The sequence below is a fragment of the Mycobacterium sp. IDUB_3 genome (assembly GCF_055419585.1).
The window spans coordinates 622096-678980 of sequence record NZ_JBVAXZ010000002.1; the positions used below are offsets into that span (position 1 = coordinate 622096).

Here is a 56885-nt window from a genome sequence, read left to right on the forward strand (position 1 = left end):
TCGGACACCCGGACGCCGAGGATGTCGCCCTGCGGCGGTCGGGGGCCGTTGCTTTCCAGCGCCTCGCGCTCGGAGGGCCGCAGCGGCCGCTCCCAGGCCAGCAATTTCTTGCCGACCCGCCAGTCGTGCGGTGACGGCTCGGAGGTGAGTGCCAGCTCACCAACGATGCGGGCGACGTCGCCCCACGTGGCCACAACACGATTGTGCTCCCGTTTTGGCGCGGATGCCGTCGGATCGGCAAACGGTATGCGACCGGGCGTCCCGCGCACCCCGCGCAACCGTGCGGCATGTGATGAGATCAGCGGTGAGGAGGAGGAAGCGCTTGCCAGCAGAACCAGGCGAACCGGGGACCGGGGCCGCACGCCGCCACCGGGTAACCCACCGCACCGAGTACCGCTACTCCGACGTCGTGACCAGCTCTTACGGTCGGGGATTTCTCACCCCGCGCGACTCGCTGCGGCAGCGCTGTGTCGCGCATCGACTGATCATCGACCCGGCCCCCGCAGACAGCTCCACCAGCGAGGACAGCTACGGCAACATCAGCTCCTATTTCCACGTGACCGAGCCGCACGAGGTCCTGAAGGTGACCAGCGATTCGATCGTTGACGTCTATCCGCCCGGCCCGGATCTCTACACCGGCGGGCCGGCTGCGCAGCCGTGGGAGGCGGTCCGGCCGGTCGGGCCCGGCGGAGCGCTGGCGACCGAGTTCACCCTGGACCTCAATCCGCCGGAGATCACCGACGACGTCCGCGACTACGCGGCGCCCAGCTTCACCCCCGGGCGCCCATTGATCGAGGTGTTGCGCGATCTGACGTCGCGCATCTTCACCGATTTCACCTACCGATCGGGGTCGACGACCATTTCCACCGGGGTCAATGAGGTTCTGGCCGCCCGCGAAGGGGTATGTCAAGACTTTGCCAGGTTGGCGATCGCCTGCCTGCGAGCCAACGGGTTGGCGGCCAGTTACGTTTCCGGGTACCTGGCCACCGATCCGCCACCGGGAAAGGATCGGATGATCGGCATCGACGCCACCCACGCCTGGGCAGCGGTGTGGACTCCGCAGCAGCCCGGCCAATTCGAGTGGCTGGGGCTTGATCCCACCAACGATCAGATGGTCGACGAGCGCTACATCGTCGTGGGCCGGGGCCGTGACTACGCGGACGTCCCGCCGCTGCGGGGCATCATCTACACCAACTCCGAGCACAGCGTGATCGACGTCGCAGTCGACGTGGTGCCCTACGAAGGTGAAGTGCTGCATGCGTGACTTCACCTGCCCCAACTGCGGTCAGCGCCTGACCTTCGAGAACTCGACCTGCCTGAATTGCGGTAGCGCGCTGGGATTTTCGCTCGACCAGATGGCGCTGCTGGTGATCTCTAAGGACGACACAGGCGAGCACGCCGGCTTCGTGCACGCCAGCGAGTATCAGCTGTGTGCCAATTTGCTTCTCGCCGAGTGTAATTGGCTGGTCCCAGTCAACACCCCCCGGCTGTTGTGCCCCTCGTGCGCACTGACGACCGAGCGGCCCAACGACGCCGACACCGTCGGGATGGCCGAGTTCGCCCGCGCCGAGGCGGCCAAGCGCAGGTTGATCGTCGAGCTGCACGAGCTGAAGCTGCCGATCGTCGGCCGGGACAGGGATCCCGACTACGGGCTGGCGTTCCGGCTGCTGTCCAGCGCGCACGAGAAGGTGATGACCGGACACGAAAACGGGGTCATCACCATCGATTTGGCCGAGGGTGACGACGCGCACCGCGAGCAGCTGCGCGTCGAGATGGACGAGCCGTACCGGACCCTGCTGGGGCACTTCCGCCACGAGATCGGGCATTACTACTACTACCGGCTGATCGCACCGTTCAGCGACTACGTGCAGCGGTTCAACGAGCTGTTCGGTGACCACGAAGCCGACTATCAGGAGGCGCTCGACCGCCACTACAACCAGGGCGCTCCCGAGGGCTGGCAGGAGCACTTCGTGTCGTCCTATGCCACGATGCATCCCGCGGAGGACTGGGCCGAGACGTTCGCGCACTACCTGCACATCCGCGACACGCTGGACACCTCGGCGTGGTGCGGGCTGGCGCCGGCGTCGGCCACGTTCGACCGGCCCGCGTTGGGCCCCAGCGCTTTTCAGACGATCATCGACACGTGGCTGCCGTTGTCGTGGTCGCTGAACATGGTGAACCGGTCGATGGGCCACGACGACCTGTACCCGTTCGTGCTGCCGGTCGCGGTCCTGGAGAAGATGAAGTTCATCCACACCGTGGTCGACGACGTGGCCTCGGAGTCTCGCGGTCGCGCTTCGGTCGCCGGCTAGGCCGGCATCACCCGTCGTTCGTCGGGACCCCAAATCGGTTGCATGCCACCGGGCAGCGCCAGCTGGGTGGTGGTGATGACCTCGGCCAGGTTGCGCAGCTCGACGTGCACCGAAGCGAGCAGCTCCGCCAGCTCCGCGCGCCGGCCGTCGCCGCCGACACGTTCGAGCTCGGCGGGATGGGACCGCCGCAGCAGGGTGCCGATCTCGTCCACCAGCCGTTCGGGGCGCGACGACCCCGACGAGCCGGGCAGGTCCCTGAGGTTGGTCCGCAGCCGCTCCAGCTGGTACAGCAGCGACCGCGGGTTCTGCGCGTCGAACAGCATCAGCTCGGCCATCGCGGCCACGCTGATCTTGCCGACCGTGCGGCGCCGGTAGATGACCGAGGACTCGCACGCCACCAGAGTGGACTCGATGACGGTCTGTTCGGCCGCGGCGCCGCGCCCGACGGTCAGTGTGGCCTGCAGTAGCGCCGTCAGCCACAGCCCGCGCTCGATCCGTTTGCCGATGTCCATCATCGTCCAGCCGACGTCGCGCACCATCGACTCGTTGGCCACCCCGGACAGGGTCAGCATGCCGGCCAGCGTCTGGGCCTGGGCGCCGGTGAGCAGGGCGTCGGCCTCGGAAAGTGAGTCCGGCGGTTCGCTTTTCAGTGCCAGCGCGCGCTCCACCGCCGCCAGCACCATCCAGGTGTCGTTCGACATCTGGTCGCGCACCGCCCGCGCGGCCAGTGCCAAACCCTCCACCGATTGCACCAGGGAGCCGGGCCGGTCCGGATCGACGGTGAGCGACCACAGCGTGGAGGGGGCGATCGCGATCATCTCTGCGTGGTCGCCGTCGCTGTCGGCCGCGATGTCGGTTCCGGTGAGGCGGCCCAGCGCGGTCATCAGCACCGGCACGCATTCGCTTTCCTCGCTGTGCTGGTGGTGGCGGTAGACGTGGAACCGGTCGCGGGCGACGATCAGCAGCCGCGCCATGCTTTCCGCGCGCTCACCGTAGCGTCCGATCCAGAACAGGTCGGACAGCACACGCGGGGAGCTGACGCCCCAGGTACCCGCGGCCGTCTTCGCCGGCGGTTCCGGCGTCGGCAGGCTGATCGCCTCGGTGCGGGCCCGCTCGGTGGGTCGCACCCAGATATCTTTCGCCGCAATGGTTTGCAGCGTGTATGCGGCGGACCCGGGCGCCAGCACGTAACCGATGCCGCCGATCATCGGCGCGTAGCCGCCGCGCTGGGCCACGGTGAACAACCGGATGCCGACGCCCGCCGACGACAGCACGCCGGCGTGATCGGTGGGCGCCGTCGAGAATTGCGGCAGCTCCTGACCGATCCACTGCCACGGCGTCTGCTCGATGCGGGCCGCCAACTGTGTCAGCTGCTGAGCCGAAAGCGTAGGCCCGACAAGGGTTTTCTCGCCGGCGGTGGACTTCACCAATAACGACGACAGGTTCGCCAGCAGGTGTGAGCGTTCACCGGCGATGCCGCCCCAGTAGACCTGGGCGGTGGGCAGCTGCAGCTCTTCCGACAGCAGATGCTCGGCCATCGCGGGCAGGAAACGCAGCAGCCCAGGGTTTTCCAGAATTCCGCTGCCCAGCGTGTTGACCACCGTCACCGTCCCGCGGTGCTGGGCCTCCACCAGACCGGCCACCCCGAGCCGGGAGTCGGCGCGCAGATCCAGCGGGTCCGTGTAGTCGGCGTCGACCCGGCGCAGGACGACGTCGACGCGCTTCAGCGTGCCCAGCGAGCGCATCCACAACATGCCGTCGCGCACCACCAGGTCGGCGCTTTCCACCATCGGAAAACCCAGCAGCGTGGCCAGATAGGCCTGGTCGAATGCGGTCTCGGAATAGATGCCCGGGGACAGCACCACCACGACCGGGTCATGGGCGTCATCGGGGGCGGCGTCGATCAGCGCCAGCCGCAGCGTCTGGGCGAACGGCGTGGTCGGCCGCGGCGCGATGCGCTCGTAAAGGTCGGGAATCGAGTGCGCGACGACGCGCCGGTCGGCCAGCGCGTACCCCGCCCCCGAGGGCGCCTGGGTGCGGTCGCCGTTGACCACGAACGCGCCGTCCGGGCGCCGGCTGACGTCGCAGGCGTGCATGAAAAGCTGGTGGCGGCCCGGGATTTCGATACCGTTGGCCGCGCGTACGTACCCGGGGTGGCCGAACAGCAGCTCGGCGGGCAGGACGCCTTCGGTGAGCAGGCTGCGCCGACCGTACAGGTCGGCCAGCACCGCGTCGAGTACCCGGGATCGCTGCAGCAGGCCGGCCTCGAGCATCTCCCAGTCGGCCGCGGACAGCACGATGGGCAGGGTGTCCAGCTGCCAGGGCCGGGGCTCCTGGCCGCGACCGCCGGGCTCGACACCGGTGTAGGTGATGCCGTCGCTGTCGATGAGGTCGTGCACCACCGAGCGCAGCCGGTCCAGTCCGGCGCGACCCCGCTCGGCGATGGCGTCGGCCAGCTCCGCCCAGGCCGGGCGCACGTTGCCGTCCTGGTCGACGAACTCGTCATAGCCGCTTGCCGGGCCGTGCCGCAGATCGAAGAGCGCTTCCTGGGCCCGCGCGGCGCGGTATCCGGCCAGCAGGCGATCGGCGTCGTAACGCGCGGTGCCGGCCATCGAGCCGGGCCCAGCCGGTGCACCGGTGCCGAATGTCATGTCCGCAAACGCCATTACTGCGCAACGGTACGCACGCGGCGCAGGTCGAGGATGCCCGGCGCGCCGACATCGGTGAAGATCCGCGCCTGCTTCTCCCGGATGCCGGACAGGTCGAGTTTGCCGGGGGTGAAGCCGGTCGCCTCGAAGCGGCGGGCGCGGCGTGCCTCGGCCTCCACGGCGTTGACCGGTGGTGTGTCGTAGGCCCGCCCGCCGGGGTGGGCGACGTGGTACGTGCAGCCCCCGCGCGACGTGCCCGTGGTCAGGTCGATCAGCTCGAACCGCAACGGCCCGTCGGCCGAGATGGTGGAGTGCAGCGCGCTGGGCGGCTGCCAGGCCTTGAACCGCACCCCGCCCACGTGGATGCCGGGGTTGTCGGTGGCCAGCAACGGCACCGGATAGCCGTTGGCCGTCAACACATAACGGTGCCGGTCGGCCCCGATGATGCGGACCTGGATGCGCTCGACGGAGGAGTCGACGTAGCGCGCGGTGCCCGTGGCGGTGGACTCCTCGCCCAGCGTGGTCCACGGTTCGATGGCCCCGCGCAGTTCGATCTCCACACCGTCGAACACCGCGGTCCCGATGCGCGGGAACCTGAACTCGGTGAACGGGTCCAGCCAGTTGGTCTCGAACGGTATGCCGTGCGCGCGCAGGTCCGCGGCGACATCGGCGATGTCATGAATCAGGAAGTGCGGCAACAGGTATCGGCCGTGCAGGTTGGCGCCGTGGCGGATCAGCGGCGCGCGTAGCGGCTCGTCCCAGAACCACGCGACCAGTGAGCGCACCAACAGCGACTGCACCATGGCCATGCGCAGGTGCGGGGGCATCTCGAAGCCGCGCAGCTCCAGCAGGCCGAGCCGGCCGCGGGCGCTGTCGGGGCTGTACAGCTTGTCGATGCAGAACTCGGCGCGGTGCGTGTTGCCGGTGATGTCGGTGAGCAGGTGACGCAGGGCGCGGTCGATCACCCACGGCTTGGTGGTGCCACCGCCGCCCAGCCGGGCGATCTCGGCGAACGCGATCTCGAGCTCGTAGAGGGCCTCGGCGCGGCCCTCGTCCACTCGCGGCGCCTGCGACGTGGTGCCCACGAACCGGCCGGCGAACAGGTAGGACAGCGACGGGTGGCGCTGCCAGTACGTCAGCAGCGACACCAGCAGGTCGGGGCGGCGCAGCAGCGGGGAGTCCGCGGGCGTCACGCCGCCCAGCGTGATGTGGTTGCCGCCGCCGGTGCCGCCGTGCGTGCCGTCCACGTCGAAGGACTCGGTGGACAGGCGGGCTAGCCGGGCCTGCGCGTACAGCGTTTCCAGCTGCTGGTTCTGTTCGGCGAAGCTGGCGGTGGGTGCGACGTTGACCTCGATGACGCCGGGGTCCGGGGTGATCGTGGTCGAGCGCAGCCGCGGGTCCGGCGGGGGATCGTAACCCTCGATCACCACCGGGCAGTCGGCCTTCGTCGCCGCGGCCTCGATCCGGGCGACGAGATCGACATAGTGCTCGAGCGCCTCGGTGGGCGGCAGGAAGACGAAGAGCAACCCGTCCCGAATCTCGGTGACCAGCGCCGTCGGCGGCACCCCGTCGGCGTCGACCACCTCGGCGCCTGTCGACTCCGTCGACAGGGCGCCACTGACGGTCAGGGGATCGGCATCGAACGACGGGCGGGGCGGTTTCCAGCTGATCGAGTCCAGCGGCAGCCGCAACCCCGCCGGAGAATCTCCGGGCAGCAACACGATACGGCCGCGGCGCAGCCGCCAGTCGGCGCTGGCCCACCCGAGGTCGTCGTCGCGCCGGTGCAGTGGCAGCACGAACGCCGCCGGGGCCGTGATGGATTCGTCCAGACGGGCCAGCAGCTCAGCGCGGGCCGCGGGGGAGTCGGCTTCCAGGTCGTCGCTGGGGTCCACCGGAACCCCTTCGGGCTCGCGGACTTTGGCCGCCAGCCGATGCAGCGGGTCCTCGTAGGCCGGCCGCACCTGCGAGGCCGGCAGTCCCAGGCCGTCGGCGATCCCGGCGAGCACCCGGGAGGCCGCCTCGTTGTCGGCGGGGCGTTGCGCCCGGCCGCTCCAGGGGTCTGCCAGCAGGGTCGCGTCGGTCCACAGCGGGCGCCCGTCGGTGCGCCAGTACAGCGCAATCTGCCAGCGGGGCAACGGTTCTCCGGGATACCAGCGGCCCTGCCCGTGCTGGATCACCCCGCCCGGCGCCCACACGGATTTCAGGCGGGCGGCCAGATCGGAGGCGCGCTGCCGCTTGTGCGGGCCGTCCGCGGCCGTGGTCCATTCCTCGGCCGACCCGTCTGGGGGAATGCCCACCGCAACGAATGTCGGCTCACCGCCGACGGTCAGCCGGACGTCGGCCGCGGCCAGCCGCTCGTCGACGCGCCTGCCGACGTCGTGGATCGTGCGCCACGCGTCGTCGGTGTACGGCAGTGTGACGCGCGGATCTTCGTGCACCCGGGTGACGGTGTTGGAGAACTCCAGCATCGAGGCGCAGGGTTCGGTGCCCCCGGTGATCGGTGCCGCCGACGTCGGATGTGGCGTGGCCGCCAGCGGAATGTGGCCCTCGCCCGCGAACAGCCCCGACGTCGGATCGAGCCCGATCCAGCCCGCGCCCGGGATGTACACCTCGGTCCAGGCGTGCAGGTCGGTGAAGTCCGCGACGGGCCCCGACGGCCCGTCCAGCGCCTCGACGTCGGAGGCCAGCTGCACCAGGTAGCCGGACACGAAGCGGGCGGCCAGCCCCAGCTGGCGCAGGATCGACACCAGCAGCCAGGCCGAGTCGCGACACGAGCCGACCCCGGCGCGCAGCGTGTAATCCGGCGTCTGCACACCGGGTTCCATCCGCAGGCTGTAGGCGACGTCGGCATTGATCGCACGGTTGAGCTCGACCAGCATGTCGATGGTGCGCGTGCCGTCGGGCACCGAGAAATTGTTCAGCCAGGTCCGCACCAGCTCGCCCGGGCCGGAGCCGCTGGAGTCTTCGTCGACCGGTCGCAGGTAGGGCTCCAGGTCTTCGGCCAGCTCCTTGGGGTAGCTCAGCCCGGGCCGTCCCGCGGCGGCGACCCACCGTTCGGCCCAGTCCTCGATGAAGAAGTCGAACGGGTTGATCACCTTGAGGTCGGCGATCAGCCCGACGGTGATGCTCAGTTGTTGCATCGGATTCGGAAACACCAGCCGGGCAAGAAAATTGCCCAGCGCGTCCTGCTGCCAGTTGATGAAGTGTTCGTCGGGCTCGATACGCAACGAGTACGCCTCGATGGGCGTGCGGGTGTGGGGCGCCGGGCGCAGCCGCACGATGTGCGGATACACCCGGACCAGCCGGTCAAAGGTGTAGCTGGTGCGGTGCTCCAGCGCAACTTTGATGCTCATAATCGCTGATCCCATCACACGCGCGGACACGGCGCAGCGCGCCGCGGTTGCGGCTTACCGCGCCGTAATACGAGAAACCTGCGCGCAGTGTCAGGCCGGCTGCGGGCCCGGCGGCGGCCCGGCCTGGTCTCCCGCCTGTTGTGGCGCGGCGACCTGTCCACCGGAGAACTTGCGGTACGCGTAGATCCCGACCAGGGCGGCGACCGGGACCGCCACCAACAAGCCGACGCCACACGCCAGGAAACCCACCACGACGGCGGCGACCTCGACCAGCCATATCAGCAGGGCATTGCCGAAGTTCGCCGCGACGGTGGAGAAGCTGGAGGTGAGCGCCTTGACGGGCTGCTCGGACCGATCGATCGCGTACGGGATGGTGAACTGGGCAAAGATCCCCAGGATCAGGCCGGGCAGGAAGCACAGCACCGAGGCGATGGAGGTGAGGATGCCGACCAGCAGCGCCGCCAGAAACACCATGCCGAAGTTGCGCGGCTTGAAGAAGGACCCGATGGTCACGGGGCGACCGTCGGCCAGATCCAGGCAGCCGGACAGGAACGCGGACTGGGCGAACGCCCCCACGAGGTACGCGACGAGATAGCCGAGGATCAGCAGCGCCGTCCCGCCGCCGTTGAGGTTCGCGGTGAAGGTGAGGTCGTCGTCGGAGTTGCTCGTCGTGCTGCCCATGGTCTGGCTCAGGCCGATCAGGGCGGAGGCGATGCCGAACAACACCGCGTACGCCAGGACCGGAACGATAAGTGCCACAGCATTTTTGGTGAAGGTGTTCCAGGCCCAGCCGAACGCGTCTCCCACGCTGAACGCGGGCGGGCCGCCGTAGCCCGGTGGGGGCCCGTAGCCCGGTGGGGGCCCGTAGCCGGGTGGGGGCCCGTAGCCGGGTGGCGGTCCGTAGCCGGGAGGGGGCGCGCCGTATCCCGGGGGCGGTCCGTAACCCGGAGGGGGCGGCGGGGGAGGTGTGCCATAGCCCGGAGGCGGCGGTGCGCCATAGCCCGGCGGCGGCGGGTAGCCGGCAGGGTTGCTGCCCTGGGGGTCTGCCGGGGTGCCTGGATACTCGGGAGGTTGGCTCATGTCCGTCCTTGCTGTCGGATGTCCTCGTGTCTGAAGTTTCCTAGGAGGGAACGCCCGCGGAACTCGGCAAACGCCGAACTTAGCAAAGACTCGGCCGGGGCGCGCGGATTGCGGCGCGCACGCCTGGGCCGGCGCGGGTGTCCGCCCGCCGTGGTATGCCTGAAACCGTGTCCGACGGTCTGTTTGACCTCACCGCTGCGCCACAGTCGACCGATCACGGGCTGGGCGTGTCGGGCAGTGCACCCCTGGCGGTCCGGATGCGTCCGGCATCGCTGGACGAGGTGGTCGGGCAGGACCATCTGCTGGCCCCCGGATCTCCGCTGCGCCGGCTGGTCGAGGGCTCGGGCGTGGCGTCGGCCATCCTGTACGGCCCGCCCGGCAGCGGCAAGACGACGCTGGCCGCGCTGATCTCGCAGGCCACCGGCCGCCGGTTCGAGGCACTGTCGGCGCTGTCGGCCGGCGTCAAAGACGTTCGGGCGGTGATCGACACCGCGCGCCGGGCGCTGCTGTCCGGTGAGCAGACGGTGCTGTTCATCGACGAGGTGCACCGGTTCTCGAAGACTCAGCAGGACGCGCTGTTGTCCGCCGTGGAGAACCGGGTGGTGCTGCTGGTGGCCGCGACCACGGAGAATCCGTCGTTCTCGGTGGTGGCGCCGCTGCTGTCGCGCTCGCTGATCCTGCAGTTGCGGCCGCTGAGCGCCGACGACATCCGCACCGTGGTGCAGCGCGCCATCGACGACCCGCGCGGGCTGGGCGGGCACATCACGGTCGCGGCCGAGGCGGTCGACCTGCTGGTGCGGCTGGCCGCGGGTGACGCCCGGCGCGCGCTGACGGCGCTGGAGGTCGCCGCCGAAACTGTGCGGGCGGTCGAGCCCGGCGGCGAGTTGACCGTCGCGGCCGTCGAGCAGTCCCTGGACGAGGCCGCGGTGCGCTACGACCGCGACGGCGACCAGCACTACGACGTCATCAGCGCCTTCATCAAGTCGGTGCGCGGCTCGGACGTCGACGCCGCGCTGCACTACCTGGCCCGCATGCTGGTCGCCGGCGAGGACCCACGATTCGTCGCGCGCCGGCTGATGATCCTGGCCAGCGAGGACATCGGCATGGCCGACCCGAACGCGCTGCAGGTCGCGGTCGCGGCCGCGCAGACGGTGGCGCTGATCGGCATGCCCGAGGCGCAGCTCACCCTGGCGCACTGCACGGTTTATCTGGCCACCGCGCCGAAGTCGAACGCGGTCACCACCGCGCTGGCCGCCGCGATGGGCGACATCAGGGCCGGCAAAGCGGGTCTGGTTCCACCCCATCTGCGCGACGGTCACTATTCGGGTGCGGCGGGGCTGGGCAACGCGCAGGGCTACAAATATTCCCACGATCACCCGGATGGGGTTGTCGCACAACAATATCCGCCGGACGAGCTGGTGGGGGTCGACTACTACCGGCCCACCGGCCGCGGCGGTGAACGCGAAATGACCGGGCGGCTGGACCGGCTGCGCGCGATCATCCGTAAGAGGAGGCGGGAATGAAGATCTTCACCGACGAGGAGATGGGCCAGCTGCTGCCCACCGCCAAGCCCTACAGCGTCGTCATCCTCAACCGCGGCCCCAGGTTCGGCGACGAGTCGTCGGTGGGTGTCATCTGGGAGCACGGCCGCCGCAACTTCGGGCTGCGCGACGACGGAGTGCTCCCGGTGGTACTGCCGGTCATCGACGAATCCGACGTGTGCGGCATCGGGGTGTTCGCGGCGACGGTCGACGAGACCACCAAGATCATGAGTGAGGACCCCGGCGTCGCCGCGGGAGTCTTCACCTACCAGGTGCACCCGTGCCGCGGGTTCCCCGGGGACGCGCTGCCCTGACGCGCTAGACCAGCTCGGGCACCCGCAGGTGGGCGATCGCCAGCTCGAACTCGCCCACGTCGATCACCTCGGCACCCAATTCGCGTACGCGCCGGCTGCGCAGTTCGCTGGCGCGGTCGCGGTTGCGTGCCATCGCCTCCATCGAGTCGAACGTGGAGCACGTCACGGCGCGGCGGCAGGCGGGGTGGTCGACCATCAGGCTGGCGCTGCAGAACCCGTCGAGGTCTTGCAGCTCGGGCAGCACCGCCATCCGGTAGAAGTCCAGCGACCGGCCCAGCTGATCCGGCACCACCTTGAGCCAGGTGGCGCGCACGCATGCGCCGGGGCGGGAGGGGTGGTCGCGGTGCAGCAACGGGATGTCCCATTCCTCGACCCGCGCGCTGCCGTCGAACATCAGCGCGGCCCGGTCGCGGACGGGGGCGACGCGCTCGGCGCTGCCGCGCATCGCCTCGATGGTTTCCCACGAGCTGGTGGCGATGCAGGTGCCCGATTGCCGGTCAACCAGCAGCGACAGTCCGACACACCCGTCGATCTCGGTGAGCGCGGGCATGACGACGTCGCGAACGTGCGCAATGCCGATGTCGACGGACAGGGGTTGCGCCTGGATGGTGGTGGAGCGTGCGTACACGGTCGGCCCCTCCTGTGTCGGGGCGGCGCCCCGGTAGCGCCACCGGTCCCACCCGCTACCTTCCTCCTGCGGATTACTCGCCGCAATGGTTTAGGGGCGCAGATCGCCGACCGGCGGAATACCTGGTTCGGCCGGTCTACCGCGGCGTCTGGATCAGACCAGCTCGGGCACTCGGAGGTGCGCTAGCGCCAGCTCGAACTCGCATTCATCGAGTTCCTCGGCGTGCGCCTCTTGCATCGAGGAGTTCTTCAGCGCGCTTGCCTGCTCTCTGTTCCGCTCCATCGCATCGATGCTGTCGAACGTCGCGGAGGACACGCCACGCCCGGAGGAGCGGTCGATCAGAAGGCTCGCACTGCAGAACCCGTCGAGGCTCTCGAGCTGGGGCAGGACGGACGACTTGTAGTACTCGATGCCCTGGTCCATGGTCTCCCGCGGCACCCTGACCCAAGTCGCACGCACGCCCGCGCCGTCGGGTGCGCGGTGGTCGCGATGCAGCACCGCGATCTCCCACTGCTCGACGTTCGCCGTGCCCCCGAAAGTTTCCGCCACCCGATCACGGATCGGCGTCACGGTCTCACCGCTGGCGCGCATGGACTCATCGCTCTCCCAGGCGCTGGTGGCGATGCACCGGCCCGAACGACGGTCGACCAAAAGGGATACTCCGACGCACCCCGGCATACCTTGCAGCGCGGGCATGGCCTCATCGCGAACATGCGCAATTCCGGCGTCGATGGACGAGGGTTGCGCCTGAATTGTGGTAGAGCGTGCGTACACGATCCACCCCCTCTTTGTTCGGGGCAGCGCCCCGGTGGCGCCACCGGTCATGACCTACCCTCCTCCTGCCGGTGGACACCCGCAATGCCCAATTGTGGCGGCGCTCACAGTGGATTGGCTGGTCGCGAGGCCGGCGCCGTAGGCTTGGCGGGGTGCATACCGATGTGTTGGACGTGGACACCTCGCGCCGCCGAATCGTCGATCTCACCGAGGCGGTGCGCGGGTTCTGCTGGTCGCGCGGGGACGGCCTGTGCAACGTGTTCGTCCCGCATGCGACGGCGGGGGTGGCCATCATCGAGACGGGTGCCGGTTCCGACGACGACCTGGTCGACACGCTGGAAAGGCTGCTGCCGCGCGACGATCGCTATCGGCATTCGCACGGCTCCGCGGGCCACGGCGCCGACCACGTGATGCCGGCGCTGGTCGCCCCGTCGGTGACGGTTCCGGTGTCGGCCGGTGAGCCGATGCTGGGGACGTGGCAGAGCATCGTGTTGGTCGACCTGAACCGGGACAACCCGCAACGCTCGGTCCGGCTGAGCTTTCTTCAGGGTTAGCGGCCCGGTGCGCGTCGCACCGGGGCAGGTACTGTGAGCGGTCGAAATGCGTCGTGAGACGGGCTTGCCATGCCCCGGCGAATAGGCTGGGAATGAGACGTCGGAGTAACGGAAAGAAGCGGACTCGAAAGTGCAGACACACGAGATCAGGAAGCGGTTTCTTGATCATTTCGTGAAGGCGGGCCACACCGAGGTGCCGAGCGCATCGGTGATCCTCGACGACCCCAACCTGCTGTTCGTCAACGCGGGCATGGTCCAGTTCGTGCCCTACTTCCTGGGCGCACGCACCCCCGAATACTCGACGGCCACCAGCATCCAGAAGTGCATCCGCACCCCCGATATCGACGAGGTCGGTATCACCACCCGGCACAACACGTTCTTTCAGATGGCCGGCAATTTCTCGTTCGGCGACTATTTCAAGCGTCGCGCCATCGAACTGGCCTGGACCCTGCTGACCAACGGTGTCGAGCAGGGCGGTTACGGCCTGGATCCCGAACGCATCTGGACGACGGTCTTCTTCGACGACGACGAGGCCGTGCAGCTGTGGCAGGAGATAGCCGGGCTGCCCGAGGATCGCATCCAGCGCCGCGGCATGGAAGACAACTACTGGTCGATGGGCATCCCCGGCCCGTGCGGACCGTCCTCGGAGATCTACTACGACCGCGGGCCGGAGTTCGGCGTCGAGGGCGGCCCGATCGCCAACGAGGACCGCTACATCGAGATCTGGAATCTCGTGTTCATGCAGAATGAACGCGGCGAGGGTACCGGCAAGGCCGACTTCGAGATCCTGGGGCCGTTGCCCCGCAAGAACATTGACACCGGCATGGGTGTGGAGCGGGTCGCCTTCATCCTGCAGGGCGTGCACAACGTCTACGAGACCGACCTGTTGCGGCCCGTCATCGACACCGCGGCCGCGCGGGCGCCGCGCGGGTATGACGTGGGCAACCACGACGACGACGTGCGCTACCGGGTCATCGCCGACCACAGCCGCACCGCGGCCATCCTGATCAGCGACGGCGTCACGCCTGGCAACGACGGCCGCGGCTACGTGCTGCGCCGGCTACTGCGCCGGGTGATCCGCTCGGCACGGCTGCTCGACATCGAGGGTCCCATCGTCGGCGACCTGATGGTCACCGTGCGCGACGCGATGGGGCCGTCGTATCCGGAACTGGCCGCCGACTTCGACCGGATCCGGCGCATCGCCGTCGCCGAGGAGACCGCGTTCAACCGCACGCTGGCGGCGGGCTCGAAGCTGTTCGACGAGGTGGCCGGGACTACCAAAGCCTCTGGCGCGAGGGCGATTTCGGGTTCGGATGCCTTCACCTTGCACGACACCTACGGATTCCCGATCGAGCTCACGCTGGAGATGGCGTCCGAGGCAGGCCTGCGGGTGGACGAAGTCGGCTTCCGGGAACTGATGGCCGAGCAGCGCCGCCGCGCCAAGGCCGACGCCGCCGCGCGCAAACATGCGCACGCCGACCTGACCGCCTATCGCGAGCTGGTCGACGCCGGCCCCACCGAGTTCACCGGCTTCGACGAATTGACCTCCGAAGCAAGGATTCTGGGTATTTTCGTGGACGGCAAGCGCGTCCCGGTGGTCACCCACGGCACCGAGGGGGCCGGCCGGGTCGAACTCGTGCTGGACCGCACGCCCTTGTACGCCGAGGCCGGCGGCCAGATCGCCGACGAGGGCACCATCAGCGGAACGGGCGCCGGACAGAGCGCCCGCGCCGCGGTCACCGACGTGCAGAAGATCGCCAAAACCCTGTGGGTACACCGGATCAACGTCGAGTCGGGTGAATTCGTGGAGGGTGACACCGTCGTCGCGGCAGTCGACCCGCAGTGGCGCCGCGGCGCCACCCAGGGGCACTCGGGCACCCACATGGTGCACGCGGCGCTGCGACAGGTGCTGGGGCCCAACGCCGTTCAGGCCGGTTCGCTGAACCGCCCGGGCTACCTGCGGTTCGACTTCAACTGGCAGGGACCGCTGTCCGAAGAACAGCGCACCCAGGTCGAAGAGGTGACGAACCAGGCGGTGCAGGCCGACTTCGAGGTGCACACATTCACCGAGCAGCTGGAGAAGGCCAAGGCGATGGGCGCGATGGCCATGTTCGGCGAGGCCTACCCCGACGAGGTCCGGGTCGTCGAGATCGGTGGCCCGTTCTCGCTGGAGCTCTGCGGCGGGACCCACGTGCACAACTCGGCGCAGATCGGCCCGGTGACCATCCTGGGCGAATCCTCGGTCGGTTCCGGGGTGCGCCGGGTAGAGGCCTACGTCGGACTCGAGTCGTTCCGGCACCTGGCCAAGGAGCGTGCACTCATGGCGGGGCTGGCGTCGTCGCTGAAGGTGCCGTCCGACGAGGTGCCCGCCCGGGTGGCCAACCTGGTGGAACGGCTCAAGGCGGCGGAAAAGGAACTCGAACGCGCCCGGCTCGCCGGTGCGCGGGCCGCTGCGACCAACGCCGCGGCCGGCGCGGAGCGCATCGGTAACGTCCGGGTGGTGGCGCAACGGATGTCGGGCGGGATGACGGCGGGCGATCTGCGCTCCCTGGTCGGTGACATTCGCGGCAAGCTGGGCGGCGATCCCGCGGTGGTCGCGCTGATCGCCGAGGGTGAGGGCGGGTCGGTGCCGTATGCGGTCGCCGCCAACCCGGCCGCCCAGGACCTCGGGCTTCGCGCCAACGACCTGGTCAAGCAGCTCGCCGCGGCCGTCGACGGCCGCGGGGGCGGCAAGGCGGACCTGGCGCAGGGCTCCGGCAAGGATCCGGCAGGCATCGACGCAGCGCTCGACGCGGTCCGCTCCGAGATCGCCGCGATAGCGCGGGTCGATTGAGTGGTCTTGACACAACACCGCTTGCCTGACCGGCCCGGCGATCCGCACCAGGACCCTGGCCGGGGACGACGGCTCGGCATCGACGTGGGTAGCGTCCGCATCGGCGTGGCCTGCAGCGATCCCGACGCCATCCTGGCCACCCCGGTGGAGACCGTCCGCCGCGACCGCAACGGCAAACACCTGCGGCGGCTGGCCGCGCTGGCCGCCGAATACGAGGCCGTCGAGGTGGTGGTGGGGTTGCCGCGCACGCTGGCCGATCGCACCGGCCCGTCGGCCATCGACGCGATCGAGCTGGCCAGCAAACTGGCGGAAGTGCTGGGCCGCCGAGTTCCCCCCATTCCGGTGCGGCTGGCCGACGAGCGGCTGACCACGGTGGCCGCGCAGCGTTCGCTGCGCGCGGCCGGGGTGCGGGCCAAGGAACAACGTGCGGTGATCGATCAGGCCGCGGCGGTGGCGATTTTGCAAAGTTGGCTGGATCAACGCCGCGCGGCGGCGGCGGGGGAGCTCAGCGATGGTTGACAGCGCACGGCGCGAACGAGCCGAGCCCGAGGCGGTGGGTGCACCGTCCCGGCGCAGGTCGAGCCGCGTCTCCCGCAAACAGGCCGAGCGGGGCCGTCGGCGGCGGCGCTTCGCCGGCAAGATCGCGCTCGCGGTCCTCGTCGTGGTGGTGCTCGCCGGTGTCTTCGTGGGCGGCAAGCTGTGGCACACGCTGTTCGGGGCCGGCGACGACTTCAGCGGAGGCGGCAAGCGGGACCTGGTGATTCAGGTGCAGGCCGGTGACTCGACCACCAACATCGGCGAGACGCTGCAAAAAGAGCAGGTCATCAAGACGGTGCGGGCGTTCGTCAACGCCGCGCACGGCAACAGCGCCATCAACTCGATCCAGCCCGGCTTCTACCGGATGCGCACCGAGATCCCGGCGGCAAACGCCGTCGCGCGGCTGACCGACCCGAAGAGCCGGGTGGGCCGGCTGGTCATCCCGGAGGGCCGCCAGCTCGACGACACCACCGACATGAAGACCAACGTGGTGACGCCGGGCATCCTGACGCTGATCTCGCGAGCCACCTGCGTGGATCTCGACGGTGACACGCGCTGCGTCCGGGTGCAGGACCTGCGCGCGGCCGCGACCAACAGCCCTCCCTTGGCGTTGGCGGTGCCGCCGTGGGCCACCGAACCCGTCGGTGAGCTCGGCAAGGACCACCGCCGGATCGAGGGCCTGATCGCGCCGGGCACTTTCAACATCGACCCGTCCGCGTCGCCGGAGAGCATCCTGGCCACCCTGATCGGCGCCGGTGGCGAGGAGTACGTGAAGTCCGGGCTGGTGGACACCGCCCAGGCCATGGGCCTGTCGCCCTACGACATCCTGGTGGTGGCGTCGCTGGTGCAGCAGGAATCGAACTCCCAGGACTTCGCCAAGGTCGCGCAGGTCATCTACAACCGCCTGCACGCCCACCACACGCTCGAGTTCGACTCGACGGTCAACTACCCGCTGGACCGCCGCGAGGTGGCCACCAGCGACGCCGACCGGGCCCAGAAGACGCCGTGGAACACCTACGTGTCGCAGGGCCTGCCGGCCGCCGCGATCTGTTCGCCCGGGACCGACGCGCTGAACGCGGCCGAGCACCCGCAGCCCGGTGACTGGCTGTACTTCGTCACCATCGACGCCCAGGGCACGACCCTGTTCACCCGCGACTATCAACAACATCTGGCCAACATCGAGCTGGCTAAGCGCAACGGTGTCCTCGACAGCACGCCCCGCTAGCGCGGGCCCCCGCAAGGCGGCGGTGCTCGGCAAGCCGATCGCCCACTCGAAGTCCCCGCAATTGCACCTGGCCGCGTATCGTGCGCTGGGCCTGGCCGACTGGACGTACGAGCGCATTGAATGCGACGCCGAGCAGCTGCCCGGCGTGGTCGGCGGCTTCGGCCCCGAATGGGTCGGGGTATCGGTGACCATGCCCGGCAAGTTCGCCGCCCTGCGATTCGCCGACGAGCGCACCGACCGGGCGCAGCGGGTGGGATCGGCCAACACCCTGGTGCGCACGCCGGCGGGTTGGCGGGCCGACAACACCGACATCGACGGGGTCGCCGGCGCGCTCGGCAGCGCTTCGGGATGGGCGCTCGTCTGTGGATCGGGCGGCACCGCGCCGGCCGCCGTGGCCGGCCTGGCCCAGCTGGGCGTCGCCGGCATCACCGTGGTGGCGCGCAACCCCGACAAGGCGGCCCGGCTGGTGGATCTGGGCAACGAGCTGGGCGTGCCGACCCGGTTTTGCGACCTGGACGGCGACGGGCTGGCCGATGAGGTGGCGGGCGCCGAGGTGCTGGTCAGCACCATCCCGGCGGACGTGGCCGAACGCTACGCCGACACCTTCGCACGCATCGCTGTGCTGCTGGACGCCGTCTACGACCCGTGGCCCACGCCGCTGGCCGGCGCGGTGAGCGCCGCCGGCGGGCGGGTGGTCAACGGCGTGCAGATGCTGCTGCACCAGGCATTCGCGCAGGTGGAACAGTTCACCGGGCGGCCCGCGCCGCGCGAGGCCATGACTTGCGCGGTGGCCGCACCGGATTAGCCTGCCGCGCATGCGGATTGCGGTCGCGTGCCTGGTGCTGGCCTGGTTGGCGGCGTTGAGTTGTTACGACATTCGCGAACGCCGCCTGCCCAACGCGCTGACGTTGACCGGGGCCGCGGCGATCCTGGTGGCTGCGACACTGGCCGGGCGCGGGCCGGCGGCACTGGCCGGAACCGTGTCGCTGACCGCGATCTACCTGGTGGTGCACTGCGCGGCGCCGGGCGGAATGGGCGCCGGTGACGTCAAGCTGGCGCTCGGCCTGGGCGCCCTGACCGGTTGCTTCGGCGTCGGTGTGTGGTTTCTGGCGGCGCTGGGCGCGCCGCTGCTGACCGCGGTTCTCGGCATGGCCTGGCCGGCGCGGCGCGCCGGCAGCACGGTGCCGCACGGGCCGTCGATGTGTCTGGCCAGCGCGGCGGGGGTGGGGCTGACGTTGCTCTGACGCCTCAGTCCGGGACGGCGGTGGGGCGCAGCAGCGGCAGCAGCTGGTCGCCGAGCCTGACCGTCTCCGACTTGTACGGGGTGTCCGACAGCACGAAATGGCTGACCCCGAGATCGGCGTAGTTGCGCAGCGCAGCGGCGACTTCGACGGCCGAGCCGACCAGCCAGGTCGTCCCGGCACCCTCCCCGCCGTACTTGCTCGGCGTCGTATACAGGCAGGAATCGAGCACCTCTGCGCGCCCGGCAAGATCGTTGAGCCGCCGCTGACCCTCGGACCCGGCCGGGTCGTGCAGCAGCAGCATGGTCGGCGTGCCGGCCAGCTTGGCCACCTTCGCCTCGGCGTCGCGCCAGGCCTGCTCGGAGGTGTCACGCACCAGCGTCGTCACCCGAAGGCCGAATTCCAGCGGCGCGTGCTCGCGACCGAGCTTGTCCGACAACGCCTTCAGCCTGTCGATGCGCTCGGCGATCCCATCCAGGGACTCACCCCAGAACAGTTGGACGTCGGCGTCGGTCGCGGCGACCTGCTCGGCCGCCGCCGATGCACCGCCGAAGTAGAGCTTCGGGTACCGGCCGTCGGCCGCACCGAGCGGGCGCGGCTGCAACGTCGAGTGTTCGACGCCGAAAAACTCGCCACGGAAGGTGACGTCGTCCTCGCTCCACAAGCGGCGAACCAGCCGGATGAATTCGCGGGTTCGGTCGTAGCGGCGGCCCTTGTCGACCTCGGGATCGCCGTACGCGGCCAGATCATCGGCGCCACTGACGACGTTGATCAGCAGCCGGCCGTCGTTCAGCCGATCCAGGGTTGCCGCCGCACTGGCGAAATGCGCCGGGTGCCAGTAACCGGGGCGGACCGCCACCAGCGGGGCGAAGTTGGTGGTGCGCGCGGCGATCGCGGTCGCGACGGTGAAGGTGTCCGGCCGCCCCCAGCCGGTGCCGATCAGCGCGCCTTCCCAGCCGTGTTGCTCGGCGCGCAGCGCCAGGTCGACCGAATAATCCAGACTTCCCCAGCCGTCGACGGTGTCGTCGCCTCGATGGCCCGGCTCGACGGTATTCGGTATGTACCAGAGAAATTGACTCACCAGGCAACATGGTGGCACATGACCGCGGTGGCGTGCCCGGGCTTCGCCGCTTATCGCGTGGTCACCGCAGGAATCAGCACGGATGAAAGTCCGTGAGCGGGCGAAAAACTCAGGACGCAGGAAACCGTTGCCGGTAGCGTCCGCTCCTGACACCCTGGCGGGCTGGTCGTCGTGCGTACGACATCGATTCGCCCAGAAAGGCTTTGACTCCCATGCCCGTTGAATTCCTGAGTGACGGGGTGCTGGCCGACATCGCCGCCGACTACCGCCAGCGCCTGGCCAACGGCGGAACCGAGCCGCCGCTGCGCGGCCTCAAACTCATCCGGGACCAGCGGTGGGGCGCGGTGCGATTGGCCCGCGAGCACGGCGGCGCCGGCTACTCGGTGCCCCAATTCTTCGACCACCTCATCGCGCTCGCCGCGGCCGACCCCGACCTGGCCCACATCCTGCGGATCCACTACGCACTGGTCGAGGAGCTACAGGTCACGCCGCGGCGACCGGGCAGCGACCGGTGGATCGCGGTGGTCGCCGAGGGCGGGCTGATCGGTGGCGCCAATGCCGAAAAGAGCCAGAAGTCGGTGGGCGGCAACGACCGTGACACCCGACTGGTGTCGACGGGGGCCGGGCTGCGGCTGCGCGGCCGCAAGTTCTACAGCACCGGCGCACAGTTCTCCGACTATCTGCGCATCACGGCGCAGGACGACGACAACACCCCGACCGCCGTGGTGATCCCGGTGGACCGCGCCGGCGTCGAGCACCTCGATGACTGGGACGGCATCGGGCAGCGCCAAACAGGCAGTGGCACAACGGTATTCCACGACGTCGCGGTCGCTCCCGACGAGGTGTTCCCGCTCGCCGACACCATCGGGGTGAACCGCGCCCGCGGCGCGCTGATGCAGCTGTACCTGCACGCGATCGCCGCCGGCATCCTGCGGGCCCTGACCGCCGACGCCGCGGCGCTGGTGCGTGGGCGGGGACGCACCTACACCTTCGCCAGCGTCGGGGAGCCCACCGCGGACCCGCAGCTGCTGCAGATCGTCGGCGAGATCGACGCGGTGGCCTACGCCGCGCAGGCACTGGTGCACAGCGCGGCCGCCGAACTCGCTCCCGCGCTGGAGGCGGCGCGTGGCACCGCGATCGATCCCGAGCTGGAAAACCGGTCGTCGATCGCCGCCGCGCGGGTCAAGGTCGCGATCCAGGAGCCCGCGCTGCGGGCCGCGTCGCGGGTCTTCGACGTCGGCGGCGCGTCGGCCGTGCAGGCGTCGGCGCTGTTGGACCGGCACTGGCGCAACCTGCGGACGCTGTTCTCGCACAACCCGACCGTCTACAAGGCGCGGGTGCTCGGCGATATCGCCGTCAACGGCGCGGAGCTGCCCGCGAGCAGTTTCTTCTGAGACTCGCGCGGATTTAAGTCCGCGCACGCCCCCGTGGGAAGATGGGACCTGTGTTGCGTTGGATCACTGCTGGGGAGTCGCATGGCCGCGCGCTGGTGGCCGTGCTCGAAGGCATGGTCGCCGGTGTGGAGGTCACCTCCCTCGACATTGCCGAACAGTTGGCCCGCCGTCGCCTGGGTTACGGTCGCGGCGCCCGGATGGCGTTCGAGCGTGACGCGGTGAGCGTGCTGTCCGGGGTGCGTCACGGTGTCACCCTGGGCGGGCCCATCGCCGTCGAGATCGGCAATACCGAATGGCCGAAGTGGGAGACCGTGATGGCCGCCGACCCGGTCGACCCGGGCGAGCTGGCGGACAGTGCGCGCAACGCGCCGCTGACCCGGCCGCGGCCCGGCCACGCCGACTACGCGGGCATGCTCAAGTACGGCTTCGACGACGCCCGGCCGGTGCTGGAGCGGGCCAGCGCCCGCGAGACGGCGGCCCGCGTCGCGGCCGCCACCATCGCCCGCGCGTTCCTGCGCCAGGTGCTCGGCGTCGAGGTGCTCTCGCACGTCATCGCGATCGGGCCGTCGGCGCCCTACGACGGGCCGCCGCCCGGCCCGGGCGACCTGCCCGCGATCGACGCCAGCCCGGTGCGCGCCTACGACAAGGCCGCCGAGGAGGCGATGATCGCCGAGATCGAGGCCGCCAAGAAGGACGGCGACACGCTCGGCGGTGTGGTCGAGGTGGTGGTCCTGGGCCTGCCCGTCGGGCTGGGCTCGTTCACCAGCGGCGACAACCGGCTGGACAGCCAGCTCGCCGCCGCCGTGATGGGCATCCAGGCGATCAAGGGCGTCGAGATCGGCGACGGCTTCGAGACCGCACGCCGCCGCGGCAGCCGCGCCCACGACGAGATGTACCCGGGCCCCGACGGCGTGGTCCGCTCGACCAACCGCGCGGGCGGCCTGGAGGGCGGCATGACCAACGGCCAGCCGCTGCGGGTGCGCGCTGCAATGAAGCCCATCTCCACGGTGCCGCGGGCGCTGGCCACGGTCGACATGGCGACCGGCGAGGAGGCCGTCGCGATCCACCAGCGCTCGGACGTGTGCGCGGTGCCCGCCGCCGGCGTGGTGGTCGAGGCCATGGTGGCGCTGGTGCTGGCGCGGGCCGCGCTGCAAAAGTTCGGCGGCGATTCGCTGGCCGAGACCCGCCGCAACGTCGAGTCCTACCGGCAGGCCGTCGCCGAGCGGGAGTCGCCGGCCGCCCGGGGTACCGGGTAGTGGCGCCCAAGGCGGTCCTGGTGGGTCTGCCGGGGTCGGGCAAGTCCACCATCGGCCGGCGGCTGGCCAAGGCGCTCGGCGTCGACTTCCTGGACACCGATGTGGCCATCGAGCAGCGGACCGGGCGCCGCATCGCCGACATCTTCGCCACCGACGGCGAGCCGGAATTCCGCCGCATCGAGGAAGACGTGGTGCGCGCCGCGCTGGCCGGCCACGACGGCGTGGTGTCGCTCGGTGGCGGCGCCGTCACCAGCCCGGGGGTGCGTGCGGCCCTCGCCGGTCACACCGTCATCTACCTGGAGATCAGCGCCACCGAAGGGGTGCGCCGCACCGGCGGCAACGCCGTGCGCCCGCTGCTGGCCGGCCCGGACCGCGCCGACAAATACCGCGCGCTGCTGGCCGAGCGAAGCCCGCTGTACCGGCGCGCGGCCACCATCCGCGTCGACACCAACCGGCGCAACCCCGGCGCGGTGGTCCGCTACATCGTCTCGCGGTTGCAGGCTCCCGCCGGGGCGGCCACATGACGCGCTCCGGTGATCCGGTCACCATCGAGGTCGCTGTCGACCCGCCATACCCGGTGATCGTCGGCACCCGCTTGCTGGGCGAGCTGGACGAACTTGTCGGCGGCCGGCACAAGGTGGCCATCGTCCATCAACCCGTGCTGACCGAGACCGCCGAGGTGATCCGAAGTCGGTTGGCGGACAAGGGCGTTGACGCGCACCGCGTCGAAATCCCGGACGCCGAGGAGGGCAAGGACCTCCCGGTGGTTGGCTTCCTGTGGGAAGTGTTGGGCCGCATCGGGATTGGACGCAAGGACGCGCTGGTCAGCCTCGGCGGCGGCGCGGCTACCGACGTCGCCGGATTCGCGGCGGCCACCTGGCTGCGCGGCGTCGACATCGTGCACGTGCCCACCACGTTGCTTGGCATGGTCGACGCGGCCGTCGGCGGCAAGACCGGGATCAACACCGACGCGGGCAAGAACCTGGTCGGGTCCTTTCATCAGCCGCACGCCGTTCTGGTCGACCTCGACACGCTGCAGACGTTGCCGCACAACGAACTTGTGGCCGGGATGGCCGAAATCGTCAAGGCGGGATTCATCGCAGATCCGGTGATCCTCGACCTTATCGAGGCCGACCCGCAGGCCGCGGTCGACCCGTCGGGCGACGTGCTGGCGGAGCTGATCCGCCGCGCTATCGCCGTCAAGGCGGAGGTGGTGGCCGCCGACGAGAAAGAGTCGGAGCTGCGCGAAATCCTCAACTACGGGCACACATTGGGGCACGCCATCGAGCGTCGCGAGCGCTACCAGTGGCGGCACGGCGCCGCGGTGTCGGTGGGACTGGTCTTCGCCGCCGAGCTGGCCCGGCTGGCCGGCCGCCTCGACGACGCCACCGCGCAGCGGCACCGCAGCATCCTGTCCGCGCTCGGCCTGCCGGTCAGCTATGACGCCGACGCGCTGCCGCAACTGCTGGAATACATGGCGGGAGACAAGAAGTCGCGGGCCGGGGTGCTGCGGTTCGTGGTCCTCGACGGCCTGGGCAAGCCGGGCCGGATGGCCGGCCCCGACCCGTCGCTGTTGGCGGCGGCCTATGCCGGACTCGCGGAGGAGGCTAAATGACCACCGTCGTGAACGTCATCAACGGCCCGAACCTGGGCCGGCTGGGCCGGCGCGAGCCGGACGTGTACGGCGACACGACGCATGATCAGTTGGCCGCGCTGATCGAGCGGGAAGCCGATGCGCTCGGCGTCAAAGCGGTTGTGCGGCAGAGCGATAACGAAGCCGAACTGCTTGACTGGATCCATTCTGCCGCCGACGCGGGCGAGCCGGTGATCCTCAACGCCGGCGGGCTCACCCATACGTCGGTGGCGCTGCGCGACGCGTGCGCGGAGTTGCGTGCACCCCTGATCGAGGTGCACATCTCCAATGTCCATGCGCGCGAAGAGTTTCGGCGGCACTCTTACCTAAGCCCGGTCGCGACCGGAGTGATCGTCGGGCTGGGGGTGCAGGGCTATCTGCTCGCCCTGCGCTATCTGGCCGGGGAGTCCGGCGCCAACAGCTAGCCCTTGTCGTGTTCGGTGCCGGGCCTGGTGTGCTCGTCGCCGGTGCGGATCACCTCGGTCTTCGGGTCGTCCCCGGGCTTGTCGATCGTTTCGGTCGGCGATTCGGCGGTGGACACCCTGTCGGTGTGCGCCTCGCGCTCGGCCGTGGCGACCGACGCGGTCCGCGCCTCGGTGTGGGCACCGGAGTTCTGCGTGGGAATCTCGCCGGTGGGCGAGTCGTCGTCGCGCACCGCCGAGAACACGTCGGTGTCACCGTCCCGCTCGCGTTTTTGGTCAAGGCCGTGGTGCTTCTCCGGAGTCTTCTCAGTCTGCCGGTCCACCCGCCAGCGCCCGATGGTCACGCCGATGATTCCTGGCAGGAAGACACACAGCGCGGTGAAGGCCGCAAACGTCGTCAGCTCGTTGAGCAGCCCCCCGGTGTACAGGCCCTTGTAGAAGAGCGCGAGCAGCCAGGTAACGGCGCCACTGAGCACACCGGCCAGCAGGCCGGCCAGCAGCCAGGTCATCGCCAGGTCGCCGCGGCGATCTGGATCGGGGTTGGCGCGGGCGTCGGCCCGGCCGTCGAGAACCCCCCATACGGCCACGCCGATGATGAACAGAATCAGCAGCGCCGCACTGAACAGCCCGGCCTGCGTCTGCCACGCGTTGATCAATGCGCCTTGGAACAATCGAACGACGACCATCGCCGCGGCGTAGACCAATCCGCGCAGCATCCAGTTACTCATGGCCCAAAAGCGTAGCGAGTACCGTCAAGCCCTGTGACACATTCACAGCGTCGAGACAGGCTCAGAGCGCGACTTGAGGCCAGCGGATTGGATGCGTTGCTGGTCACGGACTTGGTGAACGTCCGTTATCTCTCCGGTTTTACCGGGTCCAACGGCGCGTTGCTGGTGTTCGCGGACGATCGCGGCCCCGTGCTGGCCACCGATGGGCGGTACCGGACCCAGGCCGCCGAGCAGGCGCCGGACCTCGACGTCGCCATAGAGCGGGCGCTGGGACGCCACCTGGCCGCGCACGCCGCCGCGGCCGGCGCTCAGAAGCTGGGCTTCGAAAGCAACGTGGTGACCGTCGACGGATTCGACGCGCTGACCCGCGAGCTGGACGAGCGGAAGGCGACCACCGAGCTGGTCAAGGCGGCCGGAACCGTCGAGGCGTTGCGCGAGGTCAAGGACTCCGGCGAGGTCGCGCTGCTGCGGCTGGCGTGCGAGGCGGCCGACGCGGCGCTGACCGACCTGGTGGCGCGGGGCGGCCTGCGGCCCGGCCGGACCGAACGCGAGGTCAGCCGCGAGCTGGAGGCCCTGATGCTCGATCACGGCGCCGACGCGATCTCGTTCGAGACCATCGTGGCGGCGGGCCCGAATTCGGCGATCCCGCATCACCGGCCCACCGACGCGGTGCTGGCCGGCGGCGATTTCGTCAAGATCGACTTCGGGGCGCTGGTCGGCGGCTACCACTCCGACATGACCCGCACCTTCGTGCTCGGCAAGGCCGCCGACTGGCAGCTGGAGATCTACCAGTTGGTCGCCGACTCGCAGCGGGCCGGCCGTGAGGCGTTGCAGGCCGGCGCCGACCTGCGCGAGGTGGACGCCGCGGCCCGCCAGGTGATCGCCGACGCCGGCTATGGCGAGCAGTTCAGCCACAGCCTGGGCCACGGCGTGGGCCTGGAGATCCACGAAGCGCCGGGCATCGGCGCCACGTCCACCGGCACGTTGCTGGCCGAATCCGTGGTGACCGTGGAGCCCGGCGTCTACCTGCCCGGCCGCGGCGGGGTGCGCATCGAGGACACGCTGGTGGTGCCCGATGAGGCCCTCGGCAAACCCCCGGAATTGCTGACCAAGTTCCCCAAGGAGCTCGCCGTTCTGGCGTAGCCGATAGCGCCCGGGGGGTTGCGCCCCCGAGTACAGTCGGGGGCGTGAACGGGGTGGGACGGGGTTTGGCGCGCCTGCGGGACTTCCGGTGGGACATGTACGCCCAGCCCCTTCGGGAGCTGCGGCTGGAGATGCAGATCGTCTACTTCGCGATCCACATGCCGTTCGCCAGCGGGGTGACGCTGCACGTTCCGCTGCTGACGATGATCAAGCCGCTGCCGTCGCCGGACGAGCACGCCGCGCCCGGCTCCGAACACGTCCACCACTAACGGCGTTTCGCGCGTCACGGCCCGACCCCGGTCCGCGGGGCACGGGCGCGGAGCGCTCTAAACTGGCCGACAAGTTACAGACAGTTCCGTAGCGACTGTCCATTCCTCGAGGAGATATACCGAACCGTGGCAAGCACTGCCGATTTCAAGAACGGACTGGTGCTGGTGATCGACGGCCAACTGTGGCAGATCGTCGAGTTCCAGCACGTCAAACCGGGCAAGGGCCCGGCTTTCGTGCGGACCAAGCTCAAGAACGTGCTCTCCGGCAAGGTAGTCGACAAGACGTACAACGCCGGCGTAAAGGTGGAGACCGCCACCGTCGACCGCCGCGACGCCACCTACCTGTACCGCGACGGCTCGGACTTCGTGTTCATGGACAGCCAGGACTACGAGCAGCACCCGCTGCCCGAGTCGCTGGTCGGCGATTCCGCCCGGTTTCTGCTGGAGGGCCTGCCGGTGCAGGTGGCGTTCCACAACGGCGCCCCGCTGTACCTCGAGCTGCCCGTCTCGGTGGAGATGGTGGTGACGCACACGGAGCCGGGCCTGCAGGGCGACCGGTCCAGCGCCGGCACCAAGCCGGCCACCGTGGAGACCGGCGCCGAGATCCAGGTGCCGCTGTTCATCAACACCGGAGACAAGCTGAAGGTCGACACGCGCGACGGCAGCTACCTGGGGCGCGTCAACGCGTGAGCAGACCCGTGAGGGGACGCCATCAGGCCCGCAAGCGTGCAGTCGACCTCCTGTTCGAGGCCGAGGCCCGTGGGCTGAGCCCGGCGGAGATCGTCGACGTCCGCACCGGGCTCGCCGAGACGAACCCCGAAGTCGCGCCCCTGCAGCCGTATACGGCCGCGGCGGCCCGGGGCGTCGGCGAACACGCCGCGCACATCGATGACCTGATCAGCTCGCATCTGCAGGGCTGGACGCTGGACCGGCTGCCGGCGGTGGACCGCGCCATCCTGCGGGTCGCGGTCTGGGAGCTGCTCTACGCCGACGACGTGCCGGAACCGGTCGCCGTCGACGAGGCTGTCCAGCTGGCCAAGGAACTGTCCACCGACGACTCGCCGGGCTTCGTCAACGGGGTGCTCGGCCACGTCATGCTGGTGACCCCGCAGATCAGGGCCGCCGCCGAGGCGGTCCGCGGGGCGGTGGGTTCCGACATGACACCGGAGGACCACGGACCGCAACCATGACCCGGTTGGAGCTGCGCCTGCTCGTGGCGGCCGTCCTGGCCGCGACGGTGGTGCTGGGCGCGGTGATCTGCGCCGCCTACAGGTTGACCATCGTGGCCTCGGTGCTCTCGATCTACGCGCTCGGTGTGGGCGCCTGGCTGTATCACTGCGCCGAACGGGTGGCCGTCGCCCGCCGCATCAGCACGGTGCGTTCGGCGGCCAAGCCGCTGCAGCCGCTGCTGCCAGTGATGGCCGCGCTCATGGGGCTGACCCAGGGCGTGGTGCGGTCGCTCAGCGACGTCACCGAGTTGCCCGTCCGCCGCCTCGAGCTGCCCATGCTGCGGTGGGCGGACAGCGCCCGGGGTAATCGGCGCCGCCGGGGCGATGTCGTGGACAGTGACGACGAGGCGGATCACCGAGCAAGCTGAGATGAAATGACCACGGGCGTGGCGCAGCGGGTTCACAATACGAGCGGCACGTCAGCGGCGGCGATCCGAGAAGAACAGGTGAGGTCATGATTCGATACAGCACCCAGCCGCGACGACTTCGAGTGTCCGCACTGGCGGCGGTGGCCAACCCCTCATACGCCCGGGTCGACACCTGGAACCTGCTGGACGACGCCTGTCGTCATCTCGCCGAGGTGGACCTCGCCGGACTGGACAAGACCCACGACGTGGCGCGCGTGAAACGCCTCATGGATCGCATCGCCGCCTACGAGCGGTACTGGCTGTACCCCGGTGCGGCGAACCTGGCGATCTTCCGGGCCCACCTGGAGAGCCTGTCCACGGTGCGGCTCACCGAGGAGGTCTCCCTGGCCGTCCGGTTGCTGAGTGAATACGGTGACCGCGCAGGGCTTTTCGATACCTCCGCGCCGCTGGGTGACCAGGAGCTGGTCGCCCAGGCCAAGCAGCAGCACTTCTACACCGTGCTGCTCGCCGACGACGCGCCGAGCACGGCGCCGGACAGCCTGGCCGAGTGCCTGCGTGCGCTGCGCTGCCCGACCGACGATGTGCAGTTCGAGATCCTGGTGGTTCCCAGCGTCGAAGACGCGATCACCGCGGTGGCGCTGAACGGGGAGATTCAGGCCGCGATCATCCGGGACGACCTGCCGCTGCGGTCCCGGGACCGGCTGCCGCTGATGAACACGTTGCTCGGGCCCAACGAGGATGCGGGAGACGCCATTCCGGACCGCGCCAACTATTGGGTGGAGTGCGGGGAATGGATCAGGGAGCTGCGGCCCCACATCGATTTGTATCTGCTGACCGACGAGTCGATCGCGGCCGGCGATGACACCGAGCCCGACGTCTACGACCGCACGTTCTACCGGCTCAACGACGTCACCGACCTGCACAGTACGGTGCTCGCCGGACTGCGAAACCGTTACGCCACACCGTTTTTCGACGCACTGCGCGCGTATGCCGCCGCGCCGGTCGGCCAATTCCACGCCCTGCCCGTCGCACGCGGCGCCAGCATCTTCAATTCCCGGTCGCTGCAGGACATGGGGGAGTTCTACGGCCGCAACATCTTCATGGCCGAAACCTCCACCACCTCCGGCGGCCTGGACTCGCTGCTGGACCCGCACGGCAACATCAAGAAGGCGATGGACAAGGCCGCCAAGACGTGGAACGCCGACCACACCTACTTCGTCACCAACGGGACGTCGACGGCCAACAAGATCGTGGTGCAGTCGCTTACCCGGCCGGGTGACATCGTGCTGATCGACCGCAACTGTCACAAGTCGCACCACTACGGCCTGGTGCTGGCCGGTGCCTACCCGCTGTACCTGGACGCGTATCCGCTGCCGCAGTTCGCGATCTACGGCGCGGTGTCGCTGCGCACCATCAAGCAGGCGCTGCTGGATCTGGAGGCGGCCGGACAACTGCACCGGGTGCGCATGCTGCTGCTGACCAACTGCACCTTCGACGGCGTCGTCTACAACCCCCTACAGGTCATGCAGGAGGTGCTGGCGATCAAGCCGGATATCTGCTTTCTGTGGGACGAGGCGTGGTACGCGTTCGCCACGGCCGTGCCGTGGGCCCGGCAGCGCACCGCCATGATCTCCGCCGAGCGCCTCGAGCAGATGCTGGCATCGCCGGAATACGTTGCGGAATACCGGAAATGGGCCGCATCCATGGACGGGGTGGACCGGCGGGAGTGGATCGAGCGCGAGCTGATGCCCGACCCGGCCACCGCCCGGGTGCGCGTCTACGCCACGCATTCCACGCACAAATCACTGTCGGCACTGCGGCAGGCGTCGATGATCCACGTGCGCGACCAGGATTTCAACGCGCTCACCCGGGATTCCTTCGCTGAGGCGTTCCTGACGCACACCTCGACATCGCCGAACCAGCAGCTGCTGGCGTCACTGGACCTGGCCCGCCGCCAGGTCGACATCGAGGGCTTCCAACTGGTCCGGCAGGTATACGACATGGCGCTGGTCTTCCGGCATCGGGTGCGAAAAGACCGGCTGATCAGCAAGTGGTTCCGCATCCTCGACGAATCCGACCTGGTGCCAGAGGAGTTCCGCGAGTCCTCGGTGAGTTCCTATCGCCAGGTCAGGCAGGGGGCGCTGGCCGAGTGGAACGAGGCCTGGCGCTCCGACCAGTTCGTGCTGGACGCGACGCGGGTGACCTTGTTCGTGGGCGCGACCGGGATGAACGGCTACGACTTCCGCGAGAAGATCCTGATGGAGCGATTCGGCATCCAGATCAACAAGACGTCGATCAACAGCGTGCTGCTGATCTTCACGATCGGCGTCACCTGGTCCAGTGTGCATTACCTGCTCGATGTGTTGCGAAGGGTGGCAATCGATTTCGACCGCACCGAGAAGGCGGCCAGCGTCGCCGACCGGGCGCTGCAGCAACGTCACGTCGAGGAGATCACCGAGGATCTCCCGCATCTGCCCGACTTCAGCGAATTCGACGTCGCGTTCCGGCCCGTCGACGAGTGCAACTTCGGCGACATGCGATCGGCGTTCTACGCCGGCTACGAGGAGACCGATCGCGAACACGTGCTGATCGGCATGGCCGGGCGTCGACTGGCCGAGGGCAAGACCCTGGTGTCGACCACCTTCGTGGTGCCCTACCCGCCGGGCTTTCCGGTGCTGGTCCCGGGCCAGGTGGTGTCCAAGGAGATCGTCTACTTCCTGGCCCAGCTCGACGTCAAGGAAATCCACGGATACAACCCCGATCTCGGGTTGTCGGTCTTCACCGAGACGGCGCTGGCGCGCATGGAGGCCCAACGCAACGCCGCGATGGCGGCGGTGGGCTCGGTGACCGCGGCGTTCGAGCTACCCGCGGACGCGTCGGCTGCCAACGGCGCGCGCAACAACGGCGCCAACGACGCCCCGGCCGTGCCGTCGGTCGCCGACAGCAGCTGAGCGATCAGCCGGTCGTCGGAGTCGGGTTCGCGCCGCAGGTGGTGCGGGACGAGGTGTGCGGTGCGCCCGGCGACCAATCGGCGATACCTCGCCGGATCCCCTGCAGGAGTGCGTCGCGGCCCGCAGGAGCCGTCTGGTTGCAGCTCGAACTGAGGGTGCTGAACGGACTCGGGTCGGCGCCAACCTGCGCCGCTCCCAGGACACCGGAGCCGACCACGACTGCCGCGCTGACCAGTACTCGTGCGATCGCACGACCGTTACGACGCGCAGAACGTGCAGTAACAAACATGACGACGCCAGCCTAAGACGCGACCGCTGAGAGGCCGCTGAGAACGCGCTGAGCTCGGTGTTTTCAGCCGGGCCGCGGCCCTGCAGAATTAACGACGTGGGAATATCCGGTGTCGGGCCGTTCCGGCGAAGCGGGCGGGTTGGTTCGTGGCGCCTCGGCCACCTGGGCATTTCGGCCCGCTCGGCGGCGGTGTCGGCGATCGTCGTGCTGTGTGCCCTCAGCGTGGCCGGCGCGGGCTTGGACGCAATCCTGTACCGCACGCTGTTGGCGGGCGTCGATTACGCCGCCGCCGAACGGGTCCGCGACATCACCAAGGCGCTGCAGTCCGATTCGCCCGACGACCTCGACAACCATTTTCTGACCACCGACCAGCGGGTGGTCGCGACGCAACTGCTCGGTCCGGATGGCGACGTGGTCAAGCGATCCGGCTCCGCACCGAAAACGCCGCTGGTTCCGGCGAGCCGATTCGACTTCAACCTGCGGCGCGGCCTGCCCGACGACGCGGTGGCCGGCGACGACATGCGCGTCAGTGGCCAAAAGGTCGGGACCCGATCCGGCGTGTACACGGTGCTGGTGGGCGGCGGCAGCGAGGCGGTCGAGGCGACCGCGCGGACGCTGGCGATCCTGCTGGCGTGCAGCGCGCCGGTCATCGTCGGGGTGGTGGCGGGCGCAACCTACTGGCTGGTGCGCCGCTCGCTGCAGTCGGTGGACGCCATCCGGACCAGGGTTGCCGACATCTCGGCGTCCGATCTGGGCGAGCGGGTGCCGGTGCCCGACAGCCACGACGAGATCGCGGCCCTGGCCGTCACCATGAACGAGATGCTTTCCCGCCTGGAGGCGGGTCACCGTGCGCAGCAACGCTTTGTCGGCGACGCGTCGCACGAATTGCGGAGCCCGCTGACCACGATCATCTCCGGGCTGGAAGTGGCCGAGGCCCATCCCGATCTGCTCGACGCCGAGCTGGCGGTCAACACCCTGCTGCCCGAGGCGCAGCGCATGCACACCCTGATCGATGACCTGCTGCTGCTGGCCCGCGCCGACGAGCAGACGCTGCTCCGGCGCACGGAGCGGGTGGCGCTCGACGACCTCGCGCGCGCCGAGGCCGACCGCGCTCGGCGTGACACGCAATGCGTGGTCCACACCGATATCTGTCCGGTGCGCCTGGAAGCCGACCCGGTGGCCATGTCGCGGATGATCCGTAACCTCGTGGAAAATGCTGTCCGCCATGCGGTTTCATGCGTGTCCATCGAACTCGGCAGCCGGGGCGCGACGGCTGTCCTCACCGTCAGCGATGACGGCCCCGGAATAGCCCGCGCCGACAGGGGCCGGGTATTCGAACGTTTCGTTCGCCTGGATTCCGACCGGGCCCGCAGCGGGGGAGGGACGGGCCTGGGCCTGGCGATCGTCGCCGAGGTCGTTGCCGCACACGGGGGCACGGTCGCCATCGACGACCCGCCCTCCGGCGGAACCAAGATGATCGTGACGTTGCCGGTGTCTCAGCACAGCAATCGGTAACCGACGCCCCGAATCGTCTCGATGGTGTTGGTGCCGAAGGGGACATCGATCTTGCGACGCAGATACCCCACGTAGACCTCGACCACGTTGTCGGGGCCGTGATGATGCGCATCCCAGACGTTCTGCAATATCTCGGCCTTGGTCACCACCACGTCCTTGTTGCGCATCAGGAATTCGAGCACCCCGTACTCGCGGGGAGTCAACGCGATCGGGGTCGAACCCCGTTTGACCGTGTGCCGGGCGGGGTCCAGCGCCAGCGTCCCGGCTTTCAGCACCACCGGGCGCGCCGGCGCGCCTCGACGAATCAGCGCCCGCAGCCGCGCCACCAGTACGCGGAACGAGAACGGCTTGGTCAGATAGTCATCCGCACCCAGGTCGAAGGCGTCGGTCTGGTCGTACTCACCGTCCTTGGCGGTCAGCATGAGCACCGGTGTCCACACGTTGTGCGACCGCATTCGGCGCAGCACCTCGTAGCCGCTGAGGCCGGGCAGCATGATGTCGAGAACCATTACGTCGAAACCATTTTCGGTGGCCTCCCGCAGGCCGTCGACGCCGTTGCCGACGGCCACCACGACAAAACCCTCCGCCTTGAGCCCCCTGGCCATGGTGGCGGACAGCCGCGGTTCATCCTCGACGAGCAGGACTCTCATGTTTCAACGCTACGTCGAGTGCGGGAGGTGCCCTCAGCCGGGCCAGCGGGTCTCGATCAGCACCTCGGCGAACGGGCCGCCCATCCGGCAGAAACGGTTGGTCGCCACCCACACCACGCCCGGGTTTTCCAGCGTGATGCGCACCGGGTGGCCGACGATGGTCTCGCCCGGATTGGTGTGGCTGAAGAACGTTGTCAGGCTGTCGACGTCGACGTCGACTTTCCAGTCAGGCCATGGTTTTTGGAAGAAGTCACGGCCCGACCGGCCGGTCAGCATGGATCCTGGTCCGGTTGCTGGACGCCGGTTTCCGGACGACGTTCCGTCACATCATCTTTGGGCTGACCGGGGTGGCGACCGGGGCGCTGCGGTATGACGATGATCAACACCGCGATCAGCGCCGCGAGCACCGCCGAGGCGAGCGGGCGACTCCACGCCAGGCCGCCGTCGGCGACGGGCTTGTCGATGAAGTCACCGACGGTCGCGCCCAGCGGCCTGGTGAGGATGAACGCGACCCAGAACAATGTGACGCGGGAGATCGACGCCCAGAAGTACATTGCCGCGACCACCGCCAGGCCAATCGCGAACACCAGCGCGCCGCGTTCGTAACCGAAATCGCGTGTGTCGGCCAGCCAATCGCCGAGCGCGGTGCCCAGCGTCTGCGAGAACGTGATGGTTGCCCAGTAAAAGGCCTCCACCTTGGGCGTGGAGACGGTGTTGACCGATACGGTGCCCTGCGACCAGCGCCAGAGTCCCAGCGTGGCCAGCAGGCACGCCAGCAGCAGCAGCGACCCGCCCGTGTAGCCGATGCCCAGCGACCGGTCCGCGAAATCGGCCAGCACGGTGCCGAACGTCGTCGAGGCGACGATCGTCGCCCAGTACAGGGCCGCGTGGAATCGCTTGGCGAGGATCTGCGCCGCCACCAGCGCCACCAGCGCGACGCCGAAAATCGCGACCCCGGCGGCGTAGCCCCAATTCAGCGTCATCGTGACGGTGTCACCGCCCGTCTCGCCCAACGTCGTGGCCAAGACCTTGATGACCCAGAACCCCAGGGTGACCGCCGGCACCTTGGTCAACGCGTGCTTGGAAACATCCGTCATGCACGCCATCTTCCGCCGCCGGGTGGCCATCCGGGAATTGGCGGGTTCGGTGGCGTGGCAGGTTCTGCTCACCGGGATCACAAAGCCGACGCGTCCTCGCAGGTGGCGCAATAGCGCGGCGGGTGGCGGTTTTAGCTGCTCGGGCCTTGAGGTGACCCGGCGCAATAGTCCTGCCCGCCGCCACGGGGCCTCGTCGGCGACCCGAAAAATGGCCCTGAGCTGCGTTAGCGTGACTCCCGTGGCGCAACCAGTACCCAGCCGGGATATTCAAGACTCCCGAGCCAATCGCGCCCGTCGGGTCGCCGACGTACTGCGCCAGCAGATCCACTCCGAAGCCTACCCGGAGGGCCTGCCCGCCGAACTGGAGCTGGCCGCCGAATTCTCGGTATCCCGCAACACCATTCGCGAGGCGCTGGCCGTCCTCAAGCACGAGGGCCTGATCGACCGCGGACCCAAGATCGGCACGCACGTCGCGCAGCGCAAGTACGACCACGGACTCGACGCGCTGCTGGGCCTGAAGGAGACGTTCAAGGACCTCGGTGAGGTCCGCAACGAGGTACGCGCAGCGATGCCGGTCACCGCGCCGCCGTCGGTGGCCCGCCGGTTGCGGCTGCAACCGGGCGAGCAGGCGGTGTTCATCGAGCGGCTGCGCTACCTGGGGGACCTGCCGCTCAGCCTCGACCTCACCTACCTCGCCCCGGACATCGGCCGCGAGGTGCTGACCCACCCGCTGGAGACCGACGACCTGTTCGCGCTCATCGAGGAGGTGAGCGGGCAACGACTGGGGTCGGCGGCGCTGGCGCTGGAGGCTATTCCCGCCGACGCGCACTCGGCGGCGACGCTGCAGGTGCCCGACGGTGCGGCGCTGCTGATGTTGGAGCGGCTCACCAGCCTCGCCGACGGCACCCCCGTCGACCTGGAGTACATCCGGATGCGGGGCGATCGAATCACCATGCGGGGCAACCTGATGAGGAGCAACCCATGACACTGATCAACAACAACCGCGCCGACGTGCCGGTCACGATCGACGAGTCGCTGTGTATCGACGGCTGCACGCTGTGCGTGGAGGTCTGCCCGCTCGACGCGTTGGCCATCAACCCCGACACCGGCAAGGCCTTCATGCACGTCGACGAGTGTTGGTACTGCGGCCCCTGCGCGGCCCGCTGTCCGACCGGCGCCGTCACGGTCAATATGCCCTATCTCCTTCGCTGAAAAGCATTCGAAACCAGGATCTTTCATGAAACGACGCGCCATCCGGCTGGCGTCGGTGGTGAGCGCGATCGCCGCGCTGACCTCCGGTTGCTCACTCGAATCCCTGTCGCAGTCCTCCGGTGTGGTCAACGTGGTGGTGGGATATCAGTCCAAGACCATCAACACCGTCACCGCGGGTACGTTGCTGCGCGCGCAGGGGTACCTGGAGCACCGGCTGGCCGACATCACCACCCGCACCGGCACCAAATACGCGGTGCGGTGGCAGGATTACGACACCGGCGCCCCGATCACCGCGCAGATGCTCGCCGAGAAGATCGACATCGGTTCGATGGGCGACTATCCGATGCTGATCAACGGCTCCAAGACGCAGGCCAACCCGCTGGCGAAAACCGAGATCGTCTCCATCACCGGCTACAACCCCAAGGGCGCCCTGAACATGGTGGTGGTGGCGCCCGGTTCGTCGGCGACCACGTTGCGCGGCCTGGCCGGGTCCAAGGTTTCGGCGAGCGTGGGATCGGCCGGCCACGGCACTTTGATGCGGGCGCTGGACAGGGCCGGGATCAAAGGTGTTGAAGTGCTCAACCAGCAACCGCAGGTGGGCGCATCTGCTTTGGAATCCGGTCAGGTGCAGGGGCTTTCGCAATTCGTCGCCTGGCCGGGGCTGCTGGTGTTCGAAGGCAAGGCCAAACTGCTGTACGACGGGGCCGAGCTGAACCTGCCCACCCTGCACGGGGTGGTGGTGCGGCGCTCGTATGCGGCGTCGCATCCGGAGGTGCTGGGCGCCTTCCTGCAGGCGCAACTGGACGCAGGAGACTTCCTCAACTCCAAGCCGCTGGAGGCCGCCCGTATCGTCGCCCAGGGGAGCGGCCTGCCGCAGGAAGTGGTGTACCTCTACAACGGTCCCGGTGGTACCTCATTCGACACCACGCTCAAACCCGCACTGGTCGAGGCATTGAAAAACGATGTGCCGTACCTGAAGTCGATCGGCGACTTCGCCGACCTCGACGTGTCGGGCTTCGTCCAGGACGGGCCGTTGCGCACCGTATTCGGCGCCCGCGGCCTGAACTACGACGCGGCGCGGGCCGCCACCGCCAACCCGTCCGCGCTGCGCGGGGATCCCGCGCTGGCCAGCGAACTGTGGCTGGACGGTTCGGATTCCACGCAAACCGTCGCCAACCCGACCGGCCTGCTTCGGGCGGTGCGGGCGGCGACCGCCCGCGGCGCCAAAGTCCGTGCCGCCTATGTTCCCGACGTGGAGCTGGGCACCCGGTGGTTCGCCGACAAGGCGGTCTGGGTGCAAGACGGCCAGAACTACCTGCCGTTCGGGACGCCGGCCGGCGCGCATCGTTATCTCGCCGCACACCCGGGCGGCGCCATCGTGAATTACGAGCAGGCCCTTGGAGGTTCGGTATGACCGCTTATCTCACCGGCGACCCGGCAGCCCCGGTGTCGGCGCAAGTCGTCGGCACCGCCCCGGCGACGGTCGCCCCGCGACGTGCCGGCTCGCCGTGGCGGTGGCGGCTGCTGCGGCTCGCATCGGTTGCCGCCGCGATCGGGTTGTGGCAGGCGCTCACCGCCGACAAGGTGCGGCTGCTGCTGCGCTTCGACACGCTGCCCACCGTCACCGAGATCGTGCACGCGCTGGGGCACCGGCTCGGAACCTCCGAGTACTGGCTTGACCTGGCGCAGTCGCTGATCCGTATCCTCACCGGCTTCGGATTGGCCGCGGTGGTCGGGGTCGCGACGGGCGTGCTGCTGGGGCGTTCCCGCTTGTTCGCCAACACTTTCGGCCCGCTGACGGAGTTGGTCAGACCCGTTCCGGCCATCGCGATAGTGCCGGTGGCGATCCTGCTGTTCCCGACCGACGAGGCCGGCATCGTGTTCATCACCTTCCTCGCGGCGTACTTCCCGATCCTGGTCAGCACCCGGCACGCGGTGCGGGCGCTGCCCACGCTTTGGGAGGACTCGGTGCGTACGCTCGGCGGCGGCCGGTGGGATGTGTTGAAGCAGGTGGTGTTGCCGGGCATCCTGCCGGGAGTGTTCGGCGGCCTGTCGGTCGGTATGGGCGTGGCGTGGATCTGCGTGATCTCCGCCGAGATGATCTCGGGCCGACTCGGGATCGGCTATCGCACCTGGCAGGACTACACCGTGCTGGCCTATCCCCAGGTGTTCGTCGGCATCATCACCATCGGGGTGCTGGGTTTCGCGACGGCGGCGGCCGTCGAGGTCGTGGGCCGCCGGGTGACCAGCTGGCTGCCGCGCGCGGAGGAGGAAGGTCGGCAATGACTTCAAAAAAGGCGGGAGTGAGTCTGGAACTGGATCGAGTTCGCTTGTCCTACACCGGAGAACCGGTGATCGACGGGCTGAGCCTGACCGTGCGGCCCGGGGAGATCCTGGTGCTCACCGGTCCCTCGGGCTGCGGCAAGTCGACGGTGCTGCGGGCCCTGGCGGGACTGCTGCGGCCCGACGAGGGCCGGATCGTCGCCGACGGCGACCAGGTCACGACCACCTCGGCCGACCGGGGCATGGTGTTCCAGGACAACGCGTTGCTGCCATGGCGCACCGTGCGCTCCAACATCGAGTTGGCCCTGCGGCTGCGCGGCGTCGCCCGGGCTCACCGGCGCGCCGAGGCGGACCGCTGGATCGCCGAGCTCGGTCTCACCGGGTTCGGCGACTATCTGCCCAAGAGCCTGTCCGGCGGCATGCGGCAGCGCGTCCAGCTGGCCCGCGGGCTGGCCGGGGCGCCGCGCGCGGTGATGATGGACGAGCCGTTCGGCGCGCTGGACACGCAGACGCGTACGGCCATGCAGCGGCTGCTGATCGATACCTGGCGTGCCCATCCGACGACGATCGTCTTCGTCACGCACGATGTCGACGAGGCGCTGCTGCTGGGCGATCGCATCGCCGTGCTGGGCAAGGCCGGTCAGCCGCTGCGCACCCTGATCGACGTGCCGGAGCCGCGCGTCGACCGGCAGCGCGCCGCACTGCGCGCTGAAGTCATTGCGGCACTGAATCATTCGGCGGTGGCGGCATGATGCAGATTCCCGACCCGGCGGCCCCGATCCGGCTCGACTGTGACGTCCTGGTCATCGGCGGTGGTACGGCGGGCACCATGGCGGCGCTGTCGGCCGCCGAGAACGGTGCGCGGGTGCTGCTGCTGGAGAAGGCCCACGTGCGCCACTCCGGCGCCCTGGCGATGGGCATGGACGGTGTCAACAACGCGGTGATCCCCGGCAAGGCCGAACCCGAGGACTACGTCGCCGAGATCACCCGCGCCAACGACGGAATCGTCAACCAGCGCACCGTCTATCAGACCGCTACCCGCGGCTTCGCCATGGTGCAGCGGCTGGAGCGCTACGGCGTGAAGTTCGAGAAGAACGAGCACGGCGAATACGCCGTGCGCCGGGTGCACCGCTCGGGCTCCTACGTGCTGCCGATGCCCGAGGGCAAGGACGTCAAGAAAGCGCTGTATCGCGTGCTGCGGCAGCGGTCGATGCGCGAGAAAATCCGGATCGAGAACCGGCTGATGCCGGTCCGGGTGCTGACCCACGAAGGCCGCGCGGTGGGCGCGGCGGCGCTACACACCCGCACCGGTGAGTTCGTCACCGTCGGCGCCAAGGCGGTCATCCTGGCCACCGGCGCGTGCGGCCGACTCGGCCTGCCCGCGTCGGGCTACCTGTACGGCACCTACGAGAACCCCACCAACGCCGGCGACGGCTACTCGATGGCCTACCACGCGGGTGCCGAGCTGTCCGGCATCGAGTGCTTTCAGGTCAACCCGCTGATCAAGGACTACAACGGGCCGGCGTGCGCGTACGTCGCCAATCCCTTTGGCGGCTACCAGGTCAACTCGCACGGCGAGCGGTTCGTCGACTCCGACTACTGGTCGGGGCAGATGATGGCCGAGGTCAAAACCGAGATCGATTCCGCGCGCGGACCCATCTACCTCAAGGTGTCGCACCTGCCCGACGAGACGCTGACCGCGCTGGAAAACATCCTGCACACCACCGAGCGGCCCACCCGGGGTACCTTCCACGCCAACCGCGGCCACGACTACCGCACCCACGACATCGAGATGCACATCTCCGAAATCGGCTTGTGTAGCGGGCATTCCGCGTCGGGTGTGTGGGTCGACGAGCACGCCCGCACCACGGTGCCCGGGCTGTACGCCGCGGGTGACATGGCCTGCGTGCCGCACAACTACATGATCGGCGCTTTCGTGTTTGGCGATCTGGCCGGTACGCACGCGGCCTCGACGCTGGCCGAAGTCGCTGCGCCGCAACAACTCCCGGAGGAGCAGGTGCGTGAGGCGCACGAGCTGATCTACCGCCCGCTGCGGCATCCGGACGGCCCGCCGCAACCCCAGGTTGAATACAAGCTGCGCCGCTTCGTCAACGACTACGTTGCGCCGCCCAAGACCGGCGCCAAGCTGTCGCTGGCCATCCGCACCTTCGAGCGGATGAGCGCCGAGATCGCCGAGATGGGCGCCCGCAATCCGCACGAGCTGATGCGTGCGGTGGAGGTGTCGTTCATCCGCGACTGCGCCGAAATGGCCGCCCGCTCCTCGCACACCCGCACCGAATCCCGTTGGGGCCTCTACCACGACCGCGCCGACCTGCCCGGCCGCGACGACAACCAGTGGGGTTATCACCTCAACCTGCGCAAGGACGCCGAAAAAGGAATGGTGTTCCTCAAGCGGCCGGTGGCACCGTATTTCGTACCGGTCCCGGAGCTCGACGGACTGCCGCCGACCGACCGGACCGTGTACCCGGTGGAGCAGCCGCCGCTGGTCGGTGGCCAGGCGCCGGCCAACGCGGTGTCCCGAATCGGCTCGGCCACCACTACGTTCGAGCCGCCGTCGCCGCGCATCGCCGAGGTCCTGGCGCTCGAGGAGCCCACGATGGCCGACCTGGGGCCCTACCTTGCCGACGCGGATCCCGGCGTGCGCCGCACCGCGGTGTCGACGCTGACCGAGCACATCCCCGACGGGTATGCGCCGGCCCTGGTGGCCGCACTGAAGGATGACGACGCCACGGTCCGCCTCACCAGTGCCGACGGCATCCGCGAGCTGGTCGAGGTGTTGCCGCAGCCCGAAAGCGTGCGCGAGCATCTGGATTCGGTCGATCGGGTGGTGCGCGCGGCCTCGCTGTACGTGCTGGCCGCGCGCCGGGCCGGTGACGCCGCGCAATTCCGTCACGCCCTCGACGACGTCGATCATCGGGTTCGCATCGAGGCGGTGCGCGCGCTGGTGTCCGTCGACGACGTGGCGGGTGTCGTCGCCGCCGCTGCTGACGAGAACCGCGAGGTCCGCATCGCGGCGGCCGCCGGGCTGGCGACGTTACGGGCGGCAGCGGCCCCAGCCGGCGGGGCCGTGCGCCGGCTGGTCGCCGACTCCGATCCGCTGGTACGCGCGGCCGCGCTTGCCGCGCTGGGCCAATTGGGTTGCGGCCAAGATGATTTCGCCGCCATCAGGCAGGCGCTGCGGGCGCCTGCCTGGCAGGTGCGGCAAGGCGCGACCCGCGCACTGGCCGGAGCGCCGGTCGACTTCGCGGTTCCACATCTGTCCGAGGCGCTGGCCGACGCCCATCTGGACGTGCGCAAGGCGGCGGTGCTCAGCCTGACCCGGTGGGCCGGGGAGCCCGGCGCCCGGGACGCGCTGGGGCTTGCGCTCAAGGACGGCGACGCCGACGTCCGGGCCTATGCGCGCCGAGCGCTCGAGCAGGACAGCTTGGCGGAAAAAGGTTAGTCAGCGCAGGATCTTGGCGTACAGCAGGCTGTCCTGGGGTTCGGGTCCCATCGTGGGGTAGACCGCGTGCCGGGCCAACCGCCCCTCCAGGAAGAAGCCGGCGTGCTCGAGCAGCCGCGCCGAGCGCTCGTTGTCCACACTGCAGGTGGCCCAGACGCGGTACACCTCGCGATCGGAGTCGAGGGCGGCGAGCAGCATGCCGAGCACCTCGGACATCAAGCCCTTGCCCCACCACCGCCGGCCCAGGCAGTAGCCGACCTCGACCGAATGCGGCGCGGTGCGCCGGCAGCTGGCCAGCCCGATCACCTCGCCGCGGTGCCGCGATTCGATGACCCAGGTCTTCTCGTCCGCGCTGGCGTTGAGCTTTTCGGTGATCACGCGCCGTGTGGCGGCGACGTCGGGGTGCGGTGCCCACAAGAGGTACTTGGTGACCTGGGGATCTCGGGCGACCCGCTGGAACAGCGCCCCGGCATCGTCGAGCGCGGGTGGTCGCAGCAGCAGCCGCGGACCGCTGATCCGGTCGGGTGGGTATTCGGGCATCGGGATGTGACTTTAAAGGTCGAGGGCGCGATAGGTGTTGCGGACGAACCTCGGTTGTGCCGTCCGGAGTTTGGCCAGCGACGTGTTTCCGGCGACGGCCGTGGCGGCATCGACGGTCAGATCCGGCAGATTCTGAATCAGGTAGAGCAGGATCAGGTCCGCGCTGGGGTCGGCCTGCCACCAGGTCCCGTAGGCGCCCGGCCAGCTGAACGTTCCGAGGCCGCCGGGCCCGAAGAGCGGTGTGCTCTTGGCCGGATCGGTCACCACCGACAGGTTCAGCCCGAAGCCGCGGCCGACCCAGTACGGCGCGCCCAGGAAGTTGTGCCGCTTCTGCTCCTCGGTGAGCCGGTCGGTCCGCATCAGCCGGACGGATTCTTCCGAAAGCACCCGCACCCCGTCGACCGTTCCGCCGGCGAGCAACATCCGCACGAACCGCAGGTAATCGTCGGCGCTCGACCACAATCCGCCGCCGGCATTGCAGAACGAGGGCGGCGTGATGTGCGGTGGGCCCATCACGCCGTGATGCAGTCGGCTCTGTTCGTCTAGCGAGTACATGGTCGCCGCGCGGCGGCGCGCCTCCGGCGAGACGAAGAACCCGGTGTCGGTCATGCCCGCCGGGCCCAGGATCCGTTCGTCGAGCACCTGATGGAACGGCTTGTCCTCGATGCGGGAGGCGATGACGCCCAGCAGGTCGATGGAGTGGCTGTAGGTGACCCGGTCACCGGGCTGATGCACCAGCGGCAGCTTGGCCAGCTCGGCCAGCCAGGCGACCGGGCCCTGATTGAAGGGCAGTCGCATGTAGGCCTTGGAGATCGGTCCGGACACCGAGAAGCCGTAGGCCAGCCCACTGGTGTGGGTGAGTAGATCCTCGATCAGGATGGTGCGGTTCACCGGGTGCGTCCGGTCGAGCGGGCCGTGCGGATCGTCGAGCACCCGCACGCCGGCCAACTCCGGCGCCCAGCGGGTGACCGGATCTTTGAGCGCCAGCCTGCCGTCGTCGACCAGGCTCATCACGGTCGCGACCGTCACAGGCTTGGTCATCGATGCGATGCGAAACAGCGTGTCGCGCTGCATCGGCAGACCCGCGCCCACGTCGCGGTAGCCGATTTCGTTGACCTGCAGCAGTTCTCCGCGCTGCCAGACCACCGTCACCGCGCCGGCGAGCAGGCCGGCGTCGCATACCTCACGAATGGAGGCGGCATTGCCATTGAGGGTCGAGCGATTCACCTGGTCAGGTTAGCGGGCCGGTCGGACGGTTCTCAGATTCGGTCGATTCCGGCGATCAGGGTGGCCACCCCGGACGTGAGTACGCCCGCTATCAGTAGCGTCGCGCCGAGCCACACGCTCGTGATCATCCGGTTCGGGCGCGCCGGGTTGCGCCCGAGCACCGATAGGAAGAATCCCGCGGGCATCATGATGGCGGCCAGCAGCACGGCGATCGCCCCGCCGTTGGCCCAGGCGGGGCTCGCGCCCGCGGCGTTGCCCAGTACCGACAGCAGTAGGCCCAGCATCACGAGCACACCGGCGTGCGCGTGGCCGGCTCGGAAAAAAGATTTCTGCAGGCCGTTGGCTTCGTGGTTGCCGGTGACCACGCGCAGTAAGAAGACGCCGCCGGAGGCGATGGTGACGACCGAGATGATGGTGGCCCCCAGCGTGATGCTCATGAATGGGGCGATCAGCGAGGTGCTCATAAATCTTCCTGAAGTCATAGTCGTGTGTTAGATACTTCTACTATCCAATAGTGGATAGTAGAAGTATCTAATGTCAAGATGTTCTGGCAAGATTTTCGAAGGAGCGCTTCCGTGCTGATGTCGGAGCTGGCGAGTCGCACCGAGGTGCCGGTGCCGACCATCAAGTTCTACCTGCGTGAGGGCGTGCTGATGCCAGGCCGCGTAGTCAGCTCGACTCGCGCCCACTACGACGAGTTACACGTCCGACGGATCGCGCTGATCAGGGCGCTGTCCGCGCTCGGTCTCTCGATCTCGCAGATCAGGTCCGTTGTCGCACTCATCGACAACCCGGGAAGGTCGCTTTTCGCGACGCTGGGTGCGGCGACAGCGGCGCTTTCGCGGCCCGCTCAACCCACACACGGTGAGGACTGCGCACGGGCTCGGGCCGCGCTGTCAGCGCTTGACTTCGTGGTGCCCGACGATCTTCCCGCGGTAGCGCAGCTTGACCGTGCCCTCGCCGACGCCGAGGCTGCGGGCGTGCCGATGACCGAGGATCGGTTGCGTGCATACGCGCCGCACATCAGCGCCATCGCCGCCTACGACATCGAGCAGATGCCGCTGGAACCCCCAACGGCGGCAATCGAATACGCCGTCCTCGGGACCATCTTCTACGAACCGATCCTCGCGGCACTGCGCCGCATCGCGCATGCCGGCCTGACCGCGCAACGGCTGGCCGAGGGCGGGTAAGCCGCCGATTAGGCGACATGAATTGCGCTGCGTCCTCAACGTGGTCGCGAAATAACGCCTGGCCTCCGCCACCTCCGCCGCCTCCGCAATAGGCTTCGAAATTCAGCATTCGCTCGCGCCGAATCCGCGCGCTCGCGGACCGGGCATAAGTCGTGCCCGCCTTTCCGCGACAAATCATGCTCAGCTCAACCCGCGGCAGCGCCGGCCGCTGTGACTGGCGCGGGGTGGGGGCGACGGGCGACCACCCGTGCCTGGCGGCGTGGCACTCGAAATTAGTGCTACGCTGCCTCGCAGTCGACATCCTTTAACGATCCGTCCGGCGAGGCGGAGAAGGAGGTCAAGTTTCGTATGGGTGCTGCGGGCGACACCGGCTTAGGCAGCGATTCCCGGGAGTTGATGTCGGCGGCCGATGTGGGCCGCACTATTTCCCGCATTGCTCATCAGATCATCGAGAAGACCGCACTGGACGGTCCCGACGCGCCACGAGTGGTGCTGCTCGGCATCCCGACCCGCGGTGTGATTCTCGCCAATCGGCTGGCCACCAACATCGGCGAATACAGCGGTGTCGAGGTCGGCCACGGCGCCCTGGACATCACGCTCTACCGCGACGATCTGATGCAGAAACCGCCGCGGCCGCTGGAAGCCACCTCGATTCCGGCCGGCGGCATCGACGACGCGTTGGTGATCCTGGTCGACGACGTCTTGTACTCCGGCCGCTCGGTGCGTTCCGCGCTGGACGCGCTGCGCGACGTGGGCCGGCCCCGGGCGGTGCAGCTGGCGGTGCTGGTCGACCGCGGCCACCGCGAACTGCCGTTGCGCGCCGACTATGTGGGCAAGAACGTCCCCACCTCGCGCGGCGAGAGCGTGCACGTGCTGCTGAGCGAGAACGACGGCGACGACGGGGTGGTGATCTCACGATGACCCGCCACCTACTGGCGGCCGGCGACCTGAGCCGCGATGACGCCACCGCCATCCTCGACGATGCCGACCGGTTCGCGCAGGCGCTGGTGGGGCGCGAGATCAAGAAGCTGCCGACGCTGCGCGGCCGCACCATCGTCACGATGTTCTACGAGAACTCGACCCGCACCCGGGTGTCCTTCGAGGTGGCCGGCAAGTGGATGAGCGCCGACGTGATCAACGTCAGCGCGTCCGGATCGTCGGTGGGCAAGGGGGAGTCGCTGCGCGACACCGCGTTCACGCTGCGCGCCGCCGGCGCCGACGCACTGATCATCCGGCACCCGGCCTCCGGCGCGGCGCACCTGCTGGCCGAGTGGACTTCGGGCGGGAACGCCGCCCGAGAGGATCCAGGGCCGTCGGTGATCAACGCCGGCGACGGCACCCACGAGCATCCGACCCAGGCGCTGCTGGACGCGCTGACCATTCGCCAACGGCTCGGCGGCATCGAGGGCCGTCGCATCGTGATCGTCGGCGACATCCTGCACAGCCGGGTGGCGCGTTCCAACGTGATGCTGCTGCACACTCTGGGCGCCGAGGTGGTGCTGGTCGCGCCGCCGACGCTGCTGCCGGTCGGGGTCCAGGGCTGGCCGGTCACCGTGTCCAACGACTTCGACGCCGAGCTGCCCGCCGCCGACGCGGTCCTGATGCTGCGGGTGCAGGCCGAGCGGATGAACGGCGGCTTCTTCCCCTCGGTGCGCGAATACTCCTCGCTGTACGGGCTTTCCGATCGCCGCCAGGCGATGCTGCCCGGCCACGCCGTGGTGCTGCACCCGGGGCCGATGCTGCGTGGTATGGAGATCGCCTCGTCGGTGGCCGACTCATCGCAATCTGCTGTGCTGCAACAGGTTTCCAATGGTGTCCACGTGCGGATGGCGGTGCTGTTCCACGTGCTGGTCGGCACCGAACTGGCCGGAGAAGAGGGTGCGGCGTGAGCGTGCTGCTGCGCGGGGTTCGGTTGTACGGCGAGGGCGATCGCGTCGACGTGCTGGTCGATGATGGCCAGATCGCCGACATCGGCCCGGGGTTGGCCGTGGCCGGAGGCGTCGAAAAGGACCTAGACGTGATCGACGCCACCGATCAGGTGCTGCTGCCCGGCCTCGTCGACCTGCACACTCATCTGCGCGAACCCGGACGCGAATACGCCGAGGACATCGAAACCGGCTCGGCCGCAGCGGCTTTGGGGGGATACACCGCGGTGTTCGCGATGGCAAACACCACCCCGGTCGCCGACAGCCCGGTGGTCACCGACCACGTGTGGCATCGAGGCCAGCAGGTCGGCCTGGTCGACGTGCACCCGGTGGGCGCCGTCACCGTGGGGCTCGCCGGCAAAGAGCTCACCGAGATGGGCATGATGGCGGCCGGGGCCGCGCAGGTGCGGATGTTCTCCGACGACGGCATCTGCGTGCACGACCCACTGGTGATGCGTCGCGCCCTGGAATACGCCACCGGTCTGGGCGTGCTCATCGCCCAGCACGCCGAGGAGCCCCGGCTGACCGTCGGCGCCGTCGCCCACGAGGGGCCCACCGCGGCCCGGCTGGGCCTGGCGGGATGGCCCCGGGCCGCGGAGGAGTCGATCGTCGCCCGCGACGCCCTGCTGGCCCGCGACGCCGGCGCCCGGGTACACATCTGCCACGCCTCCACCGCGGGCACCGTCGAGATCGTGAAATGGGCCAAGGAGCAAGGGATCTCGATCACCGCCGAGGTCACCCCGCACCACCTGATGCTCGACGACAGCAGGCTGGCCAGTTACGACGGGCAGAACCGGGTCAACCCGCCGCTGCGCGAAGCGGCCGACGCGGTGGCGCTGCGCCAGGCGCTGGCCGACGGCGTCATCGACTGTGTGGCCACCGATCACGCCCCGCACGCCGAGCACGAGAAGTGCGTGGAGTTCTCCGCGGCGCGCCCGGGCATGCTCGGGCTGCAGACGGCGCTGTCGATCGTGGTGCAGACCATGGTCACCCCCGGCCTGTTGACCTGGCGGGACGTCGCCCGGGTGATGAGTGAAAACCCCGCTCGCATCGCGGGCCTGCCCGATCACGGGCGGCCGCTGGAGGTGGGGGAGCCGGCGAACCTCACGGTGGTGGACCCCACCACCTCGTGGACCGTCGCCGGATCCGACCTGGCCAGCCGGTCGGCCAACACGCCCTACGAGGCGATGACGCTGCCCGCCACCGTGACGGCCACGTTGCTGCGCGGCAAGGTCACCGCCCGAGACGGGAAGTCCCCGGCATGAATTCGGGCACGCTGGTGGGATCGCTGATCTTCGCGGCTGTGGTGGTGGTCGTGATCACGGTGGTGATCCAGCTGATGATGCGGACCTGGCACCGTCGCTCGCAGCGGCAGGCGGAGTTGATCGGGGCGTTGCCCGAGATCCCGGACCGGGTGGGGGCGGCGACCATCACCACCCGCGGGCACTATTGCGGCTCCATGATGGCGCCGGGCTGGAGCGAGCGGATCGCCGCCGGTGATCTGGGTTTCCGCAGCAGAGCGGTGCTGACCCGCTATGCGGGCGGCATCATGGTGGAACGGGTACGGGCCAAACCTATTTGGATCCCTCGGGACTCCATCGCGCACATCCGGATGGAGCGCAGAATGACCGGCCGGATCGGGATTCTGGCGATCCGCTGGCGGCTGCCGTCGGGCGTCGAGATCGACACCGGCTTCCGGGCGAACCACCGTGACGAATACGACGGCTGGCTCGAATCGCAGGATGAGGAGGAGCGGCGCTCGTGACTAAGGCGCAGTTGGTACTCGAGGACGGGCGCGTCTTCACCGGGATGCCGTTCGGCAAGATCGGCCAAACATTGGGCGAGGCCGTGTTTTCCACCGGCATGTCGGGCTACCAGGAGACGCTGACCGATCCGAGTTACCACCGGCAGATCGTGGTGGCCACCGCGCCGCAGATCGGCAACACCGGCTGGAACGGCGAGGACGCCGAGAGCCGCGGCGACAAGATCTGGGTGGCCGGCTACGCGGTGCGCGATCCGTCGCCGCGCCCGTCCAACTGGCGCTCCACCGGCACCCTGGAGGACGAACTGGTCCGCCAGCACATTGTGGGGATCGCCGGCATCGACACCCGCGCGGTGGTCCGGCATCTGCGCACCCGCGGTTCGATGAAGGCCGGCGTGTTCTCCGGTGACGCACTCGCCGATGCGGACGAACTGCTGGCGCGGGTGCGCGGGCAGCGGTCGATGCTCGGGGCCGACCTGGCCGGCGAGGTCAGCACGCCGGACACCTACATCGTGGAACCCGAAGGCTCACCGCGGTTTACGGTGGCCGCGCTGGACCTGGGGATCAAAACCAACACGCCGCGCAACTTCGCCCGCCGCGGTGTGCGCACCCACGTGCTGGCCTCATCGGCGAGCTACCAGCAGATCGCCGACCTCAAGCCCGACGGCGTCTTCCTGTCCAACGGGCCCGGCGACCCCGCCACCGCCGACCACATCGTCGCGGTCACCCGCGAGGTGCTGGGCGCTGGAATCCCGTTGTTCGGCATCTGCTTCGGCAATCAGATCCTGGGCCGGGCGCTGGGATTGTCCACCTACAAGATGGTGTTCGGCCATCGCGGCATCAACATCCCGGTGATCGACCACGCCACCGGGCGGGTGGCCGTCACCGCCCAAAACCACGGCTTCGCGCTCGAGGGCGAGGCCGGCCAGACCTTCGACACGCCGTTCGGTACCGCGGTGGTCAGCCACACCTGCGCCAACGACGGAGTCGTCGAAGGCGTCAAACTCGCAGGCGGGCAAGCGTTCTCGGTGCAGTACCACCCGGAGGCCGCGGCCGGACCGCACGACGCGGAATATCTGTTCGACCAATTCATCGACCTGATGGCAGGGGAGGGCCGCTAGTGCCACGTCGCACCGACCTCAACCACGTGCTGGTGATCGGCTCGGGGCCGATCGTCATCGGTCAGGCCTGCGAGTTCGACTACTCGGGAACTCAGGCCTGCCGGGTGCTGCGTGCGGAGGGGCTGCAGGTCAGCCTGGTCAACTCCAACCCGGCCACCATCATGACCGACCCGGAGTACGCCGACCACACCTACGTCGAGCCGATCACCGCGGCATTCGTGGAGAAGGTGATCGCCCAGCAGGCCGAGCGCGGCAACAAGATCGACGCGCTGCTGGCCACCCTGGGCGGGCAGACCGCGCTGAACACCGCGGTCGCGCTGTACGAGAACGGGGCGCTGGAGCGCCACGGCGTCGAGCTCATCGGCGCGGACTTCGACGCCATCCAGCGCGGTGAGGACCGGCAGATGTTCAAGGACATCGTCGCCAAGGTAGGCGGTGAATCCGCCCGTAGCCGAGTGTGTTTCACCATGGACGAGGTCCGCGAGACGGTCGCCGACCTCGGCCTGCCGGTCGTGGTGCGGCCCAGCTTCACCATGGGCGGCCTGGGTTCGGGAATGGCGCGATCCGTCGAGGAGGTCGACCGGATGGCGGGCGCCGGGCTGGCCGAAAGCCCCAGCGCCAATGTGCTGATCGAGGAATCGATTTACGGCTGGAAGGAATTCGAGCTCGAGCTGATGCGCGACGGCAATGACAACGTCGTCGTGGTGTGCTCGATCGAGAACTTCGACCCGATGGGCGTGCACACCGGTGACTCGGTCACCGTCGCGCCGGCGATGACGCTGACCGACCGGGAATACCAGCGGATGCGGGACCTGGGCATCGCGATCCTGCGCGAGGTCGGGGTGGACACCGGCGGCTGCAACATCCAGTTCGCGATCAATCCGGTCGACGGCCGGCTGATCGTCATCGAGATGAACCCCCGAGTGTCGCGGTCCAGCGCCCTGGCGTCCAAGGCGACCGGCTTCCCCATCGCCAAGATCGCCGCCAAGCTGGCCATCGGGTACACCCTCGACGAGATCGTCAACGACATCACCAAGGAAACGCCGGCCTGCTTCGAGCCCACTCTGGACTACGTGGTGGTCAAAGCGCCGCGGTTCGCGTTCGAGAAGTTCCCGGGCGCCGATCCCACCCTGACCACCACAATGAAATCCGTCGGTGAGGCAATGTCGTTGGGCCGCAACTTCATTGAGGCACTAGGCAAGGTGATGCGGTCGCTGGAGACCACCCGCACCGGATTCTGGACCAAACCCGACGATCCGGCGGTGACGCAAAAGGGGGTGGCCGAGGTGCTGGGCCGGCTGCGGACGCCAACCGAGGGCCGGCTCTACGACATCGAACTGGCGCTGCGGCTGGGCGCGCCGGTGGAGCAGGTCGCCGAGGCCAGCGGCGTGGACCCGTGGTTCGTCGCGCAGATCGGCGAGCTGATCGAGCTGCGCGCGGAGCTGATCGCCGCCCCGGTGCTCGACGCCGACCTGTTGCGCCGTGGCAAGCACAGCGGGCTGTCGGACCGCCAGATCGCCGCGCTGCGGCCCGAACTGGCCGGCGAGAACGGGGTTCGGTCGCTGCGCGAGCGGCTGGGTGTGCACCCGGTGTACAAGACGGTGGACACCTGCGCGGCCGAGTTCGAGGCCAAGACGCCGTATCACTACAGCAGCTACGAGCTGGACCCCGCCGCCGAGACCGAGGTGGCGCCGCAGACAGAGCGGCCCAAGGTGCTGATCCTGGGGTCGGGTCCCAACCGCATCGGCCAGGGCATCGAATTCGACTACAGCTGCGTGCACGCGGCAACGACGCTGTCGCAGGCCGGTTTTGAGACCGTGATGGTCAACTGCAACCCGGAGACGGTGTCCACCGATTACGACACCGCCGACCGGCTGTACTTCGAGCCGCTGACGTTCGAGGACGTCCTCGAGGTGTTCCGCGCCGAGCAACAGTCGGCCGGCGAGGGTCCGGGAGTGGTCGGGGTGATCGTGCAGCTGGGCGGCCAAACCCCGCTCGGGCTGGCGCAGCGCCTGGCCGACGCGGGCGTGCCGATCGTGGGCACCCCGCCGGAGGCGATCGACCTGGCCGAGGACCGCGGCGCCTTCGGCGACGTGCTGACGGCCGCGGGGTTGCCGGCGCCGAAGTACGGCATGGCAACGACTTTCGCGCAGGCCCGCCGGATCGCCGAGGACATCGGCTATCCGGTGCTGGTGCGGCCGTCGTACGTACTGGGTGGTCGCGGGATGGAGATCGTCTACGACGAGGAGACGCTGCGGGGCTACATCACCCGCGCCACCGAGCTCTCGCCCGAGCACCCGGTGCTCGTCGACCGCTTCCTCGAGGACGCGGTGGAGATCGACGTGGACGCGCTGTGCGACGGCACCGAGGTCTACATCGGCGGCATCATGGAGCACATCGAGGAGGCCGGCATCCACTCCGGCGACTCGGCGTGCGCGCTGCCGCCGGTGACGCTGGGCCGCAGCGACATCGAGAAGGTGCGCCGCGCGACCGAGGCCATCGCGCACGGCATCGGCGTGGTGGGCCTGCTCAACGTGCAGTACGCGCTCAAGGACGACGTGCTCTACGTCCTGGAGGCCAACCCGCGCGCCAGCCGCACGGTGCCGTTTGTGTCGAAGGCCACCGCGATCCCACTCGCCAAGGCGTGTGCCCGGGTCATGTTGGGCACCAGCATTTCCCAGCTTCGCGACGAGGGCATGCTGGCGGCGTCCGGCGACGGCGCCCATGCCGCGCAGAACGCCCCGATCGCGGTCAAGGAGGCCGTGCTGCCCTTCCACCGCTTCCGTCGCAGCGACGGGGCCGCCATCGACTCGCTGTTGGGCCCGGAGATGAAATCCACCGGCGAGGTGATGGGCATCGACCGCGACTTCGGCAGCGCGTTCGCCAAGAGCCAGACCGCCGCCTACGGGTCGCTGCCGGCGCAGGGCACCATCTTCGTGTCGGTGGCCAACCGGGACAAGCGCTCGCTGGTCTTCCCCGTCAAGCGGCTGGCCGACCTGGGATTCCGCGTGCTGGCCACGGAGGGGACCGCGGAGATGTTGCGCCGCAACGGGATTCCCTGCGACGAGGTGCGCAAGCACTTCGAGGACCCGCAGCCGGGCCGCCCCGAGACGTCGGCGGTCGACGCGATCAAGGCCGGCGAGGTCGACATGGTGATCAACACGCCGTACGGCAACTCCGGCCCGCGCATCGACGGCTACGAAATCCGTTCGGCCGCAGTGTCGGTCAACATCCCCTGTGTCACCACGGTGCAGGGCGCCTCGGCCGCCGTCCAGGGCATCGAAGCGGGCATCCGCGGCGACATCGGCGTGCGCAGCCTGCAGGAACTGCACAGCCAGATCGGTCAGGGCGGCCAGCCCGGTAACGGGGACCGGTGACCGGGTTCGGCGTCCGGCTGGCGGACGCGAAGGCGGAACGCGGGCCGCTGTGCGTGGGCATCGACCCGCACCCCGAGCTGCTGCGCGCCTGGGACCTGCCCACGACCGTCGACGGCCTGGCCGCGTTCTGCGACATCTGCATCGAGGCGTTTGCCGGATTCGCCGTCGTCAAACCGCAAGTCGCGTTCTTCGAGGCCTACGGCGCCGCTGGATTCGCGGTGCTGGAACGCACCATCGCGGCCTTGCGATCGGCCGGGGTGCTGGTGCTGGCCGACGCCAAACGCGGCGACATCGGCACGACGATGGCGGCCTATGCCGCCGCGTGGGCGGGTGATTCACCGCTGGCCGCCGACGCCGTGACGGCCACCCCGTACCTGGGCTTCGGCTCGCTGCGGCCGCTGCTGGAGACCGCCGCGGCACACGACCGCGGGGTGTTCGTGCTTGCGGCCACCTCGAACCCGGAGGGGTCGACCGTGCAGCGCGCCGCCTTCGACGGCCGCACGGTGGCCCAGCTGGTCGTCGACCAGGCGGCGGTGGTGAATCGTTCCGCGACCCCGTCCGGGCCGGGATATGTCGGCGTGGTCGTCGGCGCGACGGTGTTGCAGGCGCCCGACCTCAGCGCGCTGGGCGGCCCGGTGCTGGTGCCCGGACTCGGCGTCCAGGGCGGGCGGCCCGAGGCGCTCGCCGGGCTGGGCCGCGCGGAACCCGGCCAGCTGCTGCCCGCGGTGGCCCGCGAGGTGCTGCGGGCCGGGCCGGGTGTGGCGGAGCTGCGTGTGGCGGCCGATCGCATGCTGGACGCGGTCGCCTACCTGGCGGTGTGAACGGGTACTACGCCTAGTCCGACGCGACCGCGGTGCTGGGTCGCGCGGTTTCGACGATGACGGTGGTGGCCTTGACGACGGCCACCGCGACGCTGCCGGGGCGCAGCTGCAGTTCATCGGCGGCCTCGGTGCTCATCAGCGACACCACGGTGAAGGGGCCGCACTGCATCTCCACCTGGGTCATCACCTTGTCGCTGAGCACCGACGTGACCAGCCCGACGAAGCGGTTGCGGGCCGAGCTGCCGATGCTGAGCGGGTCCGCCGGCGGGGCGGGCGCATTGGTGCGGGAAAAGCGGGCGAGGTCCTCGCTTGCGATCACCTTGCGGCCGGCGGCGTCGTGACTGACCGCGAGTGTGCCCTGGTTGATCCAGCGCCGCACGGTGTCGTCGCTGACGCCAAGCAGCTCAGCTGCCTGGCGAATTCGCAGGTTGGACACTTCTCGATCGTATCGGATTCCGTGCCCCCGATTAGCTGAAATTGGCCGTGGCCACGCGTCCTCGGCCCCGCGCGCCCGACCCGGCGGCCGCTCCACGGCGGTCAACGACGCTGCGTCCCTTGGTGGTTGGTGAAAGCCGGCCGCGGGGTCAGCGGATCGGGCGGAGGGCGAACGTGGTGGCCCGCCGGGGGCCTGCGCCGTCGACGACCAAACCTGGCGGTGGTTTGTCGGTTGCTGGACGACCCACGCGTGACCTGCGGAAGGCTGCCCCGGGCGGTCGCCCGGGCCTGGGAGCGCTTCGGGCCGTCCCAGGGGTGCCCGGACGCCCGGATTCCCGGACCACAAGGCCCCCTCGAGGGCGCCACGGGTGCCGCCAGGCCCAGTGCGCGGGCCGAACGGCGGTGTTGGCCTGCCGTTTGACCGGCGACGCGACACGCGCGACACGCCGCAACAAATCCGTGATCCCTCGCACCAGGCCTGACGGCGGCCGACTTGCGCCTTTGCGGACTGCCCGGCCGCCGCGGCCGCCGCCGTCGCCGGGCGATAAAACAGCAGGTAGATGGCCTATCGACCAGTCCAAACGGCGCCGGAACCCAGACGCGGACGGCGCCCAGCGCGGCCCTCGTGAACCCCGTCGCAAGCACCGCTTTGGCCGGCTACCCGCCGGTGCATGCTGGGACTTTGCCCCCTTAAGCAGGGGGTCGGGTTAGATTTCGTCAGGAGGCCTGAGTACGGTCGTCTGCGCTGGCAGAAGTACCGGCGGGACAAAATGAGATCGATTGAAATTGATTGATCAGATACGGAGGAATCGTGGCCCTTCCCCAGTTGACCGACGAGCAGCGCGCGGCCGCGTTGGAGAAGGCGGCAGCCGCACGTCGAGCGCGAGCAGAGCTCAAGGACCGCCTGAAGCGTGGCGGCACCAACCTGACCCAGGTCCTCAAGGACGCCGAGACCGATGAAGTCCTGGGCAAGATGAAGGTTTCCGCGCTTCTCGAGGCGTTGCCCAAGGTGGGCAAGGTCAAGGCGCAGGAGATCATGACTGAGCTGGAGATCGCCCCCACCCGCCGTCTGCGCGGTCTCGGCGATCGTCAGCGCAAGGCCCTGCTGGAAAAGTTCGGCTCCTAACCGAGCCGTGGGCGCACCGGTCCAAGGAGCGCCTGTGAGCGCCGGCGGGGGACCGGACGTCCAGCACGGGACACGTCCTGAACCATCAGGTAACGGACGTGTGGTCGTGCTGTCCGGTCCCTCCGCGGTCGGCAAGTCGACTGTGGTCCGATGCCTGCGTGAGCGGGTTCCGGACCTGCATTTCAGCGTCTCGGCCACGACGAGGGCGCCGCGGCCCGGCGAGGTCGACGGCGTCGATTACCACTTCGTCACCCCGGCCCGCTTCCAGCAGCTGATCGACGAGGGCGCGCTGCTGGAGTGGGCCGAAATCCACTCGGGGCTGCATCGGTCCGGCACCCTGGCGGAGCCGGTCCGGGCCGCCACGGCCCGCGGATTTCCGGTGCTGATCGAGGTAGATCTGGCCGGGGCCCGGGCCATCAAGAGGGCGATGCCGGAGGCCCTCGCGGTCTTTTTGGCGCCGCCCAGCTGGGAGGACCTCAGGGCGAGGCTCGTCGGCCGCGGCACCGAAACGCCGGAGGTCATGCAGCGCCGCCTGGAGACCGCCCGCATCGAAATGGCGGCCCAAAACGACTTCGACCGGGTGGTCGTGAACAGCGAATTGGAGTCAGCGTGCTCCGAATTGGTAACCTTGCTGGTGGGAACTGCGCCCGGTCGGTATGACCCGTCTGGCCAGACCGGAAACCGAACTACATCCCAGCAAGATTGAGCACCGCTTTTCAATATTTTCAGCGGCTTTTCAGTGTGAAGAGCCGCTCCAATCCGCCAGGAGATTGACCTACGTGAGTATTCCGCAGTCCGACGCGGCACTGGCCGCCGTCCCCGACCGGTTCGATCCGTCCGCCGGGGGACCGGGCGCCTACGACACCCCGCTGGGCATCACCAACCCGCCCATCGACGAGCTGCTGGACCGCGTCTCGAGCAAGTACGCCCTGGTGATCTACGCCGCCAAGCGGGCCCGTCAGATCAACGATTACTACAACCAGCTCGGCGAGGGCATCCTCGAATACGTCGGTCCGCTGGTCGAGCCGGGGCTGCAGGAAAAGCCGCTTTCGATCGCGATGCGCGAGATTCACGGAGACCTGCTCGAGCACACCGAGGGCGAGTAACAGGGCCGGGCCGGGCGCGCTGTGGACAACCGCGATCGGGTCGCGAAGAAAGTAATCGTCGGCGTCTCCGGCGGTATCGCCGCCTATAAGGCGTGCACCGTCGTTCGTCAGCTCGCCGAGGCCGGTCATTCGGTCCGCGTCATCCCGACCGAGTCCGCGCTGCGTTTCGTCGGGGCCGCCACGTTCGAGGCGCTCTCCGGCCAGCCGGTGCACACCGGCGTCTTCAGCGACG

At 69.1% G+C, this 56885-nt stretch carries 54 protein-coding genes and 1 pseudogene (2 of these 55 only partly in view); 40 read left to right on the top strand and 15 right to left on the bottom strand.

All coding sequences use genetic code 11. From position 1 onward, the window contains the following. A protein-coding gene (locus tag ACZYVJ_RS23995) for an MmcQ/YjbR family DNA-binding protein (RefSeq protein WP_463833635.1) crosses the window boundary here: on the bottom strand, positions 1-194 show its 5' end (the start). Its footprint begins 196 nt before the window's first position; 194 of the gene's 390 nt are visible here — the first part of the coding sequence; it begins with the start codon at positions 192-194; its stop codon lies off the left edge, out of view. A gap of 98 nt (positions 195-292) precedes the next feature. Between ACZYVJ_RS23995 and ACZYVJ_RS24000 the strand changes: the two genes are divergently transcribed. Next, entirely contained in the window at positions 293-1264 is a 972-nt protein-coding gene (locus ACZYVJ_RS24000; protein WP_463833636.1) for a transglutaminase family protein, read from the top strand. After that, positions 1257-2312: a zinc-binding metallopeptidase family protein gene (locus tag ACZYVJ_RS24005; RefSeq protein WP_463833637.1), complete on the top strand. Its 1056-nt coding sequence runs from the start codon at positions 1257-1259 to the stop codon at positions 2310-2312. The genes ACZYVJ_RS24000 and ACZYVJ_RS24005 overlap by 8 nt, the downstream gene beginning before the upstream one ends. Here ACZYVJ_RS24005 and ACZYVJ_RS24010 read toward each other — a convergent pair. The 3 genes from ACZYVJ_RS24010 to ACZYVJ_RS24020 all read right to left on the bottom strand — a co-directional run bounded on the left by ACZYVJ_RS24010 (position 2309) and on the right by ACZYVJ_RS24020 (position 9393). After that, positions 2309-4924, bottom strand: coding sequence for a circularly permuted type 2 ATP-grasp protein (locus ACZYVJ_RS24010; RefSeq protein WP_463833859.1), 2616 nt, complete (start codon positions 4922-4924; stop codon positions 2309-2311). The genes ACZYVJ_RS24005 and ACZYVJ_RS24010 overlap by 4 nt on opposite strands. 53 nt (positions 4925-4977) lie before the next feature. After that, the gene (locus ACZYVJ_RS24015) at positions 4978-8313 is read right to left on the bottom strand and encodes a transglutaminase family protein (protein WP_463833638.1); all 3336 of its coding nucleotides are present in this window, start codon (positions 8311-8313) and stop codon (positions 4978-4980) included. Between the two features lie 90 nt (positions 8314-8403). Beyond that, positions 8404-9393: a hypothetical protein gene (locus tag ACZYVJ_RS24020; RefSeq protein ID WP_463833639.1), complete on the bottom strand. Its 990-nt coding sequence runs from the start codon at positions 9391-9393 to the stop codon at positions 8404-8406. 155 nt (positions 9394-9548) lie between these two features. Here ACZYVJ_RS24020 and ACZYVJ_RS24025 point away from each other — a divergent pair, with 155 nt between their 5' ends. Both ACZYVJ_RS24025 and ACZYVJ_RS24030 read left to right on the top strand, forming a co-directional pair. Further along, complete coding sequence (locus ACZYVJ_RS24025; RefSeq protein WP_463833640.1) at positions 9549-10916, top strand: replication-associated recombination protein A; 1368 nt, start codon at positions 9549-9551, stop codon at positions 10914-10916. Continuing rightward, a complete protein-coding gene (locus ACZYVJ_RS24030) occupies positions 10913-11248 on the top strand; it encodes a hypothetical protein (protein WP_463833641.1) in 336 nt (111 codons plus the stop codon). Before ACZYVJ_RS24025 ends, ACZYVJ_RS24030 begins: the two co-directional genes overlap by 4 nt. Before the next feature lie 4 nt (positions 11249-11252). Here the strand turns inward: ACZYVJ_RS24030 and ACZYVJ_RS24035 are convergent, their stop codons facing one another. Together ACZYVJ_RS24035 and ACZYVJ_RS24040 are read right to left on the bottom strand one after the other, a co-directional pair. Next, positions 11253-11876: a hypothetical protein gene (locus ACZYVJ_RS24035; protein WP_463833642.1), complete on the bottom strand. Its 624-nt coding sequence runs from the start codon at positions 11874-11876 to the stop codon at positions 11253-11255. Positions 11877-12029: 153 nt separating this feature from the next. Continuing rightward, complete coding sequence (locus ACZYVJ_RS24040; protein ID WP_463833643.1) at positions 12030-12650, bottom strand: antibiotic biosynthesis monooxygenase; 621 nt, start codon at positions 12648-12650, stop codon at positions 12030-12032. 164 nt (positions 12651-12814) lie between these two features. Here ACZYVJ_RS24040 and ACZYVJ_RS24045 point away from each other — a divergent pair, with 164 nt between their 5' ends. The 6 genes from ACZYVJ_RS24045 to ACZYVJ_RS24070 all read left to right on the top strand — a co-directional run bounded on the left by ACZYVJ_RS24045 (position 12815) and on the right by ACZYVJ_RS24070 (position 19043). Further along, on the top strand, positions 12815-13204 hold the full coding sequence (locus ACZYVJ_RS24045) for a secondary thiamine-phosphate synthase enzyme YjbQ (protein WP_007774433.1): 390 nt from the start codon (positions 12815-12817) through the stop codon (positions 13202-13204). 130 nt (positions 13205-13334) lie between these two features. Continuing rightward, positions 13335-16037: an alanine--tRNA ligase gene (alaS, locus tag ACZYVJ_RS24050; protein ID WP_463833644.1), complete on the top strand. Its 2703-nt coding sequence runs from the start codon at positions 13335-13337 to the stop codon at positions 16035-16037. Continuing rightward, entirely contained in the window at positions 16038-16556 is a 519-nt protein-coding gene (gene ruvX / locus ACZYVJ_RS24055) for a Holliday junction resolvase RuvX (RefSeq protein WP_463833645.1), read from the top strand. Continuing rightward, complete coding sequence (gene mltG / locus ACZYVJ_RS24060; RefSeq protein WP_463833646.1) at positions 16549-17799, top strand: endolytic transglycosylase MltG; 1251 nt, start codon at positions 16549-16551, stop codon at positions 17797-17799. The genes ruvX and mltG overlap by 8 nt, the downstream gene beginning before the upstream one ends. Beyond that, positions 17774-18604 carry a shikimate dehydrogenase gene (locus ACZYVJ_RS24065; protein ID WP_463833647.1) on the top strand — a complete coding sequence of 277 codons (831 nt, stop codon included), beginning with the start codon at positions 17774-17776 and terminating at the stop codon, positions 18602-18604. The genes mltG and ACZYVJ_RS24065 overlap by 26 nt, the downstream gene beginning before the upstream one ends. A 10-nt stretch (positions 18605-18614) precedes the next feature. Then, the gene (locus ACZYVJ_RS24070) at positions 18615-19043 is read left to right on the top strand and encodes a prepilin peptidase (protein WP_463833648.1); all 429 of its coding nucleotides are present in this window, start codon (positions 18615-18617) and stop codon (positions 19041-19043) included. Between the two features lie 4 nt (positions 19044-19047). On the opposite strand, the gene ACZYVJ_RS24075 is transcribed toward ACZYVJ_RS24070, so the two are convergent. Next, positions 19048-20121 carry an LLM class flavin-dependent oxidoreductase gene (locus ACZYVJ_RS24075; protein WP_463833649.1) on the bottom strand — a complete coding sequence of 358 codons (1074 nt, stop codon included), beginning with the start codon at positions 20119-20121 and terminating at the stop codon, positions 19048-19050. A 212-nt stretch (positions 20122-20333) separates the two neighbouring features. Here ACZYVJ_RS24075 and ACZYVJ_RS24080 point away from each other — a divergent pair, with 212 nt between their 5' ends. Genes ACZYVJ_RS24080 through aroQ form a run of 5 tightly spaced genes read left to right on the top strand, consistent with a single transcriptional unit; the run spans position 20334 to position 24829 of the window. Then, entirely contained in the window at positions 20334-21515 is a 1182-nt protein-coding gene (locus ACZYVJ_RS24080) for an acyl-CoA dehydrogenase family protein (protein ID WP_463833650.1), read from the top strand. Positions 21516-21565: 50 nt separating this feature from the next. Further along, positions 21566-22771 carry a chorismate synthase gene (gene aroC / locus ACZYVJ_RS24085; RefSeq protein WP_463833651.1) on the top strand — a complete coding sequence of 402 codons (1206 nt, stop codon included), beginning with the start codon at positions 21566-21568 and terminating at the stop codon, positions 22769-22771. Continuing rightward, positions 22771-23295 carry a shikimate kinase gene (locus ACZYVJ_RS24090; protein WP_463833652.1) on the top strand — a complete coding sequence of 175 codons (525 nt, stop codon included), beginning with the start codon at positions 22771-22773 and terminating at the stop codon, positions 23293-23295. Before aroC ends, ACZYVJ_RS24090 begins: the two co-directional genes overlap by 1 nt. Next, complete coding sequence (aroB, locus tag ACZYVJ_RS24095; protein WP_463833653.1) at positions 23292-24386, top strand: 3-dehydroquinate synthase; 1095 nt, start codon at positions 23292-23294, stop codon at positions 24384-24386. The genes ACZYVJ_RS24090 and aroB overlap by 4 nt, the downstream gene beginning before the upstream one ends. Further along, entirely contained in the window at positions 24383-24829 is a 447-nt protein-coding gene (gene aroQ / locus ACZYVJ_RS24100) for a type II 3-dehydroquinate dehydratase (protein ID WP_463833654.1), read from the top strand. Before aroB ends, aroQ begins: the two co-directional genes overlap by 4 nt. Here the strand turns inward: aroQ and ACZYVJ_RS24105 are convergent. Beyond that, on the bottom strand, positions 24826-25554 hold the full coding sequence (locus ACZYVJ_RS24105; protein ID WP_463833655.1) for a B-4DMT family transporter: 729 nt from the start codon (positions 25552-25554) through the stop codon (positions 24826-24828). The genes aroQ and ACZYVJ_RS24105 overlap by 4 nt on opposite strands. Positions 25555-25587: 33 nt before the next feature. On the opposite strand from ACZYVJ_RS24105, the gene ACZYVJ_RS24110 reads away from it, so the two are divergent. The 7 genes from ACZYVJ_RS24110 (at position 25588) to ACZYVJ_RS24140 (ending at position 33318) form a co-directional block, all read left to right on the top strand. After that, the gene (locus ACZYVJ_RS24110) at positions 25588-26697 is read left to right on the top strand and encodes a M24 family metallopeptidase (RefSeq protein ID WP_463833656.1); all 1110 of its coding nucleotides are present in this window, start codon (positions 25588-25590) and stop codon (positions 26695-26697) included. A gap of 44 nt (positions 26698-26741) precedes the next feature. Then, positions 26742-26966, top strand: a complete 225-nt coding sequence (locus tag ACZYVJ_RS24115) for a hypothetical protein (RefSeq protein WP_463833657.1) — start codon at positions 26742-26744, stop codon at positions 26964-26966. A 126-nt stretch (positions 26967-27092) separates the two neighbouring features. Further along, complete coding sequence (gene efp / locus ACZYVJ_RS24120) at positions 27093-27656, top strand: elongation factor P (RefSeq protein ID WP_463833658.1); 564 nt, start codon at positions 27093-27095, stop codon at positions 27654-27656. Then, positions 27653-28156: a transcription antitermination factor NusB gene (gene nusB / locus ACZYVJ_RS24125; protein WP_463833659.1), complete on the top strand. Its 504-nt coding sequence runs from the start codon at positions 27653-27655 to the stop codon at positions 28154-28156. Before efp ends, nusB begins: the two co-directional genes overlap by 4 nt. Further along, on the top strand, positions 28153-28563 hold the full coding sequence (locus ACZYVJ_RS24130) for an antitermination protein NusB (protein ID WP_463833660.1): 411 nt from the start codon (positions 28153-28155) through the stop codon (positions 28561-28563). The genes nusB and ACZYVJ_RS24130 overlap by 4 nt, the downstream gene beginning before the upstream one ends. Positions 28564-28649: 86 nt before the next feature. Beyond that, positions 28650-31514 carry an aminotransferase class I/II-fold pyridoxal phosphate-dependent enzyme gene (locus tag ACZYVJ_RS24135; protein WP_463833661.1) on the top strand — a complete coding sequence of 955 codons (2865 nt, stop codon included), beginning with the start codon at positions 28650-28652 and terminating at the stop codon, positions 31512-31514. A gap of 346 nt (positions 31515-31860) precedes the next feature. Next, positions 31861-33318, top strand: coding sequence for a sensor histidine kinase (locus ACZYVJ_RS24140; RefSeq protein ID WP_463833662.1), 1458 nt, complete (start codon positions 31861-31863; stop codon positions 33316-33318). Here the strand turns inward: ACZYVJ_RS24140 and ACZYVJ_RS24145 are convergent. The 3 genes and pseudogenes from ACZYVJ_RS24145 to ACZYVJ_RS24155 form a co-directional block, all read right to left on the bottom strand. Then, positions 33300-33968 (bottom strand): response regulator transcription factor, encoded by a 669-nt coding sequence (locus ACZYVJ_RS24145; protein WP_463833663.1) that lies wholly within the window; start codon positions 33966-33968, stop codon positions 33300-33302. The genes ACZYVJ_RS24140 and ACZYVJ_RS24145 overlap by 19 nt on opposite strands. A 33-nt stretch (positions 33969-34001) precedes the next feature. Beyond that, positions 34002-34223 (bottom strand): annotated as a pseudogene (locus ACZYVJ_RS24150) (hypothetical protein); the annotation flags it as partial. Positions 34224-34237: 14 nt separating this feature from the next. Beyond that, entirely contained in the window at positions 34238-35065 is an 828-nt protein-coding gene (locus ACZYVJ_RS24155) for a COG4705 family protein (RefSeq protein ID WP_463833664.1), read from the bottom strand. Between the two features lie 229 nt (positions 35066-35294). On the opposite strand from ACZYVJ_RS24155, the gene ACZYVJ_RS24160 reads away from it, so the two are divergent. The 6 genes from ACZYVJ_RS24160 to ACZYVJ_RS24185 are packed head-to-tail and all read left to right on the top strand — an operon-like array spanning position 35295 to position 42023. Continuing rightward, positions 35295-36050 (top strand): GntR family transcriptional regulator, encoded by a 756-nt coding sequence (locus ACZYVJ_RS24160; protein WP_463833665.1) that lies wholly within the window; start codon positions 35295-35297, stop codon positions 36048-36050. Continuing rightward, a complete protein-coding gene (locus ACZYVJ_RS24165; RefSeq protein WP_064885673.1) occupies positions 36047-36277 on the top strand; it encodes a 4Fe-4S dicluster domain-containing protein in 231 nt (76 codons plus the stop codon). Before ACZYVJ_RS24160 ends, ACZYVJ_RS24165 begins: the two co-directional genes overlap by 4 nt. A 25-nt stretch (positions 36278-36302) precedes the next feature. Continuing rightward, the gene (locus tag ACZYVJ_RS24170; RefSeq protein WP_463833666.1) at positions 36303-37691 is read left to right on the top strand and encodes an ABC transporter substrate-binding protein; all 1389 of its coding nucleotides are present in this window, start codon (positions 36303-36305) and stop codon (positions 37689-37691) included. Further along, entirely contained in the window at positions 37688-38563 is an 876-nt protein-coding gene (locus ACZYVJ_RS24175) for an ABC transporter permease (protein WP_463833667.1), read from the top strand. The genes ACZYVJ_RS24170 and ACZYVJ_RS24175 overlap by 4 nt, the downstream gene beginning before the upstream one ends. Further along, the gene (locus ACZYVJ_RS24180; RefSeq protein ID WP_463833668.1) at positions 38560-39312 is read left to right on the top strand and encodes an ABC transporter ATP-binding protein; all 753 of its coding nucleotides are present in this window, start codon (positions 38560-38562) and stop codon (positions 39310-39312) included. Before ACZYVJ_RS24175 ends, ACZYVJ_RS24180 begins: the two co-directional genes overlap by 4 nt. Then, entirely contained in the window at positions 39309-42023 is a 2715-nt protein-coding gene (locus tag ACZYVJ_RS24185; protein WP_463833669.1) for a fumarate reductase/succinate dehydrogenase flavoprotein subunit, read from the top strand. Before ACZYVJ_RS24180 ends, ACZYVJ_RS24185 begins: the two co-directional genes overlap by 4 nt. Here ACZYVJ_RS24185 and ACZYVJ_RS24190 read toward each other — a convergent pair whose 3' ends face one another. Genes ACZYVJ_RS24190 through ACZYVJ_RS24200 form a run of 3 tightly spaced genes read right to left on the bottom strand, consistent with a single transcriptional unit; the run spans position 42024 to position 44254 of the window. After that, positions 42024-42563 carry a GNAT family N-acetyltransferase gene (locus ACZYVJ_RS24190; RefSeq protein ID WP_463833670.1) on the bottom strand — a complete coding sequence of 180 codons (540 nt, stop codon included), beginning with the start codon at positions 42561-42563 and terminating at the stop codon, positions 42024-42026. A gap of 12 nt (positions 42564-42575) precedes the next feature. Beyond that, positions 42576-43790, bottom strand: coding sequence for a serine hydrolase domain-containing protein (locus tag ACZYVJ_RS24195; RefSeq protein WP_463833671.1), 1215 nt, complete (start codon positions 43788-43790; stop codon positions 42576-42578). Between the two features lie 32 nt (positions 43791-43822). Next, a complete protein-coding gene (locus tag ACZYVJ_RS24200) occupies positions 43823-44254 on the bottom strand; it encodes a hypothetical protein (RefSeq protein WP_463833672.1) in 432 nt (143 codons plus the stop codon). 117 nt (positions 44255-44371) lie between these two features. Between ACZYVJ_RS24200 and ACZYVJ_RS24205 the strand changes: the two genes are divergently transcribed. From ACZYVJ_RS24205 to pyrF, 8 genes are all read left to right on the top strand, one after another. Continuing rightward, positions 44372-44980 carry a MerR family transcriptional regulator gene (locus tag ACZYVJ_RS24205; RefSeq protein ID WP_463833860.1) on the top strand — a complete coding sequence of 203 codons (609 nt, stop codon included), beginning with the start codon at positions 44372-44374 and terminating at the stop codon, positions 44978-44980. A gap of 348 nt (positions 44981-45328) precedes the next feature. Then, on the top strand, positions 45329-45901 hold the full coding sequence (gene pyrR / locus ACZYVJ_RS24210; RefSeq protein WP_463833673.1) for a bifunctional pyr operon transcriptional regulator/uracil phosphoribosyltransferase PyrR: 573 nt from the start codon (positions 45329-45331) through the stop codon (positions 45899-45901). Next, entirely contained in the window at positions 45898-46869 is a 972-nt protein-coding gene (locus tag ACZYVJ_RS24215) for an aspartate carbamoyltransferase catalytic subunit (protein WP_463833674.1), read from the top strand. The genes pyrR and ACZYVJ_RS24215 overlap by 4 nt, the downstream gene beginning before the upstream one ends. Beyond that, positions 46866-48170 carry a dihydroorotase gene (locus ACZYVJ_RS24220; protein WP_463833675.1) on the top strand — a complete coding sequence of 435 codons (1305 nt, stop codon included), beginning with the start codon at positions 46866-46868 and terminating at the stop codon, positions 48168-48170. Before ACZYVJ_RS24215 ends, ACZYVJ_RS24220 begins: the two co-directional genes overlap by 4 nt. Continuing rightward, positions 48167-48670 (top strand): PH-like domain-containing protein, encoded by a 504-nt coding sequence (locus ACZYVJ_RS24225; RefSeq protein WP_463833676.1) that lies wholly within the window; start codon positions 48167-48169, stop codon positions 48668-48670. The genes ACZYVJ_RS24220 and ACZYVJ_RS24225 overlap by 4 nt, the downstream gene beginning before the upstream one ends. Further along, complete coding sequence (gene carA, locus ACZYVJ_RS24230; protein ID WP_463833677.1) at positions 48667-49788, top strand: glutamine-hydrolyzing carbamoyl-phosphate synthase small subunit; 1122 nt, start codon at positions 48667-48669, stop codon at positions 49786-49788. The genes ACZYVJ_RS24225 and carA overlap by 4 nt, the downstream gene beginning before the upstream one ends. After that, positions 49788-53165, top strand: a complete 3378-nt coding sequence (gene carB, locus ACZYVJ_RS24235; protein WP_463833678.1) for a carbamoyl-phosphate synthase large subunit — start codon at positions 49788-49790, stop codon at positions 53163-53165. The genes carA and carB overlap by 1 nt, the downstream gene beginning before the upstream one ends. Next, entirely contained in the window at positions 53162-53986 is an 825-nt protein-coding gene (gene pyrF / locus ACZYVJ_RS24240) for an orotidine-5'-phosphate decarboxylase (RefSeq protein WP_463833679.1), read from the top strand. Before carB ends, pyrF begins: the two co-directional genes overlap by 4 nt. 13 nt (positions 53987-53999) lie before the next feature. Here pyrF and ACZYVJ_RS24245 read toward each other — a convergent pair whose 3' ends face one another. Further along, a complete protein-coding gene (locus tag ACZYVJ_RS24245; RefSeq protein WP_463833680.1) occupies positions 54000-54422 on the bottom strand; it encodes a TOBE domain-containing protein in 423 nt (140 codons plus the stop codon). A gap of 810 nt (positions 54423-55232) precedes the next feature. Between ACZYVJ_RS24245 and mihF the strand changes: the two genes are divergently transcribed. The 4 genes from mihF to coaBC form a co-directional block, all read left to right on the top strand. Beyond that, complete coding sequence (mihF, locus tag ACZYVJ_RS24250) at positions 55233-55547, top strand: integration host factor, actinobacterial type (RefSeq protein WP_007171927.1); 315 nt, start codon at positions 55233-55235, stop codon at positions 55545-55547. Between the two features lie 34 nt (positions 55548-55581). Beyond that, positions 55582-56253 carry a guanylate kinase gene (gene gmk / locus ACZYVJ_RS24255; RefSeq protein WP_463833681.1) on the top strand — a complete coding sequence of 224 codons (672 nt, stop codon included), beginning with the start codon at positions 55582-55584 and terminating at the stop codon, positions 56251-56253. Positions 56254-56326: 73 nt separating this feature from the next. Then, complete coding sequence (rpoZ, locus tag ACZYVJ_RS24260) at positions 56327-56653, top strand: DNA-directed RNA polymerase subunit omega (RefSeq protein ID WP_007774376.1); 327 nt, start codon at positions 56327-56329, stop codon at positions 56651-56653. 21 nt (positions 56654-56674) lie between these two features. Continuing rightward, positions 56675-56885 carry the beginning of a bifunctional phosphopantothenoylcysteine decarboxylase/phosphopantothenate--cysteine ligase CoaBC gene (coaBC, locus tag ACZYVJ_RS24265; RefSeq protein ID WP_463833682.1) on the top strand. The gene runs 1055 nt beyond the window's last position, so 211 of the gene's 1266 nt are visible here — the first part of the coding sequence; its start codon is at positions 56675-56677; its stop codon lies off the right edge, out of view.

What these genes read in the sequence shown, in the direction of transcription:
- ACZYVJ_RS24000 (WP_463833636.1), top strand. Translation starts at nt 293, where the DNA reads ATGAGATCAGCGGTGAGGAGGAGGAAGCGCTTGCCAGCAGAACCAGGC.
- ACZYVJ_RS24005 (WP_463833637.1), top strand. Translation starts at nt 1,257, where the DNA reads ATGCGTGACTTCACCTGCCCCAACTGCGGTCAGCGCCTGACCTTCGAG.
- ACZYVJ_RS24010 (WP_463833859.1), bottom strand. Translation starts at nt 4,924, where the DNA reads ATGGCCGGCACCGCGCGTTACGACGCCGATCGCCTGCTGGCCGGATAC.
- ACZYVJ_RS24015 (WP_463833638.1), bottom strand. Translation starts at nt 8,313, where the DNA reads ATGAGCATCAAAGTTGCGCTGGAGCACCGCACCAGCTACACCTTTGAC.
- ACZYVJ_RS24020 (WP_463833639.1), bottom strand. Translation starts at nt 9,393, where the DNA reads ATGAGCCAACCTCCCGAGTATCCAGGCACCCCGGCAGACCCCCAGGGC.
- ACZYVJ_RS24025 (WP_463833640.1), top strand. Translation starts at nt 9,549, where the DNA reads ATGCCTGAAACCGTGTCCGACGGTCTGTTTGACCTCACCGCTGCGCCA.
- ACZYVJ_RS24030 (WP_463833641.1), top strand. Translation starts at nt 10,913, where the DNA reads ATGAAGATCTTCACCGACGAGGAGATGGGCCAGCTGCTGCCCACCGCC.
- mltG (WP_463833646.1), top strand. Translation starts at nt 16,549, where the DNA reads ATGGTTGACAGCGCACGGCGCGAACGAGCCGAGCCCGAGGCGGTGGGT.
- ACZYVJ_RS24070 (WP_463833648.1), top strand. Translation starts at nt 18,615, where the DNA reads ATGCGGATTGCGGTCGCGTGCCTGGTGCTGGCCTGGTTGGCGGCGTTG.
- ACZYVJ_RS24080 (WP_463833650.1), top strand. Translation starts at nt 20,334, where the DNA reads ATGCCCGTTGAATTCCTGAGTGACGGGGTGCTGGCCGACATCGCCGCC.
- aroB (WP_463833653.1), top strand. Translation starts at nt 23,292, where the DNA reads ATGACGCGCTCCGGTGATCCGGTCACCATCGAGGTCGCTGTCGACCCG.
- aroQ (WP_463833654.1), top strand. Translation starts at nt 24,383, where the DNA reads ATGACCACCGTCGTGAACGTCATCAACGGCCCGAACCTGGGCCGGCTG.
- ACZYVJ_RS24105 (WP_463833655.1), bottom strand. Translation starts at nt 25,554, where the DNA reads ATGAGTAACTGGATGCTGCGCGGATTGGTCTACGCCGCGGCGATGGTC.
- ACZYVJ_RS24130 (WP_463833660.1), top strand. Translation starts at nt 28,153, where the DNA reads ATGACCCGGTTGGAGCTGCGCCTGCTCGTGGCGGCCGTCCTGGCCGCG.
- ACZYVJ_RS24135 (WP_463833661.1), top strand. Translation starts at nt 28,650, where the DNA reads ATGATTCGATACAGCACCCAGCCGCGACGACTTCGAGTGTCCGCACTG.
- ACZYVJ_RS24145 (WP_463833663.1), bottom strand. Translation starts at nt 33,968, where the DNA reads ATGAGAGTCCTGCTCGTCGAGGATGAACCGCGGCTGTCCGCCACCATG.
- ACZYVJ_RS24155 (WP_463833664.1), bottom strand. Translation starts at nt 35,065, where the DNA reads ATGACGGATGTTTCCAAGCACGCGTTGACCAAGGTGCCGGCGGTCACC.
- ACZYVJ_RS24165 (WP_064885673.1), top strand. Translation starts at nt 36,047, where the DNA reads ATGACACTGATCAACAACAACCGCGCCGACGTGCCGGTCACGATCGAC.
- ACZYVJ_RS24170 (WP_463833666.1), top strand. Translation starts at nt 36,303, where the DNA reads ATGAAACGACGCGCCATCCGGCTGGCGTCGGTGGTGAGCGCGATCGCC.
- ACZYVJ_RS24175 (WP_463833667.1), top strand. Translation starts at nt 37,688, where the DNA reads ATGACCGCTTATCTCACCGGCGACCCGGCAGCCCCGGTGTCGGCGCAA.
- ACZYVJ_RS24180 (WP_463833668.1), top strand. Translation starts at nt 38,560, where the DNA reads ATGACTTCAAAAAAGGCGGGAGTGAGTCTGGAACTGGATCGAGTTCGC.
- ACZYVJ_RS24185 (WP_463833669.1), top strand. Translation starts at nt 39,309, where the DNA reads ATGATGCAGATTCCCGACCCGGCGGCCCCGATCCGGCTCGACTGTGAC.
- ACZYVJ_RS24190 (WP_463833670.1), bottom strand. Translation starts at nt 42,563, where the DNA reads ATGCCCGAATACCCACCCGACCGGATCAGCGGTCCGCGGCTGCTGCTG.
- ACZYVJ_RS24200 (WP_463833672.1), bottom strand. Translation starts at nt 44,254, where the DNA reads ATGAGCACCTCGCTGATCGCCCCATTCATGAGCATCACGCTGGGGGCC.
- ACZYVJ_RS24205 (WP_463833860.1), top strand. Translation starts at nt 44,372, where the DNA reads ATGTCGGAGCTGGCGAGTCGCACCGAGGTGCCGGTGCCGACCATCAAG.
- pyrR (WP_463833673.1), top strand. Translation starts at nt 45,329, where the DNA reads ATGGGTGCTGCGGGCGACACCGGCTTAGGCAGCGATTCCCGGGAGTTG.
- ACZYVJ_RS24215 (WP_463833674.1), top strand. Translation starts at nt 45,898, where the DNA reads ATGACCCGCCACCTACTGGCGGCCGGCGACCTGAGCCGCGATGACGCC.
- ACZYVJ_RS24225 (WP_463833676.1), top strand. Translation starts at nt 48,167, where the DNA reads ATGAATTCGGGCACGCTGGTGGGATCGCTGATCTTCGCGGCTGTGGTG.